The sequence below is a fragment of the Streptomyces sp. CNQ085 genome, assembly GCF_022614595.1.
Lineage (GTDB): Bacteria > Actinomycetota > Actinomycetes > Streptomycetales > Streptomycetaceae > Streptomyces.
In genome coordinates this window covers 1-53,150 of sequence record NZ_JAJFAU010000003.1, presented here as the reverse complement: position 1 = coordinate 53,150, position 53,150 = coordinate 1, and the positions used below count along the sequence as shown (strand labels likewise).

Here is a 53,150-nt window from a genome sequence, read left to right as displayed (position 1 = left end):
GCCCACCGCGTTGCCGTACGCCAGGGTGGGCTGGCCGTCCGCCGCGCTGACCGCCGTCATCACGATGCCTGACAGGGAGGTGATCAGCCCGAAGAAGACCGCGCCGAACAGCGCCTCGCCCCAGCCCGTCCGATCGGCGAGGGCGTCGCCCAGCCCCGCGAGCCTGACACTGCACACCACGGTGACGGCCGCGGCCACCAGGAAGATCGTGATGCTCCAGCCCAGGCTCCACGATCCGGTCCAGGCTGCGAGCATCTTCGCTCTCCTCGTCATGTGCGTCGGGGTCCTCTGCCGCATGCCCAGACCACCGGCGAACAGACCACCGGAAATGGCCGAATACGACGGTGACGCCCGCGCCCTCTTCACCGGCTCCCGCCCGGCCCTGCCCGCTTCCGGGAACGGCACCGCCGGTGGAAGAACGGCACAAGGAAGGGAAGTGACACCCTTTCAGGAGGTCTTTTTCAGCCTTTCCCGCCTCGGCCGCCCCGATGCGCTCGGGCCGGGGGCCGGCGCCCTCTATCCTTCTACAGTCATGTAGAAAAGAAGGAGGTCGTGTGCGTCGCCCACCGCCCGTGAGCGCTCCGCCAGAGCGCGGTGCGACGTTCCACGACCCATGGGACAGGACCGCGGGGCCGACCGGTCAACGCACAGGCAGGCCGCTGTGGTTCCGCACCTGTCGCGGTCCGCTCCCGCTTCTCACTCACACACCGTCAGCCTGGGAGGGCATACGTGGCTTCGATCGACCTGGACAAGGTGCTGGACAAGGCGTGGGCGGACAAGGCCCTGCCGGAGATACTCCAGGCGCCCGTCTCCGCCCTGAAGGGTGTCTCCGACCGTGACGGCGAACTGCTGGAGCAGGCCTTCGGCGTGAAGACCGTGGCCGACCTGGCCGGACTGAAGTACGTCCGCTGGGCTCAGGCCCTGGCCGCACTGGACACCGCCGCCAGGTAACACCCCCTGAGGGCACGCGGCGCCGCGCACGGCACGGTCTCCTTGTCACCCACCACGGCGCCGCGCGCCCTCACACGCACAGACACACACATGCAAAGGAGAACGCCGCGATGGTGTTCAAACGGCTGCTCGGCTCGCTCGGTGTGGGCGGCCCCACGGTGGACACGGTCCTGGACCCCGGTGCGGCTCTGCCGGGTGGACCTCTGTCCGGGCAGGTCCATCTCAGGGGCGGCAGCGCCGACTTCGACATCGAGCACATCACCCTGGAGTTGATCGCCCGTGTCGAGGTCGAGCACGAGGAGGGCGAGTCCGAGGGCGGAATCGTCTTCGAGCGCTTCACCGTGGCCGGTGGTTTCCGACTGGCCGAGGGCGAGGAACGCGCCGTTCCGTTCACCGTGACGCTGCCGTGGGAGACCCCGGTCACCGAGCTGTACGGCCAGCCCTTGGGCGTCGTCCTCGGAGTGCGTACCGAACTGTCCGTGGCCGGCGCCAAGGACAAGGGCGACCTCGACCCGCTGACGGTGCGCCCACTGCCCGCGCAGGAGGCCGTCCTGGAGGCCTTCGGGCGGCTCGGGTTCGGCTTCAGGTCCGCCGACCTGGAGTACGGCCGCATCCACGGCACCGGCCAGACCCTGCCCTTCTACCAGGAGATCGAACTCACCCCCGCTCCGCGGTACGCGCACACGATCAACGAGATCGAGGTGACCTTCCTGGCCCACCCCGGCGGCATGGAGGTGGTACTGGAGGCCGACAAGCGCGGTGGCCTGTTCTCCGGCGGGCACGACGCCCTCACCCGGTTCGCCGTCGGGCACCAGGACGTCCGCGACTGGAACACCGAGGTGGACGGCTGGGTCCGGCAGCTCGTCGAGCACCGTGCCGCGCACACCACGCACAGCGGATACGGCCACGCCGACTCCTACGGCCACCACCACGGCGATCACCATGACGGCCACCGCTCCGGTCCCGGCATGGGGACCGCCATCGCCGCGGGCGCGGCCGGACTCGCGGTCGGCGTCGCCGGCGGGATGATCGCGGCCGAGGTCGTCGACGAGATCGGCGACGCCTTCGAGGACGAGGACGAGGGCGACGAGGGCTGACCGACGCGGTCCGTGTCCGGGCCGCGGTGGTGCGGCCCGGACCCCTCCCGGCGCCAGGGCGCGGGCAGCGGCCAGTGAACTCCGCGGGGTCCGCCGCACGCTGGGTCCTACAGTGGCGTGGCCGCCTTCAGTACGAGGAACAGGGTGATGGCGGAGTTGGCCGACGACAGCGCCGAGACGGTCGTCCCCGCCGCGGCCGTCCAGGCCGCCAGCCCCGCCGTGGTGAACACCGGCGGCCAGCTGCGGACCACCGGAGCCGGCTCCAGCAGGGCGGCCACCCGCCGCGGCACCGGTCCGGCAGCCGCGAAGTGGGCGGTCGCCGCTGCCGGACCGCTGCCGCGGGAGACCAGCGCGGCCTTGCCCACCGCCCGGGCCACCGTCCGCCGACTGCCGACCGCCTCCGCCGCCTCTTCGTCCGCCCACCGTTCCGTCGTGTAGGACACCGCCGTCCGCAGCGGCCGCAGGAAGGGGTTCGCCCGCGCGGCCAGGCGGACCGTCAGCAGGAACCGATGGTGCCCACGGACCAGATGCGCCCGTTCATGCGCGAACAGCGCCCGCCTCTCCCCGCCTTCCAGACACGACAGCATCGCCGTGGACGCCACCACCCGGCCCTTCCGGCCCCGGCCCGTGGGCAGCGCGTACGCGTACGGCTCGCCGTCGGGCAGCACCGCCACCGAGCGCCCACGCGCGCCCGTCAGTGCCCGCACCGCCCGGCGCCGTACCCGGCGATGCACCCACAGCGCCCGCGTGCAGACCACCACGACCGCCAGCAGTGCGGGGATGGCGGCCCGGCCGGCGACCTCGTCATAGGGAACCGCCTCGCGCACCTCCTCGTCCGACCAGCCGTCCGGCAGCGGGTTGCCCGGCAGCTGCGCGGTGCCCACCACCATCAGCAGTGCCAGGCACACCGTGCTGCACACCGCCAGCACGCCGGCCGCCGCCGACAGCAGCACCGTGGCGGTGCGCGGGTGCAGATGCTGCTCGGCCAGGCGCGCGATCGGCCAGACCGTCAGCGGCAGCACCAGCGGCAGGAAGACGAAGACTCCCACAACCGCCTCACTCCCCCAGCTCTTCGGTCCGCTGCAGCAGCTCCCGCAGCAGTCGCTCGTCCCCCGGCGGCAGCGAGGTCACAAAGCTCGCCAGCACCGCGTGACGGTCACTCTCCCCGTCCAGCACCCGCCGCATGCGCAGCGCCGCCAGCCCCGCCTCGTCCGCCGTCGGCGACCACACGAACGAGCGTCCCACCTTCTCCCGCACCACCGCGCCCTTGGCCAGCAGCCGGGTCAGAATGGTGATGACGGTGGTGTACGCCAGGTCGCCGCCGAGCCGTTCCCGTACCCAGGCGGTGTCCACCGGCCCCGGCGCCTGACGCAGCGCCAACAGCACCTGCACCTCCAGCTCACCCTGGCCGCGCCGGCGCGCACGGGCCCGCCCGGTCCTCTCCTGGTCCACCCTGCCGTCTCCTTCCAGCCATGCCCCCGTCGCCCCGGCCGGGTCGGCCGTACATCGTAGGCGAGCGGTGGCCGGATCGGCACTCCGAAGCTTCTACATTGTCGTAGACTCATGGGCCGCCGAAGCACCACTCCCCGCCTGGGCGCGAACCCCTCCCCGGCATCGGGAAGGAAGTACCGGATGTCCGGGATCGGCGAGATCGCCATCATCGCCGTCGCCGTCTTCGGCGCCTGGAAACTTCCCGGACCGGCCCGCTCGCATCCTCAAGAGCGGGGCCAGGGCGATGAGCTCCGGGAGCGCCGCACCGAGGAGGGCCGAGGTGGCGCGACATGCCTTCTGGCACTGAAACCGGGGTGGAAGGGAAGTTTTCTCCTGCACGGCTTTGCCTGAAAGGCAACTAACTTGCCCGTCAGGCATGAACGTGGCTCAATGAGCGTATGGGCCAAAGACCTCCCGATACGGGCATGGACCTGTCAGGTGTCGCGGCCCGCCTGCGCGACCTGCGCAGGCGGGGCGGACTCACCCTGGAGGCCGCGGCCGAGCGGCTCGACCTGTCCCCGGCGCACCTGTCCCGTCTGGAGACCGGACAGCGCCAGCCGTCGCTGCCGCTCCTGCTGTCCCTCGCCCGGACCTACGGCACCACGGTCGCGGACCTGCTGGGCGAGGCTCCTCCTGGCAGGGACCCGGTCATCCGGGCAGGGCAGGTGGAACCGGTCGAGGCCGGCGGCTGGGCCTACCGGCAGGCCGGCGGGTCGCGGCGGGCCATGCAGGCGCTGCGCGTGAGCATCCCCCCGGACGCCCAGGGCGACCTGGTACGGACCCACCCCGGGGAGGAGTGGCTGCACGTCCTCACCGGCCACCTCCGCCTCGTCCTGGGAGGCGACGAGCACCTTCTCGGTCCCGGTGACTCGGCCCACTACGACAGCCTGACCCCTCACCGGATCACCGCCGTCCCTCCGGAGGGAGTCGATCTGCTCTTCGTCCACACACTGCTCCAGAGCCGGATCGGCGATCTGTGTCTGGGCGGGGAACGCTCCGTCCGGCAAGGCGCTCGGCGGCACACCGACTCATCGCGAACTCCGGAAGGTGACACCCATGCCGACTGAAGACACCGGCGTCGAGCGCGGCGACGGTCGTTTCCCCCGCGGGCTCGTCCTCCGCCTGTTCGCCTACATAGTCGCGGGCCATCTCTTCGCGTTCTTCCTCTACCTGCTGTTCACGCTCGGGGGCGAGTAGTCCTCCACGCCCACGCCCCGCTCCCCCGCTGTCCGGCGCCGGACAGCGGGGGAGCCCGTCTCCTCAGGCCCTGGCCCGATAGGCATCCATCGCCAGCGGGTAGAAGACCGCCGCTATCCCCGCCGCCCAGACCAGCGACCACAGCAGCGGCCGGGGCCACCTCACCGCCCAACAGCAGACCGCGGTACGCGTCCGAGAGATGAGTGACCGGGTTGACGTCCGCCCAGGCCTGGGGCCAGCCGGGCATGGTGTCGACGATGACGAAGGCGCTGCTGGTGAAAGTGATGGGGAAGATCAGGGTGAAGCCGAACGCCTGGACCTTCTCCGCGTCGCCCGCCAGCATGCCGATCAGCACCGCGCACCAGGAGACCGCCGCCGCGAAGACGACAAGCAGCAGCGCACCCGCCAGGAAGCCGCCGAAGCCGCCGGTGATGCGGAAACCGAGGGTCAGCCCCAGACCGATCATCAACGGCAGTGGTCTTGCCCGCTCCGTTCGGTCCGAGCAGCCCCAGCACCGTCCCGGTGCGGGCCTCCAGGTCCACACCGTCCAGCGCCCTGGCGCCCTTGAAACGTTTGGCCAGGCCCTCGGCCTGGATCGCGTACGCGCGTGCCATGGGATTCGCCTCCTCGAACCGAGGTCGCGTTCGGGCGCCGCGTTCGGGCGCCGCGTCCGGGCCCCCGTCCCGGGGAGCGGCCCTATGGACAACTGTGACGCACAGCACCGACAACCGCGCCGGTGACCTGATCGCGTAGGGTCGGCGGAATGGCGAGGTATTTCGACGTGCACCCCGACAACCCCCAGCAGCGCACCATCGGCACCGTGGTGGACGGCATCCGGTCCGGCGGACTCGTCGCGTACCCGACGGACTCCTGCTTCGCGCTGGGGTGCCGGCTGGGCAACCGCGACGGCATCGCCCGGATCAGGGCGATCAGAAACCTCGACGACCGCCACCACTTCACTCTGGTGTGCCGGGACTTTGCGCAGATGAGCCGGTTCGTGCGCATCGACAACGACGTGTTCCGCGCGATCAAGGCAGCCACGCCCGGCAGTTACACCTTCATTCTTCCCGCGACGAAGGAGGTGCCGCGCCAGCTGCCGCACCCGAAGAAGAAGACGGTCGGGGTCCGGATCCCCGACCATGTCGTCACCCGGGCCCTGCTCGACGAGCTCGGCGAGCCTCTGCTGTCCAGCACCCTGCTCCTGCCCGGCGAGGAGGAGCCGCTGACGCAGGGCTGGGAGATCAAGGAGCGGCTCGACCACGTGGTCGACGCCGTACTGGACTCGGGCGACTGCGGCACCGAGCCGACCACGGTCGTCGACTTCTCCGGAGACGGGGCGGAGATCGTGCGCCGAGGGGCGGGTGACACCTCGCGGTTCGAGTAACGGCGCCGACGGCCCCCTTCCCCTGCACCCTGTCCCCCGACGCCCATGATGGAGGCATCGACATGACGAGCACACCGCCGGTCACGCTGGAGGATGTCCGCGACGCCGCGGCGCGGATCGAGGGCGTCGCCCACCGCACTCCCGTGCTGCGCTCGCGCACCCTGGACTCCCTCGCCGGCGCGGAGGTCTTCCTCAAGTGCGAGAATCTCCAGCGCGTCGGGGCATTCAAGTTCCGCGGCGCCTACAACGCCGCCTCGCGCCTGTCGCCCGAGCAGCTGGCCCGCGGAATAGCCGCCTACTCCTCGGGCAACCACGCACAGGCCGTCGCCCTGGCCGCGCGGGAGCTGGGCACCACGGCGGTGATCCTGATGCCCGAGGACACCCCTCGCTCCAAGCTGGAGGCCACCGCCGGGTACGGCGCGGAGATCATCACCTACGACCGCTACACCGGTGACCGGGTCGCCCTCGGCGAGGCGCTGGCCGCCGAGCGCGGGCTGACACTGATCCCGCCCTATGAGCATCCGCACATCATCGCCGGACAGGGCACCGCCGCGCTGGAGCTGATCGAGGAGGTGGGCGAACTCGACGCCCTGGTGGCTCCGGTCGGCGGCGGCGGACTGATCGCCGGCAGCGCTACGGCCGTCAAGGGCCTGCTGCCCGGGATCCGGGTGGTCGGCGTCGAGCCGGCGGCCGGGGACGACACCAGTCGGTCGCTGGAGGCGGGAGAACGCGTCTCGATCCCCGTGCCGCGCACCATCGCCGACGGCCTGGCCGCGGAGACGCCCGGGAAACTGACCTTCTCCGTCAACCGTCGGCTGGTCGACGAGATCCTCCTGGTCGACGACGAACGGATCCGCGAAGCGATGCGACTGGCCTTCGAACGGCTGAAAACGGTCGTCGAGCCCAGCGGCGCCGCCGCTCTGGCGGCCGTGCTCGCCGGACACCTGAAGCCCCTCCCGTCCCGTATCGGTGTCATCGTCTCCGGTGGCAACATCGGCGCGCGGCGCTTCGCCGAACTCATCGGGAGCTGATCCGGCCGGAGGTGACGCCCGCCGCGCACGCCCGTCGCCCGCCACCGGTCGGGGCGGTGACGGGCGACGGGCGTCGGGCGTGCGCGGCGGACTCTAGTGGCCGGAGTGATCGTGGTCCCCGCCCTGCGGCGGGCGGAGGGAGGCTCCCGGCACGGCGCCGGAGAACTGTCCGGCCAGGAGAAGGTCTTTCCGGCCGGCACCGCCGACGGCCCAGCGGGTACCGCTTCCGAGGGGCCCGCGGTCGCCGAGGCGGAGGGGTCGGGGACGGCCGGCGGGGCCGCCGGTAGCGCCCGCCGGCAGTCCCGTAAAGATCGGCGGTTCCGCCCGCGCCGGGGGAGGGACGGGGCCGGGGCACATCCGGGCGGGGCACCCGCCGTCACTCCTCGATCACCGCGACCGCGTCCAGGCCGACGCTGTGCAGGGTCCGCCGAACGGAGCGGCCTGCTCCGCGTACGGTCAGCACAGCCGTCCCCGGCCGCTCGGTGGACGCACGGAGCAGGGCGTAGGCGCATGCCAGGTCGAGGTGGTCGAGACCGCCCATCTCCAGCACCACCTCGTGGGCACCGAGCAGTCGCGGGTCGACGAGCCTCTCTTCCAGCTCACCGAGTGCGCCGGCGTCCAGCCGGCCCGGGAAGGCGAGCACGGCGCGGCCGCGCCCGGTCTCGGTGACGGCCAGGGTCGGACGGTGTGCCCGTGCGGCGGGTTGCTGCTCGGGTGCCACGGCGACCTCCTCCATGTGTTCGTCGGCGGTGGCTGCGCGCTTCCATTCGTCCTCTTCCTCCAGCCTCTCACCACTTCCCGGGGTCCTGGCCGCGCCCGGACCGGCGGCCTCGGTCCGGGCGCGGCGGACGCGCGCCGCTCCGGGAACGGGGAGGGGCGCGCCGGGCCTCACACCCCCGTGTCCCGCACGACGGGAGCGGGCTGCCGGGCGCCGAACCTCTTGCGCTGGACGAGGGCGACGTAGACCAGGGCGATGAGGACGGGGACCTCGATGAGGGGGCCGACGACGCCGGCCAGGGCCTGGCCGGAGGTGACGCCGAAGGTGGCGATGGCCACGGCGATGGCCAGTTCGAAGTTGTTGCCGGCGGCGGTGAAGGCCAGGGTGGTGGTGCGCTCGTAGGCCAGGCCGATGGCCTTGCCGAGGGCGAAGGTGCCGAAGAACATGAGTGCGAAGTAGATCAGCAGTGGCAGTGCGATGCGGGCGACGTCCAGCGGCTGGGAGGTGATGGTCTTTCCCTGGAGGGCGAAGAGGATCACGATGGTGAACAGCAGTCCGTACAGGGCCCAGGGGCCGATGCGCGGCAGGAACTTCTGCTCGTAGGCGGTGCGGCCCATCCTCTGTTCGCCGATGCGGCGGGTGAGATAGCCGGCCAGCAGGTCGAGGTAGAACCAGCCCAGCAGGCCGAAGGCCAGGACCTGGAAGACGGAGTTCAGCGCGACCAGGACGGCGGCGGCCTCGCGGTCGCCGCAGGCCAGGTCGTTCCAGATGATGACCATGGCGATGCAGCGGGCGAGACCGACGATGATTGCGAGCCGCCTGTTCCGCGAACCCCGCCGGACACCGCTTCGAAGGGCGTCCGCTCAGCCCTCCCCGACCGCGACGTTCCTGACCACCCGTTCGCCGGACCGGCCGCGGTCGGCAGACGGAGAGCGGGTCAGGGCGCCGACGCCGCGCCGGACGGAATCCGTCCGGCCGATGTCCGCCGGGGCCTCGTGCCACATCGGGGCCTGCTCCCGGATCTGCCTGAGCATGACGCCCTCGCGCAGCCCCTACGGAGAGAGCGTGACGCCCTCTATCTCCATGCACCGCATGGCCGTGTGCGCTATCACGGCCCCGGCCAGGGACTGCCGGGCTCGGGCGGCGGAGATGCCGGGCAGTTCCGCGCGGGCGGCCGCGGGCAGGGCGGCCAGCCGCCGCCTTGAGAGCCCCGCGCTCGGCACGACATGTGACGAAGGGCCCCAGTTTCCCGGGAGGGGCTCCGCACAGGCGGGCCAACTGCTGAAAGGTACGTGAGACGGCCACGGCGGTACGGGGACGCTCCCAGTGGATCCGGACCGCCGCATCCCGCAGTTCATGGCGCACACGGCGTCTCAGTTCCCTGATCGCGCCGGCCGGCGGAGGGTCCGCCTCCCCGAAGTACTCGCGCGTCATCCGCCCCGCCCTCAGCGGAAGGCAGGCCACGAAGCCGGGCGTCGTGTCCCGGCCGAAGGCCACCTCCAGCGAGCCGCCGCCGAGGTCCAGCAGCACCATCGGTCCCGCCTGCCAGCCCATCCACTGCCGGGCCGCCAGGAAGGACAACTCCCCCCCTCCATCACGCCCGACATGACGTACAAGGGCACCCCGGTCCCGCCGTGAACGGCCTCCAGCACCTGGTGACGGTTGGGCGCGTCCCGGATGACCGCGGTGGCAAAGGCAAAAGGCTGCCGCTCCACCCCCAGCGGGCGGACTCCTCCCTCACCTCGGCGACCGCGGCCACCACGGCGTCCACCGCCCGCTCGCCGAGCCGTCCGTCCGGCTCCACGTACTCGGCCAGCCTCAGCCGCCGCTTGGCCGTGTGCACCGGCAGCGGTATATCACCGCCGCAGTCAGCCACCACGAGCCGCACCGTCTTGGACCCCACGTCCACAACCGCCAAACGCATGGAGGGCTCGTGCCCCTCGGCGTCACGCGGCATGCCATCGCCTCCGGACCACGGACGCGGACCGGCCACCTCCCTCCGGTGTCGCGGACGCCGCGCCATGTACCGGCCCACCGGGGGTAGAAGCTCCGCGGTGAGCAGGGAGGTGGAGCGTCGTGTGCGAGTCGTCGCTGCGGGCCGTGGGGTGGGCGCGGTCACTGCCGGTGGCCAGTGGGGTGAAGGCCGCGCGGAAGTGGGCGCGCAGCCACCTGGAATCGCTGGGTTGGACGGAGTCGGCTCCGGAGACGGTGGACGCGGTGCTGCTGACCGTCTCGGAGCTGGTGACCAACGCACACGTGCACACGCACAGCGCCGCCCAGTTGGTGCTGACGTGGGACGACCGCTGCCTGCACGTGAGCGTGCGCGACTCCTCCGCCGACCTCCCCGCGCCCCATCCGCCCAGCGCCGAGCGGATGTCGGGGCGCGGCATGTTCCTCGTCGACGCGCTGTCGGACGAGTGGGAGGCCCGTCCCTGCGCGGGCGGCAAGGCCGCCACCGCCTGCTTCCACCCGCCGGGCCGGCCCGGCGGCCGGGTGGCCGGGTGGCCGGGTGGCCGTCAGTCCAGTGCCAGCACCGATGAGACGGCCCGACACAGCACCTCCTCCGGATCCGGGACCGGCCCGGCCGAACGCCACGCCACGAACCCGTCGGGGCGTACCAGCACCGCGCCGTCCGGCTCCGTCCCGTGGACGCGCGCCCAGTCCGCGCCGTCCTCGGGCAGGAGGTCGGCGTCCGGCCCGGAGCCGATCCGGTACGGCTCCAGTGGTACGGAAAGCTTCTCGGCGACCCGGCCGGCCGCCCCGTACCACCCCGCCGCACCGGCTCCGGTGATCAGGACCAGGGACCGCTCGTACAGGTCCAGGGTCGAGATCCGCTCCCCGGCGCGGCTGAGCCACATATGGGGCGCCCGGCTGCCCGGCTCGCCCGTCAGCCGCAGGTCTCCGGGGACGGGCGGCGCCTCGGGGTCGGCGCCCACGACGGCGCCCCGCGGGTAGCGGTATCCGACGGACACGGCGAGGATGCCACCCTGCGGACCGCGGCCCTCCGCTCCGGGAGCGGGAGTGTAGCCGGGGTGCTTGTGCTCCGCGGAACGCGCCGAGGCGCGGGCGGCGGTGGCCTGCGCGACCGGGCGGCGCTCGGCGTCGTAGGTCTCCAGCAGGCCCGGCCCCGCCCAGCCCCCGAGCACGGCGGCCAGCTTCCAGGCCAGGTTGTGCGCGTCCTGGATACCGGTGTTGGAGCCGAACGCGCCGGTGGGGGACATCTCGTGGGCCGAGTCGCCGGTCAGGAGGACGCGGCCGGCACCGTAGCGCAGGGCCACCCGTTCCGCCGCGTGCCACGGCGCCCTTCCGGTGATCTCCACGTCGATCCCGGACACGCCGACCGCGCGGCGGATGTGCTCGGCGCACCGCTCGTCGGTGAACTCCTCCAGGGTCTCGCCGTTCTCGGGGTGCCAGGGCATGTGGAAGACCCAGTGCTCCCGGTTGTCGACCGGCAGCAGGGCCCCGTCCGCCTCCGGACCGGTCAGGTAGCACATGACGAAGCGCCGGTCGCCCACCACCCCGGCGAGCCCCTGGGAGCGGAAGGTGACGCTCACGTTGTGGAACAGCTCCCCGGGGCCGCTGTGGCCGATGCCGAGATTCTCGCGCACCGGGCTGCGCGGGCCGTCCGCGGCGACGAGGTAGTCGGCACGGATGGTGGTGTGCTCCCCGGTCTCCCTGCTCTTGACCACGGCCGTGACCCCGTCCGGGTCCGGCTCGAACGTCATCAGCTCGGTGGAGAACCGCAGGTCGCCGCCGAGTTCGCGGGCGCGCTCCAGCAGGACCGGCTCCAGGTCGTTCTGGCTGCACAGGCACCAGGCGCTGGGGCTGACGCGGGCGAGCACGCCGCCCGGGTCGATCTCCTGGAAGAGCCACCGGCCCTCGTCCCCGGTCAGCGAGGGGGTCTGGAGGATCCCGTGGTTGCCGGACAGGACGGACGCCGCCTCCTTGATCCCCGGCTCGACGCCCGCCACCCGGAACAGTTCCATCGTCCGCACGTTGTTGCCGCGCCCCCGTGGGTGGGTCGAGGTCCCCGCGTGCCGTTCGACCAGGGTGTGCCGCACGCCGAGGCGGCCGAGGAACAGCGAGGCGGACAGGCCCACCAGGGAGCCGCCGACGACGAGAACGGGGGTCCTGTGATCGGCTTCTTCGTTCATCTCTTTCCTCCAGCACATTGGTTTCACCGGGACGCGCGCACGCACGCCCGAGACACTTATGAATGCCACCAGAGTGTCTCTTTCGCTCGCTCTTCACCCGGTTGATTCTGACGGTTTGCGCGTCCGGAAAGAGCGTCACATGATCAGTTGTCATGAAGACTGACGCCGAGTCAACGTCCTCGGTGGTCCATCCATTCGCCAACGGAAAGGTTCACAGGATGACGGTCTCGGGTCGCGAGCCCCAGGTGTCGGGCCGTGTCTCCCAGTCGGTGTTCGACGGCTCCCGGCTCCGGGCCGTCCTGCTGGTGGACCTTCAGGAGGGAGCCCAGCAGCGCTTCCTCGACGCCTACGAGCGCATGTGCGCCCAGGTGGCCTCCGTGCCCGGCCACATCAGCGACCAGCTCTGCCAGTCCATCGAGGACCCGTCCCAGTGGCTCATCACCAGCGAGTGGGAGAGCGCGCCCCCCTTCCTCGCCTGGGTGAACAGCGAGGAGCACCTGGAGACGGTCAGGCCACTGCGCACCTGCGTCCGCACCATGCGGCCGCTGCGTTTCGGCATCCTCAGGGAGACCCGCGGCGGCGGACGCGCCACGACAGCTCCGGGCGGGTACCGGTCACGGCCGCCCGTCCGCCTGGGCGACGGCACGGTGCACCACGCCCTGACCTACACCGTCCGGCCCGGCAGCGAGTCCAAGGTCGCGGAGATCCTGTCCGGCTTCGCTCCGCCCGAGCCCGGAGTGGACGAAGCAACCCGGCTGCTGCGCACCTCGGTGTTCGTGCACGGCAACCGGGTTGTGCAGATCGTCGAGGTGCGAGGCGACCTGTCGGCCGCGCTCGGGCACGCCATCGGCCGGCCCGAGGTCCGTGCGGTCGAGGAGGCCCTCGCCTCCCACCTGGAACGGGAACGGGACCTCGGCGACCCGCAGTCCGCACGGATCTTCCTCACCCGCGCGGCGATGCCCGCCGTGCACCGAACCGCCTCCGGCGGGCCGGGGTCGTCCGGGGCTCGGCGGCACGCCCTGTACTACCCGGCCCGGGGAGGCCGCGGCACGGACCTGGCACGGCTGATCGCCCGGGACGAGGAGAGGGCCGCGAACAGCCCGCACGACCCGGTCCGCGCCGTCACCGTCTTCCAGCGCGACGACATCGTCGTACGAATGGTCGAGGTGGAGGCCGAACCGGACTCTGTTCCCGCCCGGGTTCTCGGCCTCGGTGAACCAGGCGCCCTCACCGAGGCCGCCGGCCTGCTCGACCTCGAGGCACTCGGCCTCGAAGAGACTCCGGCGGACGAACGCGGCCTTCTGCGTCTACTGGCGCACACCGGCATGCGTCTCCTCACCGACCGCAGAGCACCGTACTCCTGATCCCGCCGACCGCGGCGTCGGCCGGTCCCGCACGCACACCGCCCGTCCCTCCCCACCCCCACGGAGCGAACGACCATGACCCAGCAGCCCCCACGCATCGTCGGCCTGTCCGAGACCGCGCCCAACCGCAGGCGCGGAGGCGACCTGCGCGCCATGCTCACCCCCACCACCGTCGGCTCCACCAGCGGCTTCATGGGCCTGGCCATCGTGGAGCCCGGCGACCGCATCGGCGAGCACTACCACCCGTACTCCGAGGAGTTCGTGTACGTCGTCAGCGGCCGCCTCGAGGTGGACCTGGACGGGGATCCCCACCCCCTCGCCCCCGACCAGGGGCTGATGATCCCCGCGTACATGCGGCACCGGTTCCGCAACGTCGGCGACACCGAGGCCCGCCTCGTCTTCCATCTGGGGCCGCTGGCCCCCAGGCCGGAACTCGGGCACGTCGACACCGAGGAGACCCCGGACGCCCAGCCGGCCGGAGTGTCCTCGTGACGCGACGCGTGGCCGTCACCGGGCTGGGCGTGGTGGCACCGGGCGGGATCGGCGTCGAGGCCTTCTGGGACCTCCTGGCGAACGGCCGCACCGCGACCCGGGGCATCACTCTCTTCGACCCCGCCGGCCTGCGCTCACGGATCGCCGCGGAGTGCGACTTCGATCCACGGGCGCACGGCCTGACGGTGGAGCAGACCGAACGCTGCGACCGCTACGTACAGTTCGCGCTGGTCGCCGCGGCCGAGGCGGTCGGCGACGCCGGCCTGGAGACGGAGCGCGAGAACCCCTGGCGCATGGGTGTCAGTCTGGGCACCGCGGTCGGCGGCACCACCCGTCTGGAGCACGACTACGTCCTGGTCAGCGAGCGGGGTTCCCGCTGGGACGTCGACCACCGGCAGGCCGGTGCGCACCTGCACCGCGCGTTCTCGCCCAGCACGCTCGCCTCGGCGGTCGCCGAGGAGTTCGGCGCCCGCGGCCCGGTGCAGACCGTCTCCACCGGCTGCACCTCCGGACTGGACGCCCTCGGCTACGCCTTCCACGCCATCGAGGAGGGCCGCATGGACGTCTGTCTCGCCGGCGCGGCCGACTCCCCCATCTCACCGATCAGCATGGCCTGTTTCGACGCCATCAAGGCCACCTCCCCCAACAACGACGACCCCGCGCACGCGTCCCGGCCGTTCGACGCCGACCGCGACGGCTTCGTCATGGGAGAGGGCGGCGCGGTGCTGGTCCTGGAGGAACTGGAGCACGCCCGGGCCCGCGGCGCCCGCTTGTACTGCGAGATCACCGGCTACGCCACCTACGGCAACGCCTACCACATGACCGGTCTGACCAGCGAGGGCCTGGAGATGACGCGGGCGATCGACACCGCCCTGGACCACGCACGCCTGAACGGCTCGGACATCGACTACGTCAACGCGCACGGCTCGGGCACCCGGCAGAACGACCGCCACGAGACCTCGGCGGTCAAGCGCTCCCTAGGCGCCCACGCCTACGACACGCCCATGAGCTCGATCAAGTCCATGATGGGCCACTCGCTGGGCGCCATCGGCTCCATCGAGGTCGCCGCCTGCGTCCAGGCCCTGGACCGCCAGGTGGTGCCGCCCACCGCGAACTACGAGACCCCGGACCCCGAGTGCGACCTGGACTACGTGCCGCGCGCGGCACGTGAGCGGAGGCTGCGGAACGTGCTGTCGGTCGGCAGCGGCTTCGGCGGCTTCCAGTCCGCGGTGGTGTTGAGCGGGCCGGGCAGGAGGACATCATGAACCCGTCAGGCGCCCGGCGCGCGGTCGTCACCGGCATCGGAGTCGTGTCACCGGGTGGGATCGGCGCGGATGCCTTCTGGAAGTCGGCCGCGGAGGGCCACAGCCTTCTGGACCGGGTCTCCCGGGAGGGCTGCGGCCATCTGCCGCTGAAGGTCGCGGGCGAGGTCCGCGGCTTCGACCCGGCGGCCGTGATCGAGGGCAGCCACCTCGTCCAGACCGACCGGTTCACCCACTTCGCCATGGCCGCCACCACGCTCGCCCTGGAGGACGCCCGGTTCGGCCGGGCCGATGTCGGCTCACCCTACTCGGTGGGAGTGGTCACCGCCGCGGGCTCCGGCGGTGGTGAGTTCGGGCAGCGCGAGCTGCAGATACTGTGGGGGCGGGGCTCGCGCCACGTCGGCCCGTACCAGTCCATCGCCTGGTTCTACGCGGCCAGCACCGGCCAGATCTCCATCCGCGGCGGCTTCAAGGGTCCCTGCGGCGTGGTGGCCGCCGACGAGTCGGGCGGTCTGGACGCCCTGGCGCACGCCGCCCGCGCCGTGGCGCGCGGCGCCGACACCGTCGTCGCCGGGGCGGCCGAGGCGCCGCTGGCCCCGTACTCGATGGTCTGCCAGCTGGGCTATCCCGAGCTCAGCACCGAGGAGGATCCAGGGCGCGCCTACCGCCCCTTCACCGCCGACGCACGCGGCTTCGTGCCCGCCGAGGGCGGGGCGATGCTCGTACTGGAGGAGGAGGGCACGGCCCTCGACCGCGGGGCCGAGCCCCGGGCCGTGGTGGCCGGCCACGCCGCCACCTTCACCGGGGCGTCCCGCTGGGAGTGCTCCCGGGAGGGGCTGGCCCGGGCGATCAGTGCCGCGCTGGCGGAGGCGGGCTGCGCGCCCGAGGAGGTCGACGTCGTGTTCGCCGACGCCCTCGGCACGGCCGAGGCCGACCGGGCCGAGGCCCTGGCGATCACCGACGCCCTGGGCCCGCACGGCCGGCGCGTGCCCGTCACCGCACCGAAGTCGGGGACCGGACGTGCCTACTGCGGGGCGCCGGTGCTGGACGCCGCGGCGGCCGTGCTCGCCATGGAGCACGGCCTGGTGCCCCCCACCCCCAACATCTTCGACGTCTGCCATGACCTGGATCTGGTGGCCGGCCGGGCTCGCTCCGCGGAGTTGCTCACCGCCCTGGTCCTCAGCCGGGGGCTCATGGGATCGAACGCGGCGCTCGTGCTACGGCGTGGCGCCGGACACCCCACCGACCGAAGGAGTGCATCCGCATGACCGACCAGATGACGGGTCAGGTGACCGTCGAGGAACTGGCCGCACTGATGAAGCAGACGGCGGGCGTCGCCGTGGACCCCGGTGACCTGCGGCAGCGGGCCGACTCCGGTTTCGACGCCTTCGGCCTCGACTCGCTCGGGCTGCTGGGCGTCGTGGGCGAGCTGGAGAAGCGCTACGACCGGGACATGCCGGAACGGGCCGAGCAGTGCAGGACCCCCCGCGAGTTCCTCGGCTTCGTCAACGGCGTCCTCACCGTGGAGGCGTGAGATGGCAGGGCACACCGAGAACGAGATTGTCATCGCCGCACCCCTGGACCTCGTCTGGGAGATGACCAACGACATCGAGAACTGGCCGCGGCTGTTCAGCGAGTACGCGTCCGTCGAGGTCCTCTCCCGCGACGGCGACACCACCACTTTCCGCCTGACCATGCACCCGGACGAGAACGGCACGGTGTGGAGCTGGGTGTCACAGCGGACCGCCGACCGCGACGCCCTCACCGTGCGGGCCCACCGCGTGGAGACGGGCCCCTTCCGGTACATGGACATCCGCTGGGAGTACACGCAACTCCCCGAGGGCGTGCGCATGCGGTGGACGCAGGACTTCGCGATGAAGCCCGACGCGCCGGTCGACGACACGTGGATGACGCAGAACATCAACCGCAACTCCCGTGTCCAGATGGCTCTCATCCGGGACCGGATCGAGCAGCGCGCCCGGCAGGCCGGCAGGCCCGCGGCGATGGCCGAGTGAGAAGGGATCCTTCAGTGCACCACACCCTGATCGTCGCCCGGATGGGACCGGGGACGGCTCCGGACATCGCTGAGGTGTTCGCCGAATCCGACCGCGGTGAACTGCCGCAGCTGGTGGGCGTCGCCCGGCGCAGCCTCTTCCAGTTCGGCGACGTGTACATGCACCTCATCGAGAGCGAGCGGGACCCCGGACCGGCCATCGCCCGGGCCATGGACCATCCGGAGTTCCGCGCCGTCAGCGACCGGCTGACGGCGTACGTCCGGCCGTACGCCCCCCAGACCTGGCGTGGTCCGAATGACGCCATGGCGCGGTGCTTCTACCGCTGGGAGCGCGACGGCGCGGTGTCCACGCCGCGCTGACGGGCCGGCCGGTGTCCGCACACCCTCGAGAACGCCGTCCCCGGAAGACGGGCCGACCCGCGCCGCCGGGGCGTGACGGCCTGATGCCGCCGCCCGTTGCGGGCCGGCCGGGGGCGGTGACGTACGCGGCGGAGGCCGGCTCGTCCGCCGGCCTCCGCCGCGTACCGTCTCATGCGGATACTGGTCGTACGGGTCCCCGTCGCCGGAGGGGGCCGTGACCGGAAGGGGAAGCGATGTCGCGGCGGGCGGCGCCCGGGGCGCTCACCCCCGCTCAGCGGCGGGCGGTCCTGGCGTCCGATCCCATGACGGGAGAGGTGGCCGGGAGCCCTGCGACGGGCGCCGCCCTGCGGGGCAGGGGCCTGGCGGTGGCGTACGGCCGGGCGGGCAGGTACTACCTGACCGAGGCGGGGCGGAGGCTGCGCGAGGAACTGCGCGAGAAGTCACGCGGGGGGCCTTGCGAGGAGCCGTCCCCGGCGCCCGTTCCGGCCGGGCGGAGCGGGGCCGCAGGGCCCGCGGGGTCCACGGGGTCCGGCGCGTTCACCGCGGCGACCGGCGACGGGCCGCCGTCGCGGGAGGATCCCGGGCAGCGCACCGCCGCGGTGGCCCGCGCCTGGGCCGGTGTGCTGGAGATACGCCGCGTCACGGACGGCCGCGCCGGGCCCGGTCCGGGCGCCCCGGCGCCCTGGGAGCGGACGCGGGCGGTCTGGGCGGTCTCCCTCGCCCTGGAGGCCGCGGGCGTACCTCCGTCGGCGGTGGACGGAAGCGGGCGCCGGACTCGGGCGGGATACAGGGTGCTCGACTCCGATGAGCCGGGCTCGGCCCGTGTGGAGTGGCGGGGCCCCGCCGCCTCCGCCGGGCGCGACCACGCCGAGCGGGAGCTGAGGAGATGCGCGGAACACCTGGCCGGGCGCGGCTGGGAGGCGCTGCTGTACTGGGGGGCTCGCCGTGCCCCTTTCCTTCTGGTCACACCCGGTACGCCGTGAGCCGTCATCCTTCCGGTACGGATCGTCCGGTGACCGGGCCTGGCGCTCGTACCGGGACGGAGGGCAGGCCGGGCATGGCTCCGGTCCTGTGGTGCCCGGAACTCACGCGGCGCGCCGGTCCTCCTCGGGAGCGGCGGAGCGGGCCGGCTCGTGCGCCGGGAGATCCGGTACGGCCCGCAGACGGCGCTCGCGGGACGGCTCGGCCACGGGCTCCTGGAAGGCTTCACCCAGCATGCGTTCCTCATACCGTCCGAGGGCGAGCATCACGCACAGCAGCAGAGGGGGTATGACGAAGGCTGTGACAGCCACGGAGACTCCTTTGAGCGGGGAAGGACTTGCCTCTGTTCCGCGTTGCCTCCCTGACCTGGCGGAAACCCCCGAAAGGCCCCCTTCGGGACATTCGAGGGGCGTACCGCCCGCGATCCTGTCACGGCAGTCGGCCCCGGCCGGCCGTCACAGCCACCCGTTGCGGCGGAAGGCCCGGTACAGCAGTCCCGCGGAGGCGGCCATCGCGCCCATGACCAGCGGATAGCCGAACTCCCAGCCCAGTTCCGGCATGTGCTCGAAGTTCATGCCGTACAGACCGGCGACCATGGTGGGGATCGCGAGCATCGCCGCCCATGCCGAGATGCGGCGCATGTCGTCGTTCTGCCAGGTGCCCACCCTGGCCAGGTGGGCGTCGAGCGCGGAGTTGAGCAACTCGTCCAGGGACCGGATCTCGGTGTCGGTGCGGTGCAGGTGGTCGGCCACGTCACGGAAGTACGGCAACGCCTCCTGCGGCCACTGCGGCCAGGGCCCGGCGGCGAACTCCCGCACCACCGGGACCAGGGGACGGACGGCGTCGCGGAACTCCAGGACCTCCCGCTTGAGCGAGTAGATCTCCTCGGTGAGGTCGTCCCGGGTGGAGGAGAAGACGCGGCGCTCCAGCCGGACGAGGTCGGTGCGCACCTTGCTCGCGGCGTCGCTGTAAGCGTCCACCACCACGTCCAGGACGGCGTGCAGGACCGCGGCGGGGCCGAAGCTCAGCATCACCGGGTCCGCGGCCAGCCGACGGGCGGCCTCCGCGGCCGGGTCGGCCGGCCCGTGCCGGACGGTCATCACGAAGCGGGGGCCGAGGAAGACCATCACCTCCCCCGTCTCCACCTCCGACTCCTCCTCGACGTACCACAGCGTCCTCAGCGCCACCGCCAGCACATCGTCGTACCGCTCCCCCTTGGGAAGCTGGCGCGCGTGGACCGCGTCCTCCACGGCCAGCGGGTGCATCCCCAGCTCGGCCGTCAGCTCGGCCACCTCACGCTCGGAGGGAGAGTCCAGGCGCACCCAGCCGAACTCTCCCCCGCCCAGCTCCCGCAGGCGCTTGAGCACTGTCCGTCCCGCCTCGGCGGGCCGCTCGCAGTCGACCCGCCGGGCCGTTCCGTCCTCTTCCCGGTAAATCACGCACTCCATGTCACACGGATGCTTCACCTGCCCGGTTCCATGCCTGGCCGCCGAACGATCCCGGCAACCACACCGCCTCACGGTCTCCCCCGAAGGCCGTCATGAGACGGGCGGTCGCGGTGCCCAGGCCGGTGGGCCCGTGAGGGACTCCCGACGGCCCTCCCACCGGACGGCGCAGCTCGGACTCCGTGTAACGGCGACATCCCCGGTGCCAGATGAGGATGCCCGCCATCCAGTGCTGGAGTTCCCGCGCGTAACCGACGAGTGCGGCGCGAGTCTCCGCTCCGAGGGCCAGTTCCTCGAACATCCGGGGCAGCTCGGCGGAGACCACGCGTTCGAACTCGCGCATCCGGGAGTCCGCGAGATCCCCGACGATCTTCAGGGCCTCGGCGGTACCGCAGTCGAAGAAGTTGCGCACGACGAACACACAATTGTGGATCTCGCCCTCGAACTCGATCTCCTTCCGGTAGGAGAACAGATCGTTGAGCAGGCCCGCGTAATCACCCGCCGCGTGTTCCATCGCCTGCACCGGACGGGTCCGGTAGATCTCGGCCGGCACCGTCCTGCCGTGGGACAGCCGGGAGAGGCTCATCGTGAACTCCGCGCCGAAGGTCTTCCGCCGCATCTCCACGTAGTCGACCGGGTCCGGAACGCGGTGCGCCGCCTGGTTGGCGAGTTCCCACAGCCAGCTGCCGGTCATGTCCTCGATGGTGGCGCGGAAGGCGCGACGCGCGTCCACGGCCATCGGGCCCGTCGTGCGGGCCCACAGGTCCGCCAGGCCCCGCTCCAGCGCGTTCACCGGCGCCGGGACGTCACCGGAGTCCACCGGCATGAAGGAAGACAGGCGCGCGGTACACACCCTGGCGCCCGCCATGTCGCCGGTACGTCCGAAGACGACCGGGTAGTAGTCGTCGCCATAGGTGCCCCAGGTGAGCCAGCCCGTGGTCAGGTCCAGCTGCGCGGGCGAGGCGTCGGGGTGGATCCCGGCCGAGCAGAGGGCGAAGTCGAAGGCTCGCAGCTTGTGCTCGTCCCAGATACCGGAAGAGGGGAGGCCGGGCACGGCATCCAGCATCCCCATCCGGTGCGCCCAGCCCACGACGTTCTCCCGGGAGGCGTCCAGATGAGGACTGAGCCGGGTGGTGTACGGCATGCGCAGCTCCGGGATCCGCACCGGCCCGACCTTCTCGTACGGGGGGTACGCATGGCTTCTGAGCCTGGCCGGCAGGGTGGCCGCCACCGAGGCGGCGATGCGGGCCGCCGAGGTACCCAGGCCGGTGGGCCCTGTCGGGAGTCCCGCCACCCCGCCGGGCACGGAAGGAACACGCTCAGCGGGCGGGCCGTCGTTCATGTAGCGGCTGGAGCGCGTGTGCCATTCGTGGCCGCCCGCCTGCCAGTCCTGAAGCCCCTTGACGTACGCGAGCGCGTCGGCGCAGGAGGCGGGGTCCAGACCGTGTTCGGCGAACAACGGCGGCAGTTCGGTGAGGGCGGTGTGCTCGAACTGGTGGAGCCGGGAGGTGATCAGGTCGTTGACGGCGTCGGCGGCCTGCTGGGTCCCACAGCCCAGGAATGTCTCGAAGACCAGCACCCCGTTGGAGAGTTCACCCTCGTCCTCGACCTCCCGCTGGTAGGAGAAGAGGTCGTTGCGCAGGTGCACGGCGTCGGAGAAGGCGTCCTTGAGCACCCTCATCGGACGGCTCGCCGCGATCACCTCCGGTACCTCCGCGCCCGCGGCGAACTCCACCAGACCGGCGGACCAGGGAGCGCCACCGACCTTTCGGCGCATCTCGATGTACTCCAGGGGGTTGGCGATCCGGCCGTCGCTGATGTTGGCCAGCTCCCACATGCTCTCCTCGAGCAGGTGCCGGGTGGCCTCGGCGAACCGGCGGCGCCAGCCGTCCGACATGGCCGGGACCGTACGACCCCACAGATCGGCCAGCCCCCGCTCCACCGCGTTCTCCGGCACGGCGGACGGCGCGCTCCCCCTCCCGTCGACCGGCCCCGCCGGCATGAAGGCCAACAGCCGTTCCAGATACTCCCGGGCCCCCACGGTGTCACGGTCGCGCTTGAAGCTCTCCAGGAAGTGGTCGTCGAAGAAGAACACCCAGACGTACCAGTCCGTCACCGTGGCCAGCCGCTCGGCGGGCGCATCCGGGTGGGTGTAGGAGCACAGCAGGGCGTAGTCGTGCGAGTCGTAGTCGTCCTCGTCCCAGATCCCGGAGCCCTCGACCATCCCCATCCGCCGGGCCCATTCCTTGGAGTGGGCCCGGGCGGACTCCAGATGGGGGTTCAGCCGCGCCGGATACGGCTCGTAGAAGTCCGGCAGTTCGAAGGGCCGCGGCATGCGCGCCTCACTCTCCTCGTGTCGTCCGGGACCGCCCTCACTCCCCTTCGCGGGCGATCTCGACGTTCTCCAGGACGCCGAGCGCGTCCGGCACCAGGACCGCGGCCGAGTAGTAGGCCGTGACGAGGTAGGAGATGATCGCCTTCTCGTTGATGCCCATGAACCTCACCGACAGGCCGGGCTCGTACTCGTCGGGGATCCCCGTCTGGTGCAGGCCGACGACACCCTGGTCATCCTCTCCGGTACGCATGACGATGACGGAGCTGGTGCGCTCCCTGGTGATGGGGATCTTGTTGCACGGCAGGATCGGTACGCCCCGCCAGGCCGGAACGTGGTTGCCCATCAGGTCGACGTGGTCGGGGTAGAGACCTCGGGCGTTCATCTCGCGGCCGATGGCGGCGATGGTGCGCGGGTGGGCCAGGAGGAACTTCGAGCCACGGCGGCGGCTGAGCAGCTCGTCCAGGTCGTCCGGGGTGGGCGGCCCGGAGTGGGTCTGGATCCGCTGGCTGTACTCGGCGTTGTGCAGCAGGCCGAACTCGGGGTTGTTGATCAGCTCGTGCTCCTGCCGCTCGCGCAGCGCCTCGATGGTGAGCCGCAGCTGCTGCTCGGTCTGGTTCATCGGTTTGTTGTAGAGGTCCGCCACGCGGGTATGGACCCGCAGCACGGTCTGGGCGACGCTGAGCTCGTACTCGCGCGGGTTGAGTTCGTAGTCCACGAACGTGCCGGGCAGTTCGAGCTCCCCGCTGTGGCCGGACGCCACGGCGACCTCGGCCTCGCCCCGTTCGTTCTGCCGCTGCCGGGGAAGGGCCGCGAACTGCGCGACGTGGTCCCGCAGGGCGGGTGAGCTCTCCATGACGGAGGTGAACTCCCGCCTCTCCAGGGTGAGGAGGGTGCCGCCGGTGACGGCCTTGGCGGTGTACTCCCAGACCGCCTCGTCCTCGAGCAGACTCTGCTCTCCGAACTTGTCGCCGTCGCCGAGCACACCCAGACGGGTGGGCTCGCCGTACGGGCCGCTGCCGGTCTTCTGCACCTTGCCGTGCGCGATCAGATAGATGTGGTCGGCAGAGCCGCCTTCCTCCACGAGCACCTCGCCGGCCTCGAAATCGCGCTGGACGAAGCGGTTGGCCAGGGCCGTCAGCACATCCACGTCGTCGAAGCCGCGCAGTACCGCGAGCTCGCCCAGCTCTCGCGGGATGACCTGGACCCGCGAACCGGTCTTCACGAACTCGACGCGGCCGTCGCCGACGGTGTAGGTCAGACGGCGGTTGACGCGGTAGACACCGCCCTCGGTCTGCACCCAGGGGAGCACCCGGAGAAGCCAGCGGGAGGTGATCCCCTGCATCTGGGGAACGGACTTGGTGGTGGTGGCGAGGTTCCGCGCGGCGGCCGTGCCGAGGCTGAGGCGCTGGTCCTGCTGCGCTTCACCGGCTGCTTCTACCGACATCGGGCATGTCTCCTTCGGGCGGCGTGCGGGGGCACGGCATACTTCGAGGACCCGGCTCCCGTGCATCGGGACGTGGGCCCTCGGCGGTTAACCCGCACGCTAGGTGGATCATGAGGGTGGGGGCCATGGCTGTCCGCCCCTTCCCACACCATCGGGTGATCTTGGTCAATAAATGTTTAACGATCTTGAATCTACGCCGGTCGTCTCACCCGGCCCGGCTTCCCGGTCCGCTGTCGGTGCCCTCTCCTGGAATCAGTGGTGCGCCACCGGTCACCGCGAGCCGACCGGAGTCCCCGTGCACCAACCCCGACCCGCTCTCGTACGACCCGCGCGGCAGGACCAGGATCCGCTTCTCCCTGACGCCGGCCGAGGACTCGCGGCTGCTGGACATCCGCACCAGCCCGGTCGCCGAGCGGATCCTCGCCGCGGGTGACTTCCTGGAGGCCGGGTACGAGGTGTACTTCAGCCTCTCGCCGATTGCCGTGCGCCCGGGCTGGGAGGGAGCGTGGGCCGGCCTGCCGCGGGGGCTCGACGACGTCCTGCCACCGGCGGTCAAGGCCCCGGCCGCGGTGATCATGCTGACCCACAACCGGGATCCGCGCGAGGTGAGGCTGGACTGGCATCCGCGGGCCGAGGAGGTGATGTGTCGACCGGAGCGGCGCTCGCGCAGTACGGTCACCGCGTGCCACAGCCGCTCCACCGGGTCCGGCGGAACGGGCAGCGCCCGGTCGGCCGCGGCCGGCACCCGCCCGGCGCAGTTCAGGTTCCGGACCACCATGCCGGGTGTGAAGCCGAAGAACGCCGAAGAACGCCGAAGAACACGGCCGTGACCGGTTCCCGGCCCGGTCTCCCCCAGCGGCGCGGCTCGTCCGGCGAAGTAGCCGCGTCAGAAGCCGCGCAGCCCCGCGTCCTCGAAGGCCCCCGGGCCTCCGGCGCGAAGCAGGTCACCGCGTGAACCGGTTCGATCAGGCCCCATAGCGCGCGTGCGGGGTGCGACGGTTCCTCCATGCCCTCTTCCCTCCCCTGCGCGGGTCACCGGGGGGATTCCCGCCGCGCGGCCGGTTCATCCGGCGCCGGAGCGCCCCGTTCCGCCGCTCCCGGAAGGGATACCGACTCGATGCCGCGGCCGCCCGTCATGGGCGCCTGTCCTGGACGATACGGCCGCACTCGCGTGATCCGGCGTCTGGTCAGGCCACATGATCGTGGCTACGCTCCTGCGTGGTCACCGCGGCCCCTTCCGCCCGGGCTCCGCCCCGGGCATCCAGCCGAACACCCGCGGGAGACGAGGAGCCGGCGGGCACCGGAGCGTTCCCGGTTCAACGCGCGTCGACCGGTGCCGGGGAGGCTGTGTGAGGCGAGACGACGGCAGGAGCGAGGTGAGGGGCGGAAGAATCCTGGACGAGGACCCTTCTCCGATCCCCCGGGTTCTCTGCCGACGGTGCGCCGGTGACGCCCAGCATCCCGGAAGCGGACATGTGTCCCCGCCCTTCCGGGGGCTCCGGGGGAACGGATGCCCATCGCGCCGTCGGCTCCCGGCGGATGCCTCCGTGCCTTCCCGCCGAACCGCCGTTTCCGTCGTCCGTCCGGGCGCGGCGCGCAGACACGGGAAGACAGCGGGAGAACGAACCGAAAGGACGACAGTGCGCTACCGAAGCGTGGGCCGGCTCGGCTGGGATGTCAGCGAACTCGGCTACGGTGTACGGGGTGCCGGAAGCGGTTCCGGGGACCTCGCCGCCCGAAGTCACGAGACGGCACCGGGCTGCCTGGACCTGGCGGTCGACCTCGGCTGCACCTTCTTCGACACCGCCTGGGCCCACGACCGCGGCGCCGGCGAGCGGATGCTGGGCGACCTGCTGCGCAGGCACCCCGACCGCCGGCTGTACGTCGCCACCGAGGTGCCGCCGCTGAACCGGCGCCGGCTGTCGCGCCCGGGCGACGCCCTCGACGACGTCTTCCCGCCCGACCACGTCCGCGAGTACGTCCACCGCAGCCTGGAGAACCTCGGTACCGACCACATCGACCTGCTGCAGTTCCACGTCTGGGAGGACCGGTGGAGCGACGACGAACGCTGGCAGCAGGTGATCCGCGACCTCAGGGCGGAGGGCGTGATCGAGGGATTCGGCATCAATGCCGGCCCCTGGGAGCCGGAGAACTGCCTGCGGGCGATCGACACCGGCTTGGTCGATGTCGTCCAGGTCGCCTACAACATCTTCGAGCAGGCTCCCGAGGACGAGCTGTTCGAGCGCGCCCTGCTCGACGACATCGGCATCATCGTCCGCGTCCCCTTCGACGGGGGCAGCCTGGCCGGGGGCCCGTCCGCGGCACCGTGTTCTCCGAGGACGGCCGGCAGGCGGGCGGCGTCGGGCCCGGGCGGCCGGGGCCGGCGGACGGGCGCGTCGAGCGGCTGAGGAAGGTGCTGCCCGAGGGCATGACACTGCCCGAGCTGTCGCTGCGCTTCATCCTCCACCACCCGGCCGTCAGCACCATCGTCCCCACCATGCGCAGACCGGAGCACGTACACGCCAACCTGACCGTCTCCGACGGCCGGAGGCTGGACCGCGCTCTGCTCGACGAGCTGCGCGGCCACCGCTGGAACCGCCGGCCGGCCAAGGGGGCGACGCCGCCTCCGTGACCGTGCGGGTCGTCTCCCGCCGGCTTCATCCGCGGACCGCCGGACACGGCGACACGGCCGGGGCCTGCCCGGAACTTGCCCCGGGGCCTGCGGCCGGGCGAGCGTGCCGTGTGGCGCCCGCACCGGCGCGACAGGTCTGCGTCGGCCGGATGCGCCGGTCGAGCACGGCGGCGAACGCCGCCCACAGCGGACAGGGCGCCAGGGCTCGCCCGGAGCCCCCGCCCGCGGGCGGGGGCAGACTGGAGGGGGAGGACCCGAAGGAGGCGGTCGCCGACCACCGGCCTCCGGGCGGTTCTCGGAGTCCGACGGACGAAAGGCGCCGACATGACCGCGAACAGCCCGTACGAGCAGCCCTCGGGCCACGCCCCGCAGAGTTCGCAGGAGGCCCGGGTGCGGACGCTGGAGACGCAGGTGCAGGCACTGGCCGAGGCCGTCCGAGCACTCTCCCGGGGGTTGGAACAGCCTCCCTCCCAGGACACCCGGCTGCCCGAGGAAGCGGCTCGCGGGGCCCGGCTCGCGCACGAGATCCTCCTGGCCCAGGACCTGTAGACGACACCTGCCGGCCGTTCGTGGCCCGCCCCGCCCAACGGGTGCGAACGACGGGGCGCCGACGGGCCGGGCGGCGGAAGGCGGAAGAGTGCCCCGGAGGTGGCCATGACGAGTTCACAGGTACGTCGGCCGATCGTGGTGGGCGTGGATCCCGACCCCTCCCGGCGGTCGGCCCTCGCCTGGGCCGCGGACGAGGCCGCCCGGCGAAGACTGCCGCTGCGCGTGGTGCACGCCCAGGGCGTGCCAACCGGCGGCTACTGGTCCTCGGAGCTGCGGCCGTCGTGGGAGCGGTGGAATGAGGCGCTGCACGAGGCCGGCGAGCGGGTCCTCGGGGACGCGGTCGCCTTCACCAAGGAGCGGCAGCCGCGGGTGGAGGTCTCCTGGCTGCTGGCGGAGGGGCATCCCGCCCGGGTGATGCGCGAGGAGACGCGGAACGCGGCGATGGCCGTGGTGAGTTCCTGGCACCTGTCCTCCGCGCGGGAGCTGTTCGGTTCCGCCGCGGTGGGGCTGCCGCTCACCGCCCACGCCCCGTGCCCGGTGGTGGTCCTGCGGGAGCCGGAGCGCGTCACCCGGCAGCGGCCGTACCTCGTGGTGGGTGTCGACGGCAGTCCGTACTCCGCCGCGGCCGTCGACTTCGCCTTCCAGGAGGCCTCGCTGCGCGGTGCGGCGCTGCGAGCCGTGCACGTGTGGCATCCGTCGTCGCCGGGCTCCCTGGACGAGGAGGCGGCGGAGCAGGAGGCCCGTCGACTGCTGTCGGAGTCGGTCGCGGGCCGCACCGCCGCGTATCCGGAGGTGGATCTGCGCCACGAGTTCGTACGGGGACATCCGGTACAGGCTCTGGCCGAGACATCCGAGCAGGCCCTCGGCCTGGTCGTGGGTTCCCATGGGCGCGGGGGCTTCACCGGGATGCTGCTGGGCTCGGTGAGCCAGGGCGTGCTTCACCACGCCCGCTGCCCGGTCTTCACCGTCCCCGCCGCGGACGGGCGCACCTCCTGACGCGGCGCCCGGGGCCTCTCCGGCAGGCCGGTCCCACCGCGTTCGCCGGACCGGCCGGGCCCACGGACGCGGTGAATCCATCGCATTCACCGCGTCTCGATCCGAGGAGGCCGCCATGACCACTGCCCGGGACATCATGCACACCGGTGCGGAGTGCGTCGGGGAGCACGAGACGCCGGACGCCGCGGCACGGCGCATGCGCGACCTCGATGTGGGAGCGCTGCCGACATGCGGCGACGACGACAAACTGCGCGGGATCGTCACCGACCGCGACATCGTGGTGAAATGCCTGGCCACGGGAGGCGATCCGAGCAGGATGACCGCCGGCGCGGATGCCCAGAAGGTGCCGGACACCATGGAGAAGCACCAGGTCCGCCGGGTGCCGATCACCGGCGGGGAGAAACAGTTGGCCGGTATGGTCAGCGAAGCCGATCTGGCGCGCAGTCCCCCCGAGGCCGAGGTCGGCCGGTTCCTCGAGGCCGTGGTGACCGAGCGGCTGTGACCGCCCCGCCCGCGGGTTCGGCGGCGGCCGGTGCCGAACGGACGGGCCGCGCCGTACGCTGGCCCGTGTGCGCACCGTGGAGCTGCTGCCGGACGCCACCACCGACCTGGCCGTGCGCCGGGCGTGGCGGCACCTGGCCGCGGCGGGGATGCCCAGCCAGGAGGCGCACACCCACCCGACCAACCGCCCCCACCTCACCCTGGCCACCGCCGACGCGCTTCCCGGCGCGACGCGCGAGGACGTGGCGGCGGCGCTGGGTGACCTGCCGGTGGGGCTGTGCCTGGACGGACTGCTGCGCTTCACCGGGCGTACGTACGTCCTCGCCTGGGCCGTGCGACCGGATCCGGAGCTGCTGCGGCTGCACACAGCGGTCTGGCGGGCGCTGACCGGCTTGCCCGGGACCGGTGGGACGAATCCGCTGCACGCCCCCGGCCGGTGGGTCCCGCACATCACTCTCGGGCGCAGTCGCCGCCCGGCCTGGAGCCTGACGGACGGGGAGCTGCTGCCCGCCGGAGTGCGGGGCCCGGTGCGGGGCCGCCTGACCGGTGCCCGCAGCTACGACTCGGCCACCCGGACCACCGAGGCCCTCCTCGTCCCGTAGGGGCGGGTGTGCCCGGTTCCGGCCGCCCGCCTACCGGTCCGCCGTCCGCCCCCCGGATCACCGGGGCGGTCGGCACGGAGCGGTTCGGCACAGAACGGACACACTCGGCGAAGGCTGCCGCACCGCGTCCGCGGGTAGGTTCCGCCCATGACTGATGTCGTGGACGCAGACGAACTCCTCCGCCGTATCCGGGTCGCACGCGACTGGGCCGCCGAGCGGGAGGCCGGAACGGCCGGGGGCGGGTACCCGTCCGGCGCGGACGCGGGCTCCGGCCCTCCGGCGGACGGCATCGACCGTGTCGTCTTCTCGGCGGTTCGCGAGGTGCTGGACGAGATCATCAACCCGGGGACGCATTCCCGCCGACGGTAGGCCCCACGGGCCCGGCGGGGCGCAGCGGCCGTCCGGCTCCGCGACTCCGCGACTCCGCGGTGGCGCAATACCGCCGCACCGATACGATGGGGGCGAACCGGGCTTTTCATCCGCCCACTCCTCGCAGGAGGGGAAGATGACGAAGAAGAACAGGAAGTTCCGCAAAGGGGACAGGGTTTCCTGGAAGAGCCACGGAGGCGAGGCCGTCGGCAGGGTCGAGGAGGAGATCACCTCCCGCACCGAGGCCGGCGGGCGTACCGTGGACGCCTCCCCCGACGCCCCCCAGTACCAGGTACGCAGCGAGAAGTCCGGCGGCCGGGCGGTCCACCGCCCCGACGCCCTCCGCGAGAAGGGCTCCGGGGATGACTGAGGGCCGCGCGGACCGCGACGAAACCGTCGCCGAGTTCGGGAAGCTGGTCAATCTCACGCCCAAGCAGCTCCAGGACTGGCTGGGGCGGGAGGAGTCCAGGGCCGCCGGGCAGCACCGGGACGGTGGCGAGAGTACGGGCCACGCCTCGGGCCGCCGCATCGTCGAACTGCTGCGGACCTCGAAGTCCGACCTCAGCGACGACGACGTGGCCCACATGCGCAAGGTCAGCGGTTACATCAAGCGGCACCTGGCCCAGCGGCCTTCCGGCGACGTCACCGACACCACCTGGCGGCACTCCCTGATGAACTGGGGGCACGACCCCCTCAAGGACGGCTGACGCCCGCAGCGCCGCCGGAAAAGGCGCGGGTCGCCTCCTCCGGGCAGCCCGTGCCGTCGGCCGCCCCGTCAGCCGGCCGCCCCGGCGACCTCCGCCCGCTCTCCGGCGGGTTCCCCTCGCCCGGCGCCTTCGCGGGGCTCGGCCCGCAGGATCCCGGCGGCCCCGGCCGCCAGGGCGCACAGGGCCACGGGCAGCAGGAAGGTGACGTTCAGCGGTACGAGATGGGTGAGCGGCCCGATGACGGCCGGCCCGGCCAGCATGCCGAGGTAACCGAGCCCCGCCACACGTGAGACGTTGGCCCCGGCGGCTTCCGGGTCGGTGTGGCCCGCGGCGCTGAAGAGCTGGGGAACGCAGCCGGACAGTCCCAGGCCGAAGACCGTCCAGCCCGCCAGGGCCAGGGGGGCCCAGGGCGAGACCACCACCGCCGACAGGCCGAGCGAGGCCAGAAGAGTGCCGTAGCGGACGATCGCGACCGGACCGAACCGCGCGGCCACCCGGTCGGTGAGCAGGCGTCCGACGGTCATGGCGGTGGCGAAGGCCCCGTAGGCGAGGGCCGCCGTGGCGGCGGGCGCGCCCAGGACCTCCCGCAGGGCGAGCACGCTCCAGTCGTTGGCGACGCCCTCGGCGAGCATCAGCATCAGCGCGAGGACGGCCAGCGCCCAGATCCGTGCGGGCGTTCCGCGCCGCGCCCCGGCGGACGCCTTCCGTCCCTCCGCGGCAGGGTCTCCCGGCCCGGCGAGCTCGGGGCGCAGCAGTGCGGGAGCGGCCAGGACGGCGACCAGGAGCCCGGCCGCGCCCATCCCGACGAGGGTCGCGGCGGCGTCCCAGCCCCAGCTGAGGGTCCGGGCACCGACCAGGGCCGCGAGCGCCCCTCCGACGGAGAAGACCGCGTGGAAGGCGGACATGACAGGCCGCCGGTAGCAGCGCTCCACCTGGATGGCGTGGGTGTTCATGGCGACGTCCAGACAGCCGGTGCCGAAGCCGAACACCAGCAGCGCCGCGCCCAGTGTCCGGGCCTCCTCGGCCAGCCCGGGCAGCACCAGGGACACGCTGCACAGCACCGCGCTCACCGGCACCACCACGCGGGCGCCGAAACGATCGGCCAGCGGTCCGGTCAGCCGCATGCCCGCGAAGGCTCCGCCGCCGAGCAGGAGCAGCAGCCAGCCCAGAACGGCGTGGCTGATCCCCGCGCGGTCCTCCACCACCGGGATGTGGACGACCCACGTGCCCATCAGGAAGCCGTTGAGGCCGAAGTAGGCGAAGGTGGCCAGCCGTGCGAGCCGCAGCGTCCTCTCCATGTTCCAGAAGTTAACAAACAAAACTACTGTTCGAAAGATTGAATTTCACACATCTTCCATGTTCAATTTCCGGCGTGGCGAGCGCGGAACGACTGAGACGGATCACCGAGGCCGTACGCGAGGCCGGGCAGTTGAGCGTGGCGGAGCTGGCCGGGCTCACCGGCGCCTCGGAGATGACCGTCCGGCGCGATCTGGAGGTCCTGGCGGACCAGGGGGTTCTGGAACGCTATCGAGGCGGGGCCAGGAGCCTGCTGCTGCGCGGTGAGGAGCCGCCGTTCGTGCTGCGGGAGCTGGAGCGGTCGGACGCCAAGCGACGGATCGCCGCCGAGGCGGCCTCCTTGATCACCGATGGCGAGTCGGTCGTCCTCGACAGCGGCACGACCTGCCTGGAGGTGGCCCGTGCCCTGGCCGACCGCCGGCTGACCGTCATGCCGCTGTCCCTGCACGCCGCCAACGTCCTCACCGACGCCCCCCGGTTGAAGCTGCTGCTGCCCGGCGGGGAGCCGCGCCCGGGTGAGCTGGCGCTGACCGGCCCGCTGGCCGAGGCATCCCTGGCCACGCTGCGCTTCGACACCGCCGTCATCGGCTGCTGCGGCCTGAACGCTGCGGACGGACTGACCGCGTACGACCTGGCCGACGCCGCCGTCAAACGTGCCGCGATCACCTCGGCCCGCCGGGTGGTCGCGGTCGCCGACGCGGCCAAGTTCTCCCGCACCGCCCTCGCCTTCGTCGCGCCGGTCTCGGCTCTCGACGCGGTGGTGACGGAGGAGGGCGCCCCCGGTGACCAGACCGGCGCGCTGACCGCGGCCGGCGTGACCGTGCGTGAGGTGTGAGCCGGCCCGCCCCGGCCAGGACGCCCGCGGAACCGGCCGGGGGCGCGGCGGTCACCGCTCCCTCAGCAGCCCCGTCACCACCCTGTCGAACAGCAGTCGGGCCGCCCACGCCGTCGGCGGGTCCAGCAGGCGCGGCAGCCCCCGCATCCGTACTTCCTCGCGCCAGACGGCCAGCGAGCCCCCACCGGCGGGGACCACCTCCGCCTCGGCCCAGCCGAGCACGACCCTCCCCCGCTTCTCCACCCGGCAGCGGCCGGGACGGCCGGCGGCCGGCGGCTCCCAGCGCACGACCTCCATGGGGTCGTCGAACCCGGCCCGTCCGGTGCCCGTGCGTGCTGTGAAACGCGTGCCGACGCGCGTGGGGGGCGCGGTGGTGACCGTGATCGCGGTGAACGGGACGTGGCGGGCGTGGTTCTCCCAGGTGGTCAGCCTGCGCCACGCCTCCGCTGCCGGGAGGTGGGTGCGGCGTTCGATCCGGATGAGGGGCATACCGCGACGGTAGGCACCGCGCACCCGCACGTCCGGCCGACCCGCCGGGCAACGCCTCGTGTGACGCCCGCCGGCCGGGATCCGAGTCCCGGCCGGCGGGCGCCGGGTCACTCGGCCGGGGTGACCGTTCCGTAGAGGCCGTCGCGGCGGCGGTGGAGCGGGGCACCGCGCTCGGTGGCTGTGTCGACGGGGAACACGAACGGCAGACCGGTCGCCTCCAGCCGCCACACCTCCTTCTCGGCCCCCATCCGGGGCACCGGCCGTCCCGCTGACCCCCGGCAGGACGGCCGACAGGAAGCGCTCGGACAGCCGCGAGCCGCGGTTCGGTGGCGAAGTCGTGCGTGAGGTCCGTGTGCGGCCGGCCGGGGGCTGTCGCGTTGACGCGTACGCCCTCGGAAGCCCACTCGGCGGCGAGGGAGTGGGTCAGCGTGATGACGGCGGCCTCGGCCGGCTGCGCGTAGGTGGCGGTGCGCGTCTGACAGCGGAGACCGAAGTCGGCGGGGTCCTTCAGCGGCGCCTTCACACCGTGGATGTTGACGCCGCCGGGAATGGCGAGCATCTCCGGCGGGATGGCACCCAGCCCCTTGCGGGGGGCGTACTCCCGCTCGGCGCGGGCGTTCGCCGCGGCCGTGGTCGGCGGCCGCACCCGGAACGAGGCCCTGGTTCTGGGCGTCATGATGAACTGCCGCGGTCTGACCGAGTTCGTCATGCTCAACCTGGGTGTGGAGCCGGGCGTACTCGGTCCCGACCTCTTCGCCGTGTTCGTGTTCATGGCGCCGGTGACCACCGCCGTGACCGGTCCCCTCCCGCGCCGTACGCTCCGCACCGGCGGCGCCGCCGACGGAAGGAAGTGCGGGGAGGAGGACGGGGCCGGTACGCTCCCCGCCCCGGCGCCCGTGGCGGGTGCCGGGGCGGACCACTGATCCGGGCGGGACGCCGGGACGCGCCGACGTCCCGCCTTGTCAGCAGATGCGAGGCAGTTGCTCGCCCAGCGGCAGGTCCACCACGCGGGTGCCGCCGAACCCGGTGCGGGCCACGACCATGCCCGGGTGGTCCTCCACACACTCCCCGACGACCACGGCCCCGGCACCCTGGGAGTGCGCCCGCATCGCGGCGAGTACGGCATCGGCACGCCCACGCGGCACGAAGGCGACCAGACGTCCCTCGTTGGCCACGTACAGCGGATCCAGGCCGAGGAAGCCGCAGGCGGCCGACACGGCCTCCGGGACGGGCAGGGCCCGCTCGTTCAGTACGACGCCGGTGCCGGATGCCGCCGCGATCTCGTTCAGCGCCGTGCCCAGCCCGCCGCGGGTGGGGTCGCGCAGCGCGTGGAGATCCGGGGCGGCCGCGAGCATCGCCTGCACCAGTCCGCCCAGGGGCGCGGTGTCGCTGCACACCTCCACCCCGAACTCCAGTCCCTCGCGGACGCTCATGATGGCCACTCCGTGCATCCCGATCGGCCCGCTGACAATCACCACGTCGCCGGGTTCGGCGCGCTGCGGGCGGATGTCGACGCCCCCGGGGATCAGCCCGATGCCGGCGGTGTTGACGAAGATCCCGTCGCCGTGCCGGGCGTCGACCACCTTGGTGTCGCCGGTGGCCACGGTGACGCCGGCCGCCGCGGCGGCCGTGCCGACCGCCTGGGCGACCCGCCGGACCAACGCCAGTTCGGTGCCCTCCTCGAGGATGAACGCGCACGACAGGTACGCCGCCCGCGCTCCGCTCATGGCCAGGTCGTTGACGGTGCCGTTGACGGCCAGGTCGCCGATGCAGCCGCCGGGGAAGAACAGCGGGCGCACCACGTAGGAGTCGGTGGAGAACGCCAGGCGCGTGCCGCCCAGCGACAGCGCGGCCGAGTCGGCGAGCCCGGCCAGCGTCTCGTTGCCGTAGGCGGGGACGAAGAGGTGCTCCACCAGTTCCGCGGAGAGGGCCCCGCCGCCGCCGTGCCCCATGACGACCACCGGGTGGTCGCGCAACGGGGCCGGGCAGGTCCACTCGGCGGGGTCCACGGGGTCGGAGGTCGCGCTGGTGGTGTCAGCCAACGGAGGCCGCCTCCCTCGCCGGTCCGGTTCGGCGGGCCGGGCCGCCCAGGCGCCGGTAGAGGTGGTAGGCGGCGCAGGCGCCCTCGCTGGAGACCATGGTGGCGCCCAGCGGGTCGCGGGGGGTGCAGGCGGTGCCGAATGCCTCGCACTCGTCCGGTTTGAGCAGTCCCTGGAGCACCTCGCCGCTGCGGCACACCCCGGACTCGCGCGTCGTGATGCCGCCGACCTCGAAGCGGTGTTCGGCGTCGTACTCGCGGAAGGCCTCCGCCAGCCGCCAGCCGCTGGCCGGAATCACCCCGATGCCCCGCCAGGCGCGGTCGGTGACCTCGAAGACCTCCTCCAGCATGCGCCGCGCGGCGGGATTTCCCTCCTCCCTCACCGCCCGGGGGTAGGCGTTCTCCACCCGGTGCTCGCCGCGCTCGAGCTGGTGGACGGTGCGGCGCACGCCCTCGAGGATGTCCAGCGGTTCGAAGCCGGTGACCACGATGGGCACGCCGAAGCGGTCGGCCAGTGACGGGTACTCGGCCGTTCCCATCACGCTGCACACGTGGCCGGCAGCCAGGAACGCCTGGACCCGGCAGTGCGGTGCCCGCGTGATCGCCTCGATGGCGGGCGGCACCCGCACGTGCGAGATCAGCATGCTGTAGTTGCGGATGCCGCGCCGCCGCGCCTCGTGGACGGTCATCGCGTTGGCCGGCGCGGTGGTCTCGAAGCCGACGCCGAAGAAGACCACCTCGCGGTCGGGGTGGCGCTGCGCGATCTCCAGGGCGTCCAGCGGCGAGTAGACCACCCGTACGTCCCCGCCGGCGCTCTTGATCCGGAACAGGTCGCGGCCGGTGCCGGGGACGCGGAGCATGTCGCCGAAGGAGCAGAAGACCACCTCGGGGCGGGAGGCGATCTCCAGCGCCTTGTCGATCATCTCCAGGGGGGTGACGCAGACCGGGCAGCCCGGGCCGTGGACGAGCTCGATGTGTCCGGGCAGCAGCTGGTCGATGCCGTGCCGGATGATCGAGTGGGTCTGGCCGCCGCAGACCTCCATCATGGCCCAGGGGCGGGTGGCGGTGGCGTGGATGTCCTCCAGCAGCCGTTTCGCCAGCTCCGGGTCGTTGAACTCCTCGATGTACCTCACCTGGTGACCTCCTTCGCCGGTGCCGGCCGGGCCTGTCCGGCGTCGGCCGCCGCCCGTTCCCATGCGTCGCCGAACTCCTCGTCCAGCAGTCCCAGTTGCTCGAACAACTCCAGCGACGCCCTGGCCGACTCCTCGTCCAGCCGCTGCAGCGCGAAGCCGACGTGGACGATGACGTACTCGCCGGCCTCCACGTCGGGCAGGTAGGCCAGGCACACGTCCTTGACCACCCCGCCGAAGTCGACGCGCGCCATGCGCGTGCCGTCGCGTTCCTCGATCCCGGTCACCCTGCCGGGCACCGCCAGGCACATGTGCGTTCTCCGTCCGTCGCCGGCGAGTTCACCGATTGGGTCGTGAGGTTTGCCGGATCTCGTCAGGAAACTCCGGCACGCGCCGCCACGAGCAGCTGGCCGAGAGCCAGGCCTCCGTCGCCGGGCGGCACACCGTGGTGGCGCAGCACCGTGAATCCGGCGGCGCGCAGCCGCCGCTGGCACTCCTCGTCCAGCAGGGCGTTTGCGAACACTCCGCCGGACAGGGCGACGGTGGCCGCCTTGGTGTCCCGGCGCGCCCGGCGGCAGACCTCCTCCACCGCCCCGGCCACGGCCCGGTGGAACCGCGCGGCGACGACCGGGGCCGGGGTTCCGGAGCGCAGGTCGCGGGCGGCCTCGCGCAGTACGGGCGCGGGGTCGAGCACCATCGCGCCCGTGCCGCCCGGGACCGGCCGGCGCAGGGCGAAGGCGTACCCGGGCCCGCTTTCCCGCCATGCCGTCGCGGCGGCCGCCTCCAGTTCGACTGCGGCCTGGCCCTCGTAGCCCGTCCGGTGGCACACCCCGGCCAGCGAGGACACCGCGTCGAACAGCCGCCCCATGCTGGAGGTGGGCACACAGGCCAGCGAGCGCTTCAGCTGCCGCTCCAGCACGCGCCGTTCATCCGGCGGGCAGGCGGCGGCGCACGGCAGGCCCGGGTCCCAGGGGATCCCCGCGGAGCGCAGATGGGACAGCGCCATACGGCAGGGGTTGCCCACCCCGGCGTCGCCGCCGGGCAGGGGCACGTACGCCAGGTGCGCCAGCCGCCGGTAGCCGCCATAGCCGGCGAGCAGCACCTCGCCGCCCCACACGGCCCCGTCGTCGCCGTAGCCGGTGCCGTCGAAGGCGACGCCGATGACCGGGGTCCGGCCGTCCAGTCCGTTCCCGGCCATGGCCGAGGCGATGTGCGCGTGGTGGTGCTGCACCCGGCGCAGAGGCCTGACTCCGGCGCGGTCGCGGGCCCACCGTGCGGAGCGGTAGCCGGGATGGCGGTCGGCGGCCAGCACCCGGGGCACCACGCCGGTCAGCGCGCGCAGGCGCTCCTCGGCTCCGTCCAGCGCCCTCAGGGCGGCCAGGTCGTCCAGGTCACCGATGTGGGGGGAGAACCAGGCGGAGCGCCCCTCGGCGACGCAGATCGCGTTCTTCAGGTCCGCGCCGGCGGCCAGAGAGGGCTCCAGTGGCACGGGGAGCTCGACGGGGGCGGGGACGTAACCGCGCGAGCGGCGCAGGACGACCTCGCTCCCGTCCGCGCGCACCCGCACCACCGAGTCGTCGCAGGGCGCAGCGATGGGCCGGTCGTGCCACAGCCAGGCGTCGGCCAGTCCCGCCAGCCGGGTCAGGGCCTCGCGGTCGTCGGTCACGATGGGTTCGCCCGAGCGGTTGCCGCTGGTCATCACCAGCACCTCAGGACCGGGCGGATCGCCGCGCAGACCGAACAGCAGCCGGTGCAGCGGGGTGTAGGGCAGCAGCACACCCACATCCGGGCTGCCCGGGCAGACGCCGTCCGCCAGCGGGACGTCCTCCCGTTCGCCGGGCGTGTGGCGGCGCAGCAGCACGATGGGGCGCGGCCGCGCGGCCAGCGCACGGTGTTCGGCGGGGCCCACGCGGCCGAGCCGCGCGGCGCTCCGTGTGTCGGGGCACATCACCGCGAGGGGTTTGGCGCCCCGTGCCTTGCGCCCGCGCAGTGCGGCGACGGCGGCGGGGTTCGTCGCGTCGCAGGCCAGGTGGTAGCCGCCGATGCCCTTGACCGCCACGACCGCGCCTTTCTCCAGCAGCCGGCGGGCCCCGGCCAGCGCCTCCTCGCCCGTGGCCGCGGCCGGGGCAGCGGTCGTGCCGCGGGCGGGGGTGAGCCTCAGCCGGGGTCCGCAGTCGTGGCAGGCGACCGGCTGGGCGTGGAAGCGGCGGTCGGCGGGGTCGTCGTACTCCCGTGCGCAGACCGGGCACAGGGGGAAGACTGCCATGGTCGTGGTCGCGCGGTCGTAGGGCAGTGCGGTGGCGATGGTGAACCGCGGGCCGCAGTGAGTGCAGGTGACGAACGGGTGCCGGTGGCGGCGGTCGGCCGGGTCGGCCAGCTCCCGCAGGCAGTCGTCGCAGGTGGCGGTGTCGGGCGGGATCAGGGTTCGGCCCCCGCCCCGCTCGGAGGGGCGGATGACGAACCCCGGGCCGTCCGGGCCGGTCCCCATCGCGGGGATGTCCTCGGCCGCGACCGAGGAGACCACCGCCAGGGGCGGCGCCTGCTGCGCCAGCCCCCGGCAGAACGCCTCCACCGTCGCGGGCTCGCCCTCGACCTCGGCGACCACCCCGCCGGTGTTGTTCAGCACATGGCCCGACAGCCCCAGCCGCGAGGCCAGTGCGTGGACGAAGGGGCGGAACCCCACGCCCTGGACGGTGCCGCGCACGGTCAGGCGCCGCCGTACGCGCTCCGCTCCGTCGTCCGGTCCCGGCGGGTCCTCGACGGTGGCCGTCATGGCGCTCCCCCTCCGCTACCGTGCGGGCCGGCCGGCAACGGACAGCGCGCCCGGCCCGCCGGGGTGCGGGTGCTCGTGGCCGCGGGGGTGCTCATGGCGGTGCTCATGGCGGTGTTCGCGCGTGTTTTGCCCGGCGAGCGGGGGCCGGTGGGGGCGGGCGCCCTCGCACACGGCCAGCACCCCCTCCAGGAGCGCGTCGACACCCCGGCCGGTGCGGGCGGAGGTGTGCAGCACCTGGACTCCGGGATTGACCCGCTCGACGCTCTCGGCGAAGGCGTCGCCGTCGAATCCGGCGGCCTCGCCGAGGTCGGTCTTGCTCAGTACCACCAGGTTCGCCAGACCGAAGGCGGTGGGGTACTTCACCGGCTTGTCCTCGCCCTCGGTGACCGACATCAGCACCACCCGCAGCGTCTCGCCCAGGTCGTAGGCGGCGGGGCAGACCAGGTTGCCCACGTTCTCCACGAACAGCACCCGGGTGCCCGCCGGCGGCCAGCTCTCCAGATGGCCGCGCATCTGGGCGGCCTCCAGATGGCACAGCCCGCCGGTGAGCACCTGCTTGACGGGCGCACCGGACCTGGCCAGCCGCCGTGCGTCGTTCTCGGTGGCCAGGTCGGCGGTGAGGGCCGCCGCCGGTACGCCGCGCCCGGCGGCACGAGCCAGGAGGAGTTCCAGCAGGGCGGTCTTGCCGCTGCCCGGGCTGGACACCAGGTTGACGGCGGTGATCCCGCGGCCGTCCAGTTCGCGGCGCAGTCCCGCCGCCAGTCCGTCGTTCTTCGCCAGTACGGCCTGCCGTACGTCCACGACCCGGCACATCACGCGGCTCCTCCCTGTCGTTCCCCCTGTGGGGCCGAGCCGCCACCGCAGGACGCGCCGGCCGGAGGGAACGTGATGTCGACGATCTCCAGCTCCCGCCCGGACACCAGTTCCGTCGCGCCCTCCCCGCACCCCGGACACCACAGCCGCAGCGGGACACCGGGGGCGAATTCCAGCGCGCAGGCCGCGCAGCGGGCGCGGGCGGGGACGTCCTCGATGACGAGTTCGGCGCCTGCGAGCTCCGTGCCCTCGGTGACGACCTCGAAGGAGAACCGCAGCGCGTCGGCGACCACACCGGACAGTTCACCCACACGCAGACGCACCGCCTCCACCGAGGAGAGGCCGTGGCGGCGGGCGGTGTCCTGCGCGCTCTCCACCGCGGCGGCGGCGATCGACAGCTCGTGCATGGGGGGCCACGCTAGCCATCCGCCCCGGCTCCCCGGGGGCCGCCGGTCCGGAGGCCGGGCGAGTTCCCCCGTACAGCCCAAGTGCCGCGGCAGCTCCCCGTCCACGGCGGGCGCCCTCCGGCCGTACCGGCGCATCCGGTGGTGGAGCTCCCCGGCACGGCACGTTTGAATTGTGGGGGGTTTGTTGGAAAAATAACGCTTCGTGGAGCGGTCGGCGGCCCGGGGTGGACTCCGGTTCCCGCCACCCGCAGGGAAGGAAGGCCCCATGAGCACCGCGACACGCCGGCCCCCGGTGGTCGTAGCCAGTGACGACGGACCGCGCGCCGGCGCCGAGGACGCCGGCGAGGCTCGAAAGGACCGCTCCGTGACGACCAGCCAGACCGTCCCGGTCGAGCAGCGCACCCTAACCGGAGTGGCGTTCGCCCCCATCACCAGGATCATCGGCAACCTGGGCATCTACACCAAGATCGACTTTCCCAACCGGGAGGTCGTCGAGTGCCGGAGCACGTCCTCGATCTTCCGCGGCTGCAGCGTCTTCACGAAGGGCAAGGACCCCCGCGACGCCCACTTCATCACCAGCCGCATCCGCCATATCTGCGGCGACAGCCACGCGGTGTGCTCGATCTACGCGCAGAACATGGCGTACGGGGTGAAGACGCCGTCCCCGGGCGAGTGGATCGTCAACCTCGGCGGGGCCGCCGGGTACATGGTCGACCACACGATCTTCCAGGACAACACGGTCTTCGTCGACCGCTGCGAACGTATGGTCAAGGAGACCAACCCGCCCGTGGGGCCACCCCCAGGTCTTCACCGACTGCCCGGTGCGGCTGATGCACTGCGTGGACTTCGTCACGCGGGCCGTCGCCATGAACAACGACATCTTCGGCTTCTTCCACGAGGCCGTGCGCGGCGTCCTCTCCCACCACCTGGTGATCCGCGACAAGAAGACCGCCAACCACCATCCCTACCCCCCGACCCCCTGGAACGCCGGCCTCCGCGACCTCTACGGCACACCCGGCCCGTACGAGGACGCTGTCCAGGGTTGTCCCCTGTTCGAAGAGAACGGGCCGGGGGACTTCAAGGGCACCGGCATCATGCGCACCGTGCGCAGCTTCGACCCCTGCCTGCCGTGCGGCGTCCACATGTACCTCGGCGGCGGGCGCACCCCGCGCCAGACGCGCTCGCCCACCTTCGGCCGAGTCTCGTAGCGGGCGGCCGGACATGCCCTGGGACGACGAGTACGCGCGCGGCCAGGCGGCCCGCGCCGAGGAACCGCTGTCCGCGCTGGAGTCGCTGCCGGACGGCGCGGCGGCCGCCCGCGCCACCGACGCCGTCCACACCCTGGTCGGCCTCTACGGGGACTGCCTGGCCCGGACCGTGGACCGCCTGGGCCGGGAGGAGGGCGGTGGCGCACGGTGTGCCGGCTGGCCGGCGACGAACTGGTCGGCCACCTGCTGCTGGTGCACGGCCTCCATCCCGAGCCGGCCGGGACCCGGGCCACGACCGTGGTGGTCCCCTCCTTCGAGGGGACCACCACGGTCGGTCTGCCGGTGCCGTGTCCCTGCGACACCGAGCTGGCCGTCACCAAGTACCTGCGCGCCGCCCCCGACGGGGAGGTGCCGCTGGACTTCCTCTTCAGCGGCACGGTCTTCTTCGACGGCGGCCGGGGCCGCCTGACGCTGGGGACCCTGGACGACGCCGTCCGCGCCCTGCCGGACCGGGCGGAGGGCCTGTGTGCCCGCTCCCCTGCCGCTTCCGGCTCCCCCGGCGTCCCCAGCACTTCCGAAGCACCCGAGACCACCGGAGCACCATGGACGACGTGACACCGGCGGAGCGCACGGCCGAGCCCCTGGGGAAGGCCGAGAAGATCGTGCGCACCTGCCTGTACGAGGGGTATCTGCTGTGGCCGTACCGCAGGTCCGCGCTGAAGAACACCAAGCGCTGGACCTTCGGCGGCGTCTTCCCGCGATCGTGCGCCGACGCCCTGGGCGAGGCGCACCGGATGCGCACCCAGGTGCTGCTCGATACCGGCGGCGTTCCGGCCGACCGCACCGAGGTGGCGGTGTGCGTGCGGTTCCTGCACGTCGTCGACCGCGGCGTGGTCAGGGAGGGCCCCGGCGGGCCCGAGGCGGTGGACGAGCTGACGGTGGACGGCGAGCGCCACCTCGCCTGGCGGGAGGCGACCGAGCGCGAGGTGTCGGTGCCCGTGCGGCTGGGCGAGGTCCTCGGCCGGACGGTACGCGCTCCCGTCGACGTCCCCGCCGGCACCGACCGCGAACCGGTGCTGGACTCATCGGGCCGCACCGCCGGCGCCCTCGTCCGCCGGTGGAACGCGCTCAGCGGCACGGTCGAGGCCGGCGCCGAGCCCGTCGCCGACGGCGTGTTCCGGCTGACCGTGCGCGTGGAGAACACCACCCCGTGCCCGGCGCCCGACCCCGTGGACCGGGGCGCGCGGGAAGCGGCCTGCGCCTACGCCTTCGTCTCCACCCACACCGTGCTGCACAGCCGCACCGGGCGCTTCGTCTCGCTCCTGGACCCGCCCGGACGGCTGCGGGAGGCGGTCTCGGCGTGCGAGAACCAGGGCACCTGGCCGGTTCTCGTGGACGACGAAGCGGGCGCCGACACCGGTGACGGCGGTGCGGACGGCACGGGTGACGGATCGTTCGCCCGCACGGTGCTCTCCTCCCCCGTCACCCTGTACGACTTCCCCGAGGTGGCCCCCGAGAGCCCCGGCGACCCGTTCGACGGCACGGAGATCGACCGGCTGCTGGTCCTCGGTGTGATGAGCCTGGCCGAGGACGAGAAGCGCGAGGCACGGGCCTGCGATCCCAGGGCCCGGGAGATCCTGGACCGCTGCGCGGGCCTGGGTCCCGACGAACCGCTCGCCCTGCACGGCGCCATCCGCGAGTTCCGGCCCGTGGAGGAGAAGGCATGAGGGAAGACAGGACGGTGCTGGTCGGCGGGGTACGGCTGCGCCCCTCGCCCGGTGCCGATGTCCTCGACCTCGCCCTCACCGGGCGCACCGCCGAGATCGACGCGGCCGAGGGGGATATGGGGGGCCGCGTGCACGTCGCGGTGGTCCTCGACGACGACCCGGCGGGCATCGACTTCGGTACCGGCGGGCAGATGGGGCACCGCTTCTTCTCCCCCGGGGAACTGGAACCGTCCGGGCCGCCCGGGGAGCCGGCCGCCCCCGGCGCCCGGATCCTGGTGGCCGGGACCGGCAACGTCTTCCTCGCCGGCGACGGGTTCGGTCCCGCGGTGGCCGAGGCGCTGCGCGACCGGCCCCTGCCCGGAGGTGACCCGATGAGGAACGGTTTCTTCGTCCCCGCGGCCGTGGTGCGCGCCGCCGTGTGCGTCCTGTTGGCCGCGGCCCGGGGCGGCCTGAACACCGCCTAACGGCGGCCGGCGGCCGGGGCCCCGCCACCGCCGGAGGATGCCTCCCGCTCCCGCTCCGGCGTGCTCCGGCGCAGGACCAGAAGGGCGATGTCGTCCGCCGCGGCGCCCCCGGTGTGGACCGCCAGCTGCTCCAGCAGACCCGCGGCCACCTCGCGGGGGGAAGCGTCCACCCATCCGGTCAGGCGCTCCTCCAGGGGGAAGAAGGCGCCGGAGGAATCGCGTGCCTCGGTGACACCGTCCGTGCACAGCAGCAGCATGGCGTCGGACGGGAGGGCGAACCGCTCGACGGCACGGGATCCCGGCGCGAGGGAGCCCAGCCCGAGGGGCACCCCGAAGTTCCGCAGCGGGACCGGCCGGGCCGCCGGCCCGGGTCGCTCCCGGCGCAGCAGGTACGGCGGGATGTGGCCGCAGTCCACCACCTGGACGTCGCTGCCGCTGTCGGCGTTCAGTACGAGCGCGGTGACGAAGCGTTCGGGCTCCCCGGTCCGCGCCTCGAAGGTGTTGTGTCGGACGACCGCGCTCTCCAGGGCCTCCACCACCGCGGTGAGTTCCGGCTCCCGGCCGGCGGCCTCCCGGAACGCGCCCAGCACCGCGAAGGCCGTCCCGATGGCGGGCAGCCCCTTGCCCTGGACATCGGCGATGAGCACCCGGGTGCCGTACGGCGAGGCCATGACCTCGTAGATGTCGCCGCCGACCCTGCTGTCCTCCTCCACCGGCTCGTACACCCCGTCGGCCAGCATCCGGTCGGTGAGCAGCGGGAGAGGGCGCAGGATCTGGCGTTGCAGCGCGGCGGCGGCCGAACGCAGCCGGGTGATCTCCGCGTCCCTACGGCCGCGCTGCCAGGCCCCGGCGATGCTCAGCCCGCCCAGCACCGCGGTGAAGGTGACCGTGGAGAGGTTGGCGGAGACCGTCTGGAACGGGTCGTAGACCAGCAGCCCCACCAGGACGAGAACGATCCACGCCGCGGCGACGGCGGTCTGCCGCGCCGTACCCCGGCCCGCGATGAAGGCGGGCAGGAAGATCAGCAGGGGGACCAGACCGAGACCCCGGTCGGTCAGGTAGTCGGACACCACCACCAGCGGCGTCACGACGACGAGCAGGGACACCAGCGTCCGGGACCTGAGCCTGGGAGGGGCGTACCCCCGTCTCCGGCTCCCGGCCACCAGCGCTCCACCGGGGGGTTCAGGGCCGCGCACCGTCGCTTCCGCACCTCTCCTGGTCGGGTCCACCGGAACGGTCCGTGCCGCGCGGAACGGACCCGGTGTCCCAACCCTCCCCCATCCCACGGCCCCTGCGGGCCATTCGCGCGCCACGTCACCCGTGCGCACGAGCGCCGCGCCCCGACACGCCGACGGCGCCCTCCCCACCGCTCGGCGAAGTCCGCGCGCCGAGCGGCGCGGCACTCATGACGGCATCGGGCGCCGTCCGCACGCGTGCCGACCTGAACGGCGGGTACGCGGAGGACACAACCCGCAGGGCGGCCACAGCGGTCAGCGGATTTCGGTGCGCTGACGCCGCCGACGGCCGGGTGTTCGTCCCCCGTGCAGGCCGGCCGCCGGCTCCTCACTTCTCCGGCCGGCCCCCAAACGAGCCGAGACACCCCGACTCCGGCTCGCCTTGGACGAGGAGGCCGGACACGGGAGGAGGACGCGCCGCCCGGCGGGCCCGCCAGGGACCCGCACGAGGCGGCCGCCGTCCGTCCGGCTCCAGGGCTCCCGGACGACTCCGCGGAGGCGCCCTGAGTGACGGCCCGGTGACGCAGCGACAGACCGACAAATACTCATGGGTGACCTGGGCGGCCGAATGCGGCAGACCACCGCGCGACGGGGCCGCGCCGGGGTCACGGTGGAAGTCCCCCAACGTCTCGAAGGAGATCGATCCCATGGGTCGTCTTGTCCGCGTGTCCGCGGTCGCTGCCGGTCTGTGCTGCGCCCTGTTCGCCGCCGCCCCCGGCGCCACCGCCGCGTCGGCCAGCCCCGAGTCGGGCGTCCAGATGTGCTCCGAGCACATCAACCCCGGCCTCCTGGGCGGCCTGTTCCCGAGTGCGGGTAGCCAGACCAAGGGCTGCATGACCAGCAGCGCTGCCATGGCGGAGTGATCACTTACCGGCGTACCGGTCGGGTGCCCCGGGGTACTGTCCACGAACCGTCGGCCCGGTCGGGAAGGAGCCGTTGGCATGCCGGATTCCGCTTCCGCTCGGGGCGGGCCGCTCCCGCCGTATCCTCCGGCCCCCTGGAGCTTCCGGGGACATCTGTGGGCGGCACTCCTGCCGGTGCACCGCCGGCTGCCCGTCCCCCCGGACCTGCGCCCGCTGGCGGGGACCTCCCTGCTGGCGGTCGGTCTCGTACGGTACCGGGAGGGCACCCTCGTCTACGATGAACTGGCCATGGGCCCCCTGGTCCGGCGCGGCCGCCGCGCCGGCCTGCTGATCGACCGCATCTGGGTCAGCGACGCCGCATCGGTGCGGGGCGGCCGGGACATCTGGGACCTGCCCAAACAACTCGCCTCGTTCACATGGACGGACCGCTCGGTCCACGTCGCCGACCACGACGGCCCGGTCGCCTCTCTGACCTTCGCTCCGGGAAGGCTCCGCCTCCCGGCCCTTGCGCTGCCCCTGCCGGGTTTCTCCGGCTCGGCCGGGCGGCGGTTGTTCGTCCCGGGCCGCCTGGCGGGATCCCCCCGCCAGGAGAAAGTGGCGGTCACCTCGTGGTCGGACCGGCTTCCGCCCCTGGCCCGCACCACCGCCCGGGTCTCGGTGGCCGTACGCCCCTTCCGCATGACCGTTCCGGGACCGGTGCGCTGCTGACCGGCGGCCATGGCGGCCCCGGGCCCGCCGCCGCCCCCCCAGGTCGGTCGGCCCCGTTCGACGGCGGGATCACCGCGGACCCGGTGGATCCGGTGCGGGGCGAGCACGCTCGGCCGCTCGATCCGCCTCTCCATGGCCGCCCGCCCTCCCAGTGCGGCCAGGACGTCGCGGAAACGGGCGAGCCCCCTGCCGAAGCGCCGACGCACGCGGCCGGCGCGGCGGAGGGCGGAACCCGGGCGGGGCTCAGTCCCCGCGGAGCCGGCGGGCGAGCAGGCTGGCGTCGAGGTGGGCCAGCAGGTCAGCGGGATTCTCGTAGACCTCCGCGGCACCCGCCTCCTCCAGTTCCCGCCGGGTGATACCGCCCGAGAGCACGCCCACACAGGGCACGCCCGCCCGCCCGCACGCCGCCACGTCCCACACGGTGTCGCCGACGAAGGCGGCCCGCTCCGGGGCGGCCCCCGCGTGATCGAGCGCGGAACGCACCAGGTCGGGTGCGGGTTTGCTGGCCTCCACGTCGTCGGAGCTGGTCGCGGCGGTCACCGCCTCGTCCGCGCCCACCGCTCGCCGCATCGCCTCCAGTTCGTCACCGCGCGCGGAGCTGGCCAGGACGACCGTCCAGCCGCGGCCGGCGCAGGCCCTCAGCAGCTCGGCGGCTCCTTCCAGCGGGGCCAGCCGCGGCCAGTACTCGGCGTACAGGGTGCGATGGGCCGCACTGACGGAGGCGGCCTCCCGCGGATCGTGGTCCTCGCCGAGGAAGCGGGCGAGGAGCTGATCGCTTCCCATTCCGATGGTCCGGTGGATCACCGACATCGGCACCCGGCGGCCTGCCTGCCGCAGCGCCTCCCACCAGGCCACGGTGTGCAGGTAGGTGGTGTCCACCAGTGTGCCGTCCACGTCGAAGAGCACGGCCCTTTCCGTTCCGTCGCCGCTCGTCCCGCTCATCCGCAGCCCTTTCCGCCGGTTGGCCTTCCGGACCGTCTTCCCCGTTGTCCCGGGGACTCCCGGCCGCGGGCCGTGCGATCACCCGGACGGGCGGGCACCGCCCGCCGCCGGGACTCCCGCCCCGGCGGCCCACGCCCGAGGGCAGTCCCAGGCGGACAGCGTGCGGCGACTGGTGAAGCTGCGCGCGCGGCCGGTGACCGGGTCGGTGAACTCCAGTGTCCTGGCCAGTAGTTGGAGGGGGCGCCGGAAGTCGTCCGGGGCGGGGTCGGTGACCTCCGGATAGACCGGGTCGCCCAGGACGGGGACACCCAGGGAACTCATGTGCAGACGCAACTGGTGGGTGCGGCCGGTCACCGGCACCAGCCGGTAGCGGCCGAGTCCGCCGCGGTGCTCGATCAGCTCGACCCGGCTGACGCTGTCGGGTTCCCCCGGCACCTCACGCGCGGCGATGACCCCGCGTTCCTTGACGATCCTGCTGCGGACCGTGCGCGGCAGCTCCAGGCCCGGGTCGTGAGGCGCCACGGCCTCGTACTCCTTGCGCGCCCGCCGGTCCTGGAAGATGCCCTGGTATGCGGCGCGGTACTCGGGGCGGACGGTGAACATCACTACCCCCGCCGTGAGCCGGTCCAGCCGGTGCGCCGGGCTGAGCTCGGGCAGTCCCAGGTCGCGGCGGAGCCGGGCCAGCACGGTCTCGGTGACGTGCCGGCCGCGCGGCGTGGTGGCCAGGAAGTGCGGCTTGTCCGCGACGACCAGGACGTCGTCGCGGTGCAGCACCTCCACCGCGTACGGCACCGGCACTTCCTCGGGCAGCTCCCGGTGGAACCACAGACAGGTCCCCGGCCGGTACGGGGCGCCGGGTGCCAGCGGGCCTTCCGCGCTCCAGACGGCGCCCTCGTCCAGCATGGCGTCGATCAGGGCCGGCGCCACCGCGGGCAGCCGGTCGACCAGGTGGTCCCGCACCGTCTCCCAGGGGCCGTTCTCGGGCAGCCTGAGGCGGACTGGGTCGATCCCGTGGCGCTGCGGCAGGGGGGAGGGCGGCACGGAGCGTCTGCGTCTCATCTCGGAGAACGAGCCTAGCGCCGTGCCGGGGCGCCGTCCGCGGGCGGGGCCGGGGCGGGCGGGCGGGCGGGCGGGACGACCGTAGGATCGAAACGCCCGTCCACGCCCCTTTCCGGAGGTGCCGGTGTCCCCCGACCAGACCCCCCGCGTCGAGATCCCCCGCGTCCTGACCGATCTCGACGACCGCGTCGCGCGGTCGGCGCCGGACGAGAGCGGGGCGCTGTGGCGGCTGGCCGAGTCCGGACGGCAGCTCGACGCGAATCTGGTGCGCCTGCCACCGGGCACTCGCGTCGGCGAGCACGCCGAGAACGATCTGGATGTCCTGCTGCTGGTGGTCGCCGGAGGCGGGGAGGTGGAGGACGGCCTCGGCGGACGCCAGGCGCTCGTTCCCAAGGCCCTGGTGTGGCTGCCGCGCACCTCGCGGCGGGCCCTGCGGGCGGGCCCGGAGGGCCTGGTCTACCTGACCGTCCACCGCCGGCGGCCCGGTATGGGCGTGGGCATGCGCCCGCTCTCCGCGGAACGTGCCGCTCCTGGCGGGGAGGAGGGCGGTGAGGGACCGTGCATGCTGGACCGGGTCTGCCCCGCGTGCGGCCGGATGAACGAGCGGCCGGGTCCGGGGGCCTGCGAGCGGTGCGGCGAGCCGCTGCCGGCGCCGGGGAGCGTGTAGGCGCCCCGGCGCCGGAGCGCCCCGCTCCGCGGCACCCCTCCGGCGGTCAGCGAACCCGGCAGCTGTGGAGCAGCAGGAACACAAGGGCCGTGCCCGCCAGGCTGACCAGCGGCGAGCCCAGGCATCCGGCGCGGTTGGAGAAGAATACGAACACGGTCACCGTCTCAGAGGTCGCCGCGCGGACGCCCCGGCGGGTCCCGGGGCGCCGGGCCGGTGGTCCGCACCGCCCCGGCTCACGTGTGCCCAGAACTGCCCGAGAAGAGCACCCGTGCGAGTTCCTCGTCCAGAGAGGGGCGGATCTTCGCCGAGCACGCTCCGCCGGTGGCCTCGTCGACCACCTCGATCACGCAGCGGGCCTCGTGTATCGCCTTGGGGCGGTCGGCCGAGGCGCGCTGCGCGACGCGGTCGAAGAACTCCTGGGTGCTCATCCGCATGCCCGAGACCGGCTCGTCGGGCGCGTACGCGACCCTGCGCAGGTGTTCGCCGATCTCGCGCGGGAGCTGGGCGGCCAGCTTCTCCGCGACCGTGGCCGGGACGCGTTCCGCGAGGGTCTCCAGGCTGGCCCGGGTGGCCGTCTCGGCCGCGCCGGGGTTGTCCAGCCGGGCACGTGCCTGTACCTGTCCGAGGAAGGTGTCGTACCGCATGGTCACCTCGTCCCTTCTTCGCCGACCCAGCCCCGGTACCCGGGCGGAAAGGGAGGAAACACCCTCCCCGGCGGCTCCGGGCCGACCCCGCGACGGCGGGGCCGGCCCGGAACCGGACCGCTATGGGCGGCCGTGTCAGGAAGCGGCGCAGACGGTGTCCGGCACGGCCGGGGAGCCGAACGTCACCGAGCCGTCCGGGGCCAGCGGCGCGTTCCAGTCCACGCCGGCGGCGATCACGGTGTCGCCGGAGCGGGTGAGCGTGACGTTCCAGACGCCGCCGAGTGTGAAACCGCCCCGCGGGGTCCACCAGCGCACCGGCCCGGCGACCAGCGCCAGCGCGGCGGCCGCTGCTGCGACAGCGCCTCTCCTGCGTCTCCGCACGTTTCCGGCTCCTGAGGTAGGCGGTCCGACCGAGCACTCCCCACAGCACGGCCCGCCGCCTGATGGGAGCGCTCTCATATTTGCTGCCAGACCTTCCTCCCGTCGGCGCCGGCCGCCAAGACCCCTGTACGGGTTCTCCGCGGCGCCCTCGCGCCCGCGCACCGGCCGTCAAAGGCGCCGTTGCGGCGGCGAAGGGCGGAGGGAGGAGACGGCGCCCCCGCCACACGGCGCGCTCCTCTAGAGTCGGGGGCATGGCTGCACAGGAGGGGAGCGTACGGATCGACAGCTGGATCTGGTCCGTCCGGCTCACCAAGACACGTTCGACGGCCGCCGCCGCCTGCCGCGGAGGCCACGTCCGCGTCAACGGCGACCGCGTGAAGGCCTCCCACCCGGTACGCCCCGGTGACGAGGTGCGGCTGCGCCACCTGGGACGCGACCGGGTCGTCGTCGTCACGCGCCTGGTGCGCAAGCGGGTCGGCGCCTCCGTCGCGGCGGAGTGCTTCGTCGACAACAGCCCGCCCCCGCCCCCGCGCGAGTACACCGCCCCGGCCGCCCGGCGCGACCGCGGCACCGGCCGCCCGACCAAGCGGGAGCGGCGCGAGACGGAGCGGCTGCGCGGCCGCTGATCCCCGCCGGCGCGCGAATCCGGGCGACCTGACGCCCGCGGGGTGCGGCCGCCCGGATTCGCGGTGGGGAACACCCCTCCGCCTGCCCGCGGTACCGGTCGCGCCGGCTTCTTTGGCGGCCGCGCTCCTCCCCCGCGGCGCCCTCCGGCTTCCCGGCCGCCGCCCGGACACCCCTGTCCGCGAACCGCGGCGGGGCAGGGCCGAGGGCGGGATCGGACACATCCGGACGCACCGTCAGATGACGCGGAGCAGGGCTCCCATCCGTTTTCCTTTGACACTGCGTATGTCCAACATCGCTCCGTCCTTCGCCGCCCTCACCAGCGGCGACCCGTCACCGTGAACCACTGCCGGGGAGAGATGGCACTGCGCACCCGTGTGCCGAGACGGCAGGGGCGGTCGGCGAGCGGAACATTCCGTCTGGGTTCGCTGCGTCCGAAATCGATCCGGGCGGCCCTGCTCATCCTGGCCGGCGTGCCCAGCCTCGCCATGATCTCCCTGTGAGGTGACGGAAGACCGAACATGACACAGCGAACCACCACCACCGACCAAGACCTGGAGTGGCTGCTGGACGGTCCGGTCGAGCGTGCCGGGCACCCGGCACCCCGTCGTCCTGTCGGACGACGGGCTGGCGATCAGCCAGTCGGGCACCGTCGAACGCACCGCCGCCGAGCGGCCGGCAGTCGTCGCCTCCCGGGATGTGGACGCCGAGGTGATGGCCGTGGCCATGCGCGCCCTCGCCCAGGAGGCGGCGATGTCCCTGGAGGACGCCCTCGTCCTCGCCGAGCTGCTCGCCGGCGGCGCCGACTGGGGTGAGAAGACGCTGGCCGCCTGCCGCAGGTGCGCATGGCCGTGGAGAACTCCGTGCGGCTGGGAGCCTGGCTGACGGAGAGAGTGTGGGACGCGGACGTGCCCGGACTGACCGGCCGGACCATGACGGCGCTCGGCGAGCACCCGTAGGGGCTTGTCCTTCCGGTGCTTCGCGGGCCGTGCACGCTCCGCTGAAGGCTCGTAGTGGTCCCTCACCACCCCCAAAATCCGTTTATCGTTCCGGCATGTTCGATTCGCGGCACATCAGGACCTTCCACGAGGTGGTCCGCACCGGTTCGTACTCTGCGGCGGCCCGCTCCCTGGGGTACACACAGCCCGCGATCACCCAGCAGATGAAGGCACTGGAGCGGGCCGTGGGCACCCCGCTGTTCCTGCGGGCCGGCCGGCGGATGCGGCTCACCGAGGCGGGCGAGGCCCTGTCCCGGCACGCCGGTGTGATCCTTGGCAGCATGGAGGCCGCCCAGCGGCAGATGACGGCGCTGACCCGGCTGCGTGCGGGGCGGGTGCGGGTGTGCGCGTTCCCCAGCGCGGGGGCCACGCTGGTGCCGGAGGCACTGACGCGGCTGGCGGCGGACCATCCCGGAATCCGGGTCGAACTGCAGGAGAGCGAGCCGCCGGAGTCGCTGGACCGCGTGGTGCGCGGCGAGTGCGACATCACCCTGGCCTTCACCTACCCCGGCCTGCGCGAACAGGTACCCGGCGAACTGGTCGAGGTGCCGCTGCTGGAGGACCAGCTCACCGTGCTGATGCCCACCGGGCATCCGATGGCGCGGCGGCGGGCGGTCCGGCTGGCGGAGCTGGCGGACGAGCGGTGGATCGCCGGCTGCCTGCGCTGCCGCGCCAACTTCCTGCACGAGTGCGCCGAGCTGGGTTTCGCCCCCGACATCGTCTTCACCACCGACGACAACCTCGTGGTGCAGAGCCTGGTCGCCGAAGGGCTGGGCATCGCCATGATGCCGGGGCTGGTGCTGTCCTTCCTGGTCCACCGCAAGGTCACCGGGCGCGCCCTGGACCCGGCCGCCCGGCGGCAGGTCTCGGCGTACGTGCTCCGCGAGCATCTGCGGATACCGGCCACCGCGCTGGTGCTCCAGGAGCTGCGGGCGGTAGCGGCGAACCGCGCCGGCCGCTGAGGACGGCCGCCGGGCGGCCCGCTCCGCGGCTTTCCATAACCAGATTTTGGAGAACGGCGAAGAAAACCTCGTTGGACGTGATGGAAGGTTGGGCGCGACGCTGCGGACATGGCCGCTTCGCTCTCCTCCACCACGCATCCCGACACCCGTCCGGTCGCCCACACCACCGGCCCGGGGACGACCGACCGCCTCGCCGCCCTCGTCGCGGACATCCGCGCGGCCGTGGGCCGGGGCCTGCCGCCGGACCCGACCGCATACCTGGTCGGCGAGAAGCTGGCGCCCCACCTGGGCGCCCCCGACCTGCTCACCCCCGGGCAGCGCGAGGGCGGTCCCGAGCACTACCGCCAGCACCTGCTGCACGCCGAGGCGGACGGGAGTTTCTCGGTCGTGGCCCTCGTCTGGCTGCCGGGCCAGCGCACCCCCGTGCACGACCACGTCTCCTGGTGCGTCACCGGAGTCCACGAGGGCGAGGAGCGGGAGCGCCGCTACCGGCTGCTGCCCGCCGACTCCCCCGGCGGCCGGGCACGGCTGGTGGCCACCGAGGACGTGGTGAATCCGCCGGGTTCGGTGTGCGGCTTCGCGCCCCCCGGCGACATCCACCGGGTCTGGAACGGCGGCTCGGACAGGGCCGTTTCCCTCCACGTCTACGGCGCCGACGTCTCCCGTCTGGGCAGCAGTGTCCGCCGGGTCTACGACCTGCCCGCCGACCGCTGATGGCGCTGCTCGGGCAGCGGCCGGGACGGCACACCGGGGAGCAGGACGGCGGGCGCCCCCCCGCGCGTCCGGCCGGGCCGGGGCTCCGGCGCCGGGA

Annotated in this window: 61 protein-coding genes and 8 pseudogenes (1 of these 69 running past the window's edge); 40 read left to right on the top strand and 29 right to left on the bottom strand. The window is 73.1% G+C overall.

Translation table 11 applies throughout. From position 1 onward, the window contains the following. On the bottom strand, positions 1-255 hold the 5' end (the start) of the coding sequence (locus tag LJ221_RS01480; protein ID WP_241712997.1) for a sodium:calcium antiporter. Its footprint begins 780 nt before the window's first position; 255 of the gene's 1,035 nt are visible here — the first part of the coding sequence; the start codon lies at positions 253-255; its stop codon lies beyond the left edge, outside the window. Positions 256-729: 474 nt separating this feature from the next. On the opposite strand from LJ221_RS01480, the gene LJ221_RS01475 reads away from it, so the two are divergent. Next, positions 730-951, top strand: coding sequence for a hypothetical protein (locus tag LJ221_RS01475; protein WP_241712995.1), 222 nt, complete (start codon positions 730-732; stop codon positions 949-951). A 110-nt stretch (positions 952-1,061) separates the two neighbouring features. After that, entirely contained in the window at positions 1,062-2,048 is a 987-nt protein-coding gene (locus tag LJ221_RS01470; protein ID WP_241712993.1) for a sporulation protein, read from the top strand. Between the two features lie 107 nt (positions 2,049-2,155). Here LJ221_RS01470 and LJ221_RS01465 read toward each other — a convergent pair whose 3' ends face one another. Next, positions 2,156-3,097, bottom strand: a complete 942-nt coding sequence (locus LJ221_RS01465) for a M56 family metallopeptidase (protein ID WP_241712991.1) — start codon at positions 3,095-3,097, stop codon at positions 2,156-2,158. A gap of 7 nt (positions 3,098-3,104) precedes the next feature. After that, positions 3,105-3,500: a BlaI/MecI/CopY family transcriptional regulator gene (locus LJ221_RS01460; RefSeq protein ID WP_241712990.1), complete on the bottom strand. Its 396-nt coding sequence runs from the start codon at positions 3,498-3,500 to the stop codon at positions 3,105-3,107. Positions 3,501-3,680: 180 nt separating this feature from the next. On the opposite strand from LJ221_RS01460, the gene LJ221_RS01455 reads away from it, so the two are divergent. The 3 genes from LJ221_RS01455 (at position 3,681) to LJ221_RS01445 (ending at position 4,736) form a co-directional block, all read left to right on the top strand. Beyond that, complete coding sequence (locus tag LJ221_RS01455) at positions 3,681-3,890, top strand: hypothetical protein (RefSeq protein ID WP_241712989.1); 210 nt, start codon at positions 3,681-3,683, stop codon at positions 3,888-3,890. 74 nt (positions 3,891-3,964) lie between these two features. Further along, a complete protein-coding gene (locus tag LJ221_RS01450) occupies positions 3,965-4,606 on the top strand; it encodes a helix-turn-helix domain-containing protein (RefSeq protein WP_241712988.1) in 642 nt (213 codons plus the stop codon). Continuing rightward, a complete protein-coding gene (locus LJ221_RS01445; RefSeq protein ID WP_241712987.1) occupies positions 4,596-4,736 on the top strand; it encodes a DUF6126 family protein in 141 nt (46 codons plus the stop codon). Before LJ221_RS01450 ends, LJ221_RS01445 begins: the two co-directional genes overlap by 11 nt. Here LJ221_RS01445 and LJ221_RS01440 read toward each other — a convergent pair. Next, entirely contained in the window at positions 4,717-5,202 is a 486-nt protein-coding gene (locus LJ221_RS01440) for an ABC transporter permease (RefSeq protein WP_241712986.1), read from the bottom strand. The genes LJ221_RS01445 and LJ221_RS01440 overlap by 20 nt on opposite strands. Before the next feature lies 1 nt (position 5,203). Continuing rightward, positions 5,204-5,350, bottom strand: a pseudogene (locus tag LJ221_RS01435) (ATP-binding cassette domain-containing protein); the annotation flags it as partial. 149 nt (positions 5,351-5,499) lie between these two features. Here LJ221_RS01435 and LJ221_RS01430 point away from each other — a divergent pair. Beyond that, positions 5,500-6,120, top strand: coding sequence for an L-threonylcarbamoyladenylate synthase (locus LJ221_RS01430; RefSeq protein ID WP_241712985.1), 621 nt, complete (start codon positions 5,500-5,502; stop codon positions 6,118-6,120). A gap of 62 nt (positions 6,121-6,182) precedes the next feature. Then, positions 6,183-7,151: a pyridoxal-phosphate dependent enzyme gene (locus tag LJ221_RS01425; protein ID WP_241712984.1), complete on the top strand. Its 969-nt coding sequence runs from the start codon at positions 6,183-6,185 to the stop codon at positions 7,149-7,151. Positions 7,152-7,527: 376 nt separating this feature from the next. Here LJ221_RS01425 and LJ221_RS01420 read toward each other — a convergent pair whose 3' ends face one another. From LJ221_RS01420 to LJ221_RS01405, 3 genes and pseudogenes are all read right to left on the bottom strand, one after another. After that, positions 7,528-7,872: an STAS domain-containing protein gene (locus LJ221_RS01420; protein WP_241712983.1), complete on the bottom strand. Its 345-nt coding sequence runs from the start codon at positions 7,870-7,872 to the stop codon at positions 7,528-7,530. Positions 7,873-8,039: 167 nt separating this feature from the next. Next, positions 8,040-8,678: pseudogene (locus tag LJ221_RS01415) on the bottom strand (arsenic resistance protein); the annotation flags it as partial. Positions 8,679-8,732: 54 nt separating this feature from the next. Further along, positions 8,733-9,793: pseudogene (locus LJ221_RS01405) on the bottom strand (Ppx/GppA family phosphatase). A gap of 152 nt (positions 9,794-9,945) precedes the next feature. On the opposite strand from LJ221_RS01405, the pseudogene LJ221_RS01400 reads away from it, so the two are divergent. Next, a pseudogene (locus LJ221_RS01400) lies at positions 9,946-10,347 on the top strand (ATP-binding protein); the annotation flags it as partial. Between the two features lie 38 nt (positions 10,348-10,385). On the opposite strand, the gene LJ221_RS01395 reads toward LJ221_RS01400, so the two are convergent. Next, positions 10,386-12,023 carry an FAD-dependent monooxygenase gene (locus tag LJ221_RS01395; RefSeq protein ID WP_241712980.1) on the bottom strand — a complete coding sequence of 546 codons (1,638 nt, stop codon included), beginning with the start codon at positions 12,021-12,023 and terminating at the stop codon, positions 10,386-10,388. Between the two features lie 218 nt (positions 12,024-12,241). Here LJ221_RS01395 and LJ221_RS01390 point away from each other — a divergent pair, with 218 nt between their 5' ends. From LJ221_RS01390 to LJ221_RS23575, 8 genes are all read left to right on the top strand, one after another. After that, positions 12,242-13,387 carry a SchA/CurD-like domain-containing protein gene (locus LJ221_RS01390; protein ID WP_241712977.1) on the top strand — a complete coding sequence of 382 codons (1,146 nt, stop codon included), beginning with the start codon at positions 12,242-12,244 and terminating at the stop codon, positions 13,385-13,387. Between the two features lie 75 nt (positions 13,388-13,462). Continuing rightward, positions 13,463-13,879, top strand: a complete 417-nt coding sequence (locus tag LJ221_RS01385; RefSeq protein ID WP_241712975.1) for a cupin domain-containing protein — start codon at positions 13,463-13,465, stop codon at positions 13,877-13,879. Then, positions 13,876-15,144 carry a beta-ketoacyl synthase gene (locus LJ221_RS01380; RefSeq protein ID WP_241712973.1) on the top strand — a complete coding sequence of 423 codons (1,269 nt, stop codon included), beginning with the start codon at positions 13,876-13,878 and terminating at the stop codon, positions 15,142-15,144. The genes LJ221_RS01385 and LJ221_RS01380 overlap by 4 nt, the downstream gene beginning before the upstream one ends. Continuing rightward, positions 15,141-16,409 (top strand): beta-ketoacyl synthase N-terminal-like domain-containing protein, encoded by a 1,269-nt coding sequence (locus LJ221_RS01375; protein ID WP_241712971.1) that lies wholly within the window; start codon positions 15,141-15,143, stop codon positions 16,407-16,409. Before LJ221_RS01380 ends, LJ221_RS01375 begins: the two co-directional genes overlap by 4 nt. Next, a complete protein-coding gene (locus LJ221_RS01370) occupies positions 16,406-16,675 on the top strand; it encodes an acyl carrier protein (protein WP_241712970.1) in 270 nt (89 codons plus the stop codon). Before LJ221_RS01375 ends, LJ221_RS01370 begins: the two co-directional genes overlap by 4 nt. Before the next feature lies 1 nt (position 16,676). After that, the gene (locus LJ221_RS01365; protein ID WP_241712968.1) at positions 16,677-17,156 is read left to right on the top strand and encodes an SRPBCC family protein; all 480 of its coding nucleotides are present in this window, start codon (positions 16,677-16,679) and stop codon (positions 17,154-17,156) included. 14 nt (positions 17,157-17,170) lie between these two features. Then, the gene (locus LJ221_RS01360) at positions 17,171-17,515 is read left to right on the top strand and encodes a TcmI family type II polyketide cyclase (RefSeq protein ID WP_241712966.1); all 345 of its coding nucleotides are present in this window, start codon (positions 17,171-17,173) and stop codon (positions 17,513-17,515) included. Between the two features lie 233 nt (positions 17,516-17,748). Beyond that, complete coding sequence (locus LJ221_RS23575; RefSeq protein ID WP_308314693.1) at positions 17,749-18,498, top strand: hypothetical protein; 750 nt, start codon at positions 17,749-17,751, stop codon at positions 18,496-18,498. A 102-nt stretch (positions 18,499-18,600) separates the two neighbouring features. On the opposite strand, the gene LJ221_RS01350 is transcribed toward LJ221_RS23575, so the two are convergent. The 4 genes from LJ221_RS01350 to LJ221_RS01335 form a co-directional block, all read right to left on the bottom strand. Next, positions 18,601-18,807 (bottom strand): hypothetical protein, encoded by a 207-nt coding sequence (locus LJ221_RS01350; protein ID WP_241712964.1) that lies wholly within the window; start codon positions 18,805-18,807, stop codon positions 18,601-18,603. Positions 18,808-18,951: 144 nt separating this feature from the next. Beyond that, positions 18,952-19,944: a magnesium and cobalt transport protein CorA gene (locus LJ221_RS01345; RefSeq protein WP_241712962.1), complete on the bottom strand. Its 993-nt coding sequence runs from the start codon at positions 19,942-19,944 to the stop codon at positions 18,952-18,954. Position 19,945: 1 nt separating this feature from the next. Next, complete coding sequence (locus tag LJ221_RS01340) at positions 19,946-22,276, bottom strand: family 2 encapsulin nanocompartment cargo protein terpene cyclase (protein WP_241712961.1); 2,331 nt, start codon at positions 22,274-22,276, stop codon at positions 19,946-19,948. A 37-nt stretch (positions 22,277-22,313) separates the two neighbouring features. Continuing rightward, positions 22,314-23,720: a family 2B encapsulin nanocompartment shell protein gene (locus tag LJ221_RS01335; protein ID WP_241712960.1), complete on the bottom strand. Its 1,407-nt coding sequence runs from the start codon at positions 23,718-23,720 to the stop codon at positions 22,314-22,316. A 302-nt stretch (positions 23,721-24,022) separates the two neighbouring features. Between LJ221_RS01335 and LJ221_RS01330 the strand changes: the two are divergent. Then, positions 24,023-24,376, top strand: a pseudogene (locus LJ221_RS01330) (spore photoproduct lyase family protein); the annotation flags it as partial. A gap of 38 nt (positions 24,377-24,414) precedes the next feature. On the opposite strand, the pseudogene LJ221_RS23830 reads toward LJ221_RS01330, so the two are convergent. Continuing rightward, positions 24,415-24,498 (bottom strand): annotated as a pseudogene (locus LJ221_RS23830) (hypothetical protein); the annotation flags it as partial. Between the two features lie 862 nt (positions 24,499-25,360). On the opposite strand from LJ221_RS23830, the gene LJ221_RS23570 reads away from it, so the two are divergent. The 9 genes from LJ221_RS23570 (at position 25,361) to LJ221_RS01285 (ending at position 30,076) form a co-directional block, all read left to right on the top strand. Further along, a complete protein-coding gene (locus tag LJ221_RS23570) occupies positions 25,361-26,128 on the top strand; it encodes an aldo/keto reductase (protein ID WP_241712959.1) in 768 nt (255 codons plus the stop codon). 20 nt (positions 26,129-26,148) lie between these two features. Continuing rightward, on the top strand, positions 26,149-26,352 hold the full coding sequence (locus LJ221_RS01320; protein ID WP_241712957.1) for an aldo/keto reductase: 204 nt from the start codon (positions 26,149-26,151) through the stop codon (positions 26,350-26,352). 324 nt (positions 26,353-26,676) lie between these two features. Beyond that, on the top strand, positions 26,677-26,901 hold the full coding sequence (locus LJ221_RS01315) for a hypothetical protein (RefSeq protein ID WP_241712955.1): 225 nt from the start codon (positions 26,677-26,679) through the stop codon (positions 26,899-26,901). A 105-nt stretch (positions 26,902-27,006) separates the two neighbouring features. Then, positions 27,007-27,897: a universal stress protein gene (locus LJ221_RS01310; protein WP_241712954.1), complete on the top strand. Its 891-nt coding sequence runs from the start codon at positions 27,007-27,009 to the stop codon at positions 27,895-27,897. A gap of 115 nt (positions 27,898-28,012) precedes the next feature. Then, on the top strand, positions 28,013-28,399 hold the full coding sequence (locus LJ221_RS01305) for a CBS domain-containing protein (RefSeq protein ID WP_241712952.1): 387 nt from the start codon (positions 28,013-28,015) through the stop codon (positions 28,397-28,399). A 67-nt stretch (positions 28,400-28,466) separates the two neighbouring features. Next, on the top strand, positions 28,467-29,000 hold the full coding sequence (locus LJ221_RS01300; protein ID WP_241712951.1) for a 2'-5' RNA ligase family protein: 534 nt from the start codon (positions 28,467-28,469) through the stop codon (positions 28,998-29,000). A gap of 147 nt (positions 29,001-29,147) precedes the next feature. After that, positions 29,148-29,369, top strand: coding sequence for a hypothetical protein (locus tag LJ221_RS01295; protein WP_241712950.1), 222 nt, complete (start codon positions 29,148-29,150; stop codon positions 29,367-29,369). A 136-nt stretch (positions 29,370-29,505) separates the two neighbouring features. Then, positions 29,506-29,739 (top strand): DUF2945 domain-containing protein, encoded by a 234-nt coding sequence (locus LJ221_RS01290; protein WP_241712949.1) that lies wholly within the window; start codon positions 29,506-29,508, stop codon positions 29,737-29,739. Then, a complete protein-coding gene (locus LJ221_RS01285) occupies positions 29,732-30,076 on the top strand; it encodes a DUF3140 domain-containing protein (protein WP_241712948.1) in 345 nt (114 codons plus the stop codon). The genes LJ221_RS01290 and LJ221_RS01285 overlap by 8 nt, the downstream gene beginning before the upstream one ends. A gap of 68 nt (positions 30,077-30,144) precedes the next feature. Here the strand turns inward: LJ221_RS01285 and LJ221_RS01280 are convergent, their stop codons facing one another. Next, on the bottom strand, positions 30,145-31,374 hold the full coding sequence (locus LJ221_RS01280) for an MFS transporter (RefSeq protein ID WP_241712947.1): 1,230 nt from the start codon (positions 31,372-31,374) through the stop codon (positions 30,145-30,147). A 74-nt stretch (positions 31,375-31,448) separates the two neighbouring features. On the opposite strand from LJ221_RS01280, the gene LJ221_RS01275 reads away from it, so the two are divergent. Further along, complete coding sequence (locus LJ221_RS01275; protein ID WP_241712946.1) at positions 31,449-32,207, top strand: DeoR/GlpR family DNA-binding transcription regulator; 759 nt, start codon at positions 31,449-31,451, stop codon at positions 32,205-32,207. 51 nt (positions 32,208-32,258) lie between these two features. Here LJ221_RS01275 and LJ221_RS01270 read toward each other — a convergent pair whose 3' ends face one another. The 3 genes and pseudogenes from LJ221_RS01270 to LJ221_RS23825 form a co-directional block, all read right to left on the bottom strand. Next, on the bottom strand, positions 32,259-32,696 hold the full coding sequence (locus LJ221_RS01270; RefSeq protein ID WP_241712945.1) for an SRPBCC family protein: 438 nt from the start codon (positions 32,694-32,696) through the stop codon (positions 32,259-32,261). A 107-nt stretch (positions 32,697-32,803) separates the two neighbouring features. After that, complete coding sequence (locus LJ221_RS01265) at positions 32,804-32,944, bottom strand: hypothetical protein (protein WP_241712944.1); 141 nt, start codon at positions 32,942-32,944, stop codon at positions 32,804-32,806. Between the two features lie 71 nt (positions 32,945-33,015). After that, positions 33,016-33,255 (bottom strand): annotated as a pseudogene (locus tag LJ221_RS23825) (SDR family oxidoreductase); the annotation flags it as partial. Here LJ221_RS23825 and LJ221_RS01260 point away from each other — a divergent pair. Next, a complete protein-coding gene (locus LJ221_RS01260; protein WP_241712942.1) occupies positions 33,245-33,619 on the top strand; it encodes a hypothetical protein in 375 nt (124 codons plus the stop codon). The pseudogene LJ221_RS23825 and the gene LJ221_RS01260 overlap by 11 nt on opposite strands. Before the next feature lie 39 nt (positions 33,620-33,658). Here the strand turns inward: LJ221_RS01260 and hypE are convergent, their stop codons facing one another. The 6 genes from hypE to hypA form a co-directional block, all read right to left on the bottom strand. After that, positions 33,659-34,738 carry a hydrogenase expression/formation protein HypE gene (gene hypE / locus LJ221_RS01255; protein WP_302851929.1) on the bottom strand — a complete coding sequence of 360 codons (1,080 nt, stop codon included), beginning with the start codon at positions 34,736-34,738 and terminating at the stop codon, positions 33,659-33,661. Further along, the gene (gene hypD, locus LJ221_RS01250; protein ID WP_241712940.1) at positions 34,731-35,867 is read right to left on the bottom strand and encodes a hydrogenase formation protein HypD; all 1,137 of its coding nucleotides are present in this window, start codon (positions 35,865-35,867) and stop codon (positions 34,731-34,733) included. The genes hypE and hypD overlap by 8 nt, the downstream gene beginning before the upstream one ends. Beyond that, complete coding sequence (locus LJ221_RS01245; protein ID WP_241712938.1) at positions 35,864-36,175, bottom strand: HypC/HybG/HupF family hydrogenase formation chaperone; 312 nt, start codon at positions 36,173-36,175, stop codon at positions 35,864-35,866. The genes hypD and LJ221_RS01245 overlap by 4 nt, the downstream gene beginning before the upstream one ends. A 62-nt stretch (positions 36,176-36,237) precedes the next feature. Beyond that, positions 36,238-38,637, bottom strand: a complete 2,400-nt coding sequence (hypF, locus tag LJ221_RS01240; protein WP_241712936.1) for a carbamoyltransferase HypF — start codon at positions 38,635-38,637, stop codon at positions 36,238-36,240. Between the two features lie 15 nt (positions 38,638-38,652). After that, a complete protein-coding gene (gene hypB / locus LJ221_RS01235) occupies positions 38,653-39,450 on the bottom strand; it encodes a hydrogenase nickel incorporation protein HypB (protein ID WP_241712934.1) in 798 nt (265 codons plus the stop codon). Next, positions 39,450-39,857, bottom strand: coding sequence for a hydrogenase maturation nickel metallochaperone HypA (gene hypA, locus LJ221_RS01230; RefSeq protein WP_241712932.1), 408 nt, complete (start codon positions 39,855-39,857; stop codon positions 39,450-39,452). The genes hypB and hypA overlap by 1 nt, the downstream gene beginning before the upstream one ends. A 364-nt stretch (positions 39,858-40,221) precedes the next feature. On the opposite strand from hypA, the pseudogene LJ221_RS01225 reads away from it, so the two are divergent. The 4 genes and pseudogenes from LJ221_RS01225 to LJ221_RS01210 all read left to right on the top strand — a co-directional run bounded on the left by LJ221_RS01225 (position 40,222) and on the right by LJ221_RS01210 (position 43,256). Then, a pseudogene (locus LJ221_RS01225) lies at positions 40,222-41,065 on the top strand (nickel-dependent hydrogenase large subunit). Positions 41,066-41,272: 207 nt separating this feature from the next. Further along, positions 41,273-41,680 (top strand): DUF6084 family protein, encoded by a 408-nt coding sequence (locus LJ221_RS01220; RefSeq protein WP_241712930.1) that lies wholly within the window; start codon positions 41,273-41,275, stop codon positions 41,678-41,680. Further along, positions 41,668-42,792 carry a hypothetical protein gene (locus LJ221_RS01215; RefSeq protein WP_241712928.1) on the top strand — a complete coding sequence of 375 codons (1,125 nt, stop codon included), beginning with the start codon at positions 41,668-41,670 and terminating at the stop codon, positions 42,790-42,792. The genes LJ221_RS01220 and LJ221_RS01215 overlap by 13 nt, the downstream gene beginning before the upstream one ends. Further along, positions 42,789-43,256 carry a hypothetical protein gene (locus LJ221_RS01210; RefSeq protein WP_241712926.1) on the top strand — a complete coding sequence of 156 codons (468 nt, stop codon included), beginning with the start codon at positions 42,789-42,791 and terminating at the stop codon, positions 43,254-43,256. The genes LJ221_RS01215 and LJ221_RS01210 overlap by 4 nt, the downstream gene beginning before the upstream one ends. Here LJ221_RS01210 and LJ221_RS01205 read toward each other — a convergent pair. Further along, positions 43,253-44,362, bottom strand: a complete 1,110-nt coding sequence (locus LJ221_RS01205) for a PP2C family protein-serine/threonine phosphatase (protein WP_241712924.1) — start codon at positions 44,360-44,362, stop codon at positions 43,253-43,255. The genes LJ221_RS01210 and LJ221_RS01205 overlap by 4 nt on opposite strands. A gap of 776 nt (positions 44,363-45,138) precedes the next feature. Between LJ221_RS01205 and LJ221_RS01200 the strand changes: the two genes are divergently transcribed. Together LJ221_RS01200 and LJ221_RS01195 are read left to right on the top strand one after the other, a co-directional pair. Next, positions 45,139-45,354: a hypothetical protein gene (locus LJ221_RS01200; RefSeq protein ID WP_241712922.1), complete on the top strand. Its 216-nt coding sequence runs from the start codon at positions 45,139-45,141 to the stop codon at positions 45,352-45,354. A gap of 78 nt (positions 45,355-45,432) precedes the next feature. Further along, the gene (locus LJ221_RS01195; RefSeq protein ID WP_241712920.1) at positions 45,433-46,062 is read left to right on the top strand and encodes an acetoacetate decarboxylase family protein; all 630 of its coding nucleotides are present in this window, start codon (positions 45,433-45,435) and stop codon (positions 46,060-46,062) included. A gap of 243 nt (positions 46,063-46,305) precedes the next feature. On the opposite strand, the gene LJ221_RS01190 is transcribed toward LJ221_RS01195, so the two are convergent. Next, a complete protein-coding gene (locus LJ221_RS01190) occupies positions 46,306-47,004 on the bottom strand; it encodes an HAD family hydrolase (RefSeq protein ID WP_241712918.1) in 699 nt (232 codons plus the stop codon). 78 nt (positions 47,005-47,082) lie between these two features. Next, positions 47,083-48,063, bottom strand: coding sequence for an RluA family pseudouridine synthase (locus LJ221_RS01185; protein WP_241712916.1), 981 nt, complete (start codon positions 48,061-48,063; stop codon positions 47,083-47,085). A 124-nt stretch (positions 48,064-48,187) separates the two neighbouring features. Here LJ221_RS01185 and LJ221_RS01180 point away from each other — a divergent pair, with 124 nt between their 5' ends. After that, positions 48,188-48,730, top strand: a complete 543-nt coding sequence (locus LJ221_RS01180; RefSeq protein WP_241712915.1) for a cupin domain-containing protein — start codon at positions 48,188-48,190, stop codon at positions 48,728-48,730. A gap of 233 nt (positions 48,731-48,963) precedes the next feature. Here the strand turns inward: LJ221_RS01180 and LJ221_RS01175 are convergent, their stop codons facing one another. Both LJ221_RS01175 and LJ221_RS01170 read right to left on the bottom strand, forming a co-directional pair. Beyond that, entirely contained in the window at positions 48,964-49,374 is a 411-nt protein-coding gene (locus tag LJ221_RS01175; RefSeq protein WP_241713039.1) for a DUF2267 domain-containing protein, read from the bottom strand. A gap of 135 nt (positions 49,375-49,509) precedes the next feature. Then, positions 49,510-49,755: a cellulose binding domain-containing protein gene (locus LJ221_RS01170; protein WP_241712914.1), complete on the bottom strand. Its 246-nt coding sequence runs from the start codon at positions 49,753-49,755 to the stop codon at positions 49,510-49,512. Positions 49,756-50,006: 251 nt separating this feature from the next. Between LJ221_RS01170 and LJ221_RS01165 the strand changes: the two genes are divergently transcribed. The 5 genes from LJ221_RS01165 to LJ221_RS01145 all read left to right on the top strand — a co-directional run bounded on the left by LJ221_RS01165 (position 50,007) and on the right by LJ221_RS01145 (position 53,053). Beyond that, positions 50,007-50,381: an RNA-binding S4 domain-containing protein gene (locus tag LJ221_RS01165; protein WP_241712913.1), complete on the top strand. Its 375-nt coding sequence runs from the start codon at positions 50,007-50,009 to the stop codon at positions 50,379-50,381. Positions 50,382-50,738: 357 nt separating this feature from the next. Then, positions 50,739-50,882: a hypothetical protein gene (locus LJ221_RS01160; RefSeq protein ID WP_241712912.1), complete on the top strand. Its 144-nt coding sequence runs from the start codon at positions 50,739-50,741 to the stop codon at positions 50,880-50,882. A gap of 82 nt (positions 50,883-50,964) precedes the next feature. After that, entirely contained in the window at positions 50,965-51,264 is a 300-nt protein-coding gene (locus LJ221_RS01155; protein WP_241712911.1) for a hypothetical protein, read from the top strand. Between the two features lie 169 nt (positions 51,265-51,433). Beyond that, positions 51,434-52,339: a LysR family transcriptional regulator gene (locus tag LJ221_RS01150; RefSeq protein WP_241712910.1), complete on the top strand. Its 906-nt coding sequence runs from the start codon at positions 51,434-51,436 to the stop codon at positions 52,337-52,339. 108 nt (positions 52,340-52,447) lie between these two features. Further along, a complete protein-coding gene (locus LJ221_RS01145; protein WP_241712909.1) occupies positions 52,448-53,053 on the top strand; it encodes a cysteine dioxygenase family protein in 606 nt (201 codons plus the stop codon). Positions 53,054-53,150 lie beyond the last annotated feature (97 nt).

What these genes read in the sequence shown, in the direction of transcription:
- LJ221_RS01470 (WP_241712993.1), top strand. Translation starts at nt 1,062, where the DNA reads ATGGTGTTCAAACGGCTGCTCGGCTCGCTCGGTGTGGGCGGCCCCACG.
- LJ221_RS01455 (WP_241712989.1), top strand. Translation starts at nt 3,681, where the DNA reads ATGTCCGGGATCGGCGAGATCGCCATCATCGCCGTCGCCGTCTTCGGC.
- LJ221_RS01450 (WP_241712988.1), top strand. Translation starts at nt 3,965, where the DNA reads ATGGACCTGTCAGGTGTCGCGGCCCGCCTGCGCGACCTGCGCAGGCGG.
- LJ221_RS01445 (WP_241712987.1), top strand. Translation starts at nt 4,596, where the DNA reads ATGCCGACTGAAGACACCGGCGTCGAGCGCGGCGACGGTCGTTTCCCC.
- LJ221_RS01440 (WP_241712986.1), bottom strand. Translation starts at nt 5,202, where the DNA reads ATGATCGGTCTGGGGCTGACCCTCGGTTTCCGCATCACCGGCGGCTTC.
- LJ221_RS01430 (WP_241712985.1), top strand. Translation starts at nt 5,500, where the DNA reads ATGGCGAGGTATTTCGACGTGCACCCCGACAACCCCCAGCAGCGCACC.
- LJ221_RS01425 (WP_241712984.1), top strand. Translation starts at nt 6,183, where the DNA reads ATGACGAGCACACCGCCGGTCACGCTGGAGGATGTCCGCGACGCCGCG.
- LJ221_RS01395 (WP_241712980.1), bottom strand. Translation starts at nt 12,023, where the DNA reads ATGAACGAAGAAGCCGATCACAGGACCCCCGTTCTCGTCGTCGGCGGC.
- LJ221_RS01390 (WP_241712977.1), top strand. Translation starts at nt 12,242, where the DNA reads ATGACGGTCTCGGGTCGCGAGCCCCAGGTGTCGGGCCGTGTCTCCCAG.
- LJ221_RS01385 (WP_241712975.1), top strand. Translation starts at nt 13,463, where the DNA reads ATGACCCAGCAGCCCCCACGCATCGTCGGCCTGTCCGAGACCGCGCCC.
- LJ221_RS01375 (WP_241712971.1), top strand. Translation starts at nt 15,141, where the DNA reads ATGAACCCGTCAGGCGCCCGGCGCGCGGTCGTCACCGGCATCGGAGTC.
- LJ221_RS01370 (WP_241712970.1), top strand. Translation starts at nt 16,406, where the DNA reads ATGACCGACCAGATGACGGGTCAGGTGACCGTCGAGGAACTGGCCGCA.
- LJ221_RS01365 (WP_241712968.1), top strand. Translation starts at nt 16,677, where the DNA reads ATGGCAGGGCACACCGAGAACGAGATTGTCATCGCCGCACCCCTGGAC.
- LJ221_RS23575 (WP_308314693.1), top strand. Translation starts at nt 17,749, where the DNA reads ATGTCGCGGCGGGCGGCGCCCGGGGCGCTCACCCCCGCTCAGCGGCGG.
- LJ221_RS01345 (WP_241712962.1), bottom strand. Translation starts at nt 19,944, where the DNA reads ATGGAGTGCGTGATTTACCGGGAAGAGGACGGAACGGCCCGGCGGGTC.
- LJ221_RS01340 (WP_241712961.1), bottom strand. Translation starts at nt 22,276, where the DNA reads ATGCCGCGGCCCTTCGAACTGCCGGACTTCTACGAGCCGTATCCGGCG.
- LJ221_RS01335 (WP_241712960.1), bottom strand. Translation starts at nt 23,720, where the DNA reads ATGTCGGTAGAAGCAGCCGGTGAAGCGCAGCAGGACCAGCGCCTCAGC.
- LJ221_RS01320 (WP_241712957.1), top strand. Translation starts at nt 26,149, where the DNA reads ATGACACTGCCCGAGCTGTCGCTGCGCTTCATCCTCCACCACCCGGCC.
- LJ221_RS01315 (WP_241712955.1), top strand. Translation starts at nt 26,677, where the DNA reads ATGACCGCGAACAGCCCGTACGAGCAGCCCTCGGGCCACGCCCCGCAG.
- LJ221_RS01310 (WP_241712954.1), top strand. Translation starts at nt 27,007, where the DNA reads ATGACGAGTTCACAGGTACGTCGGCCGATCGTGGTGGGCGTGGATCCC.
- LJ221_RS01305 (WP_241712952.1), top strand. Translation starts at nt 28,013, where the DNA reads ATGACCACTGCCCGGGACATCATGCACACCGGTGCGGAGTGCGTCGGG.
- LJ221_RS01295 (WP_241712950.1), top strand. Translation starts at nt 29,148, where the DNA reads ATGACTGATGTCGTGGACGCAGACGAACTCCTCCGCCGTATCCGGGTC.
- LJ221_RS01290 (WP_241712949.1), top strand. Translation starts at nt 29,506, where the DNA reads ATGACGAAGAAGAACAGGAAGTTCCGCAAAGGGGACAGGGTTTCCTGG.
- LJ221_RS01285 (WP_241712948.1), top strand. Translation starts at nt 29,732, where the DNA reads ATGACTGAGGGCCGCGCGGACCGCGACGAAACCGTCGCCGAGTTCGGG.
- LJ221_RS01280 (WP_241712947.1), bottom strand. Translation starts at nt 31,374, where the DNA reads ATGGAGAGGACGCTGCGGCTCGCACGGCTGGCCACCTTCGCCTACTTC.
- LJ221_RS01270 (WP_241712945.1), bottom strand. Translation starts at nt 32,696, where the DNA reads ATGCCCCTCATCCGGATCGAACGCCGCACCCACCTCCCGGCAGCGGAG.
- LJ221_RS01265 (WP_241712944.1), bottom strand. Translation starts at nt 32,944, where the DNA reads ATGGGGGCCGAGAAGGAGGTGTGGCGGCTGGAGGCGACCGGTCTGCCG.
- LJ221_RS01260 (WP_241712942.1), top strand. Translation starts at nt 33,245, where the DNA reads ATGGCGAGCATCTCCGGCGGGATGGCACCCAGCCCCTTGCGGGGGGCG.
- LJ221_RS01245 (WP_241712938.1), bottom strand. Translation starts at nt 36,175, where the DNA reads ATGTGCCTGGCGGTGCCCGGCAGGGTGACCGGGATCGAGGAACGCGAC.
- hypF (WP_241712936.1), bottom strand. Translation starts at nt 38,637, where the DNA reads ATGACGGCCACCGTCGAGGACCCGCCGGGACCGGACGACGGAGCGGAG.
- hypB (WP_241712934.1), bottom strand. Translation starts at nt 39,450, where the DNA reads ATGTGCCGGGTCGTGGACGTACGGCAGGCCGTACTGGCGAAGAACGAC.
- hypA (WP_241712932.1), bottom strand. Translation starts at nt 39,857, where the DNA reads ATGCACGAGCTGTCGATCGCCGCCGCCGCGGTGGAGAGCGCGCAGGAC.
- LJ221_RS01215 (WP_241712928.1), top strand. Translation starts at nt 41,668, where the DNA reads ATGGACGACGTGACACCGGCGGAGCGCACGGCCGAGCCCCTGGGGAAG.
- LJ221_RS01210 (WP_241712926.1), top strand. Translation starts at nt 42,789, where the DNA reads ATGAGGGAAGACAGGACGGTGCTGGTCGGCGGGGTACGGCTGCGCCCC.
- LJ221_RS01200 (WP_241712922.1), top strand. Translation starts at nt 45,139, where the DNA reads ATGGGTCGTCTTGTCCGCGTGTCCGCGGTCGCTGCCGGTCTGTGCTGC.
- LJ221_RS01195 (WP_241712920.1), top strand. Translation starts at nt 45,433, where the DNA reads ATGCCGGATTCCGCTTCCGCTCGGGGCGGGCCGCTCCCGCCGTATCCT.
- LJ221_RS01190 (WP_241712918.1), bottom strand. Translation starts at nt 47,004, where the DNA reads ATGAGCGGGACGAGCGGCGACGGAACGGAAAGGGCCGTGCTCTTCGAC.
- LJ221_RS01185 (WP_241712916.1), bottom strand. Translation starts at nt 48,063, where the DNA reads ATGAGACGCAGACGCTCCGTGCCGCCCTCCCCCCTGCCGCAGCGCCAC.
- LJ221_RS01175 (WP_241713039.1), bottom strand. Translation starts at nt 49,374, where the DNA reads ATGCGGTACGACACCTTCCTCGGACAGGTACAGGCACGTGCCCGGCTG.
- LJ221_RS01165 (WP_241712913.1), top strand. Translation starts at nt 50,007, where the DNA reads ATGGCTGCACAGGAGGGGAGCGTACGGATCGACAGCTGGATCTGGTCC.
- LJ221_RS01160 (WP_241712912.1), top strand. Translation starts at nt 50,739, where the DNA reads ATGGCACTGCGCACCCGTGTGCCGAGACGGCAGGGGCGGTCGGCGAGC.
- LJ221_RS01150 (WP_241712910.1), top strand. Translation starts at nt 51,434, where the DNA reads ATGTTCGATTCGCGGCACATCAGGACCTTCCACGAGGTGGTCCGCACC.
- LJ221_RS01145 (WP_241712909.1), top strand. Translation starts at nt 52,448, where the DNA reads ATGGCCGCTTCGCTCTCCTCCACCACGCATCCCGACACCCGTCCGGTC.